This window comes from Sedimentibacter hydroxybenzoicus DSM 7310, assembly GCF_013403245.1.
GTDB lineage: Bacteria > Bacillota > Clostridia > Tissierellales > Sedimentibacteraceae > Sedimentibacter > Sedimentibacter hydroxybenzoicus.
The window spans coordinates 1-46,366 of the sequence record NZ_JACBNQ010000025.1 but is presented as its reverse complement, the minus strand read 5'-3'; the positions used below and the strand labels follow the sequence as shown (position 1 = coordinate 46,366).

Here is a 46,366-nt window from a genome sequence, read left to right as displayed (position 1 = left end):
ATTATACCTGTTTTTGCCAACCAAAAAAAGCTTTTTCTTTATTTGTTACTTTTTCTTAACTCATGCGTTTGTCGTGGAAACAATAAATTCACCGTTGTGACATCACGGTTTTCTTTTCTGCCGCAATTTATAAGCGCGCTTGTATTCATACATTTTTTCATCAGCCGCACTTAAAATGTCACTTACATTTAACGTATTATCCGCCCCTACTTTGATTACCCCGTAGCTGATGCTGCGTTCATAAACACAGTTACAGTTAATCAACCTCTTTCGCAATATTTCCAGCTTCTCCTTTGCAACTTCCGAATTCCAGTCTTCAGACAGCAGCATGAACTCATCTCCTCCTATGCGGCATATAACTGCTTCCGGTGTCAATTCGCTCATTTCATCCGATATACATGTAATGTACTTGTCTCCCTCTGCATGTCCATACCAGTCATTCACAAATTTCAGATTATCTATATCAACGAAGCACAGAACAAAGCTTCTGCCTTCCAAAAGCCACTTCTCCATAACCTCCATACCGTAACGCCTATTGTTTAATTGGGTCAAGGTATCAATATTTGCTATATTCTGAAATTCTTTCAGCTTTTCGCGCTCAGTGCATATATCCGTCAGAAGATTCAGTCTCCGTTGTTCAAGCTGCTCCACCATTTCATTAAAAGCCTCGGAAAAATCTCCCATAAAGTCTACCCTCTGTTGATAGTCTCCCTTAGCTACCTGCTGTGTCTGCCATGTAAGATGCTTAAGTGAAGCATGAAGCGCTTTAAGTGGGGCAGCCATTTCATTAATGGGTGACGGTAATTCAACTCCCAGATTTCCCTTTGATATAGCCTTGGCTAACGCGCCCATTTCCATTACACAATCAGAAAAAAGCACAAGATTTTTACCGAACTCCTGAAATTCTTCCGGCAGCTTCTGTAGGTCCAAAACAGCGTGTTCAGGATCGTATATTACATTATTCAAATAATCTTGCAAAACATCTGCAATGGAATCCATATGCTTCACCTTCCTTATTCGACTATACCCCGGAACCTGCACACTCTGTCACCGTTCGCCCAGCAATCAATTTCACGCACATTGTATTTTTTACCGGTGTATACTTCAAGGATGCCCGCAACAAAACCTTCGTCGTAATAACATACATTTTCGTTTGTGATGGGAATCCCGCTGCAGTCCAAATCTTCACTTACGGTGAGAACAATGTCCCCGGTATCTTCATTAAAATCTTCCATGCGAAGGATACCAATTTTCAGTTCTTTAAGCTTACATTGCAGTCTTGCAACAAAAGTATTGAATCCAACCTTCAGATCCAGAACGTTCTTTGCAAACTCCGTACCTGCCAAATGTCCTGCCTTACGGAAATGCTCATTTGCCGTTTCATTTCCGTATTCTTTGCTTAGTACATCAAGCATGGTATACTGCATCAGGCGATATACAATTACAGGCATTTCTTCTCCCAGATCCCCTCGACCCTTTTTTATATCGCCTAAGCTTTCCCATTTAAAGGTGTTGTGGTTATTTGTCTGCTTTTGCATATCTATCATAATATCCTCCGATAATCATCATCCTAAGTTTGAATTATTTGGATTAAATTTCAATTATAGAGAGATATTAACACAGCTTACAAGTACAAGTCAATAGAACAATGATTTTGAGTTTTCCCATTATATAAAACTATTGAACGCCTATAGAGAAATAAAAATAATAAAAATATAATCTATAATGGTAAAATACAAAATGTTCTTGATGTAGCAAACAAATACAAAGGCAATTACAGCTTGAAATTCAAGTGTAGAAATAAAAAGCATGTTTATTGCAAAATCAGCTATATTACTGTTAGATTATGCAAATTTTCAAAACAAGAATTAACTTTAATAGTAGTCTACTGTTTTGGAAAAAACCTTATGATATTACTTACAAATTAAAAGAAAAAATTATCTCTCTAAGTTTATTTATTATGCTCTTGTCTACTAGATTAAAAAGGTTTTGATGAAAACTAAAGTGAGTATTTAAAACTTAAAATATGTTAAATCACAACAGATTGATATATTTTTTGATTCCTATGATGGAGAAACTCGAAAAACAATGATACAAAAAATACTAAATTGTAAAAATATTATTTTATTGATCAACTAAATTTATTTAACTTAAATCATTAATACCATCAAACAATTATATTCAATATAAAAGTATTAATAATTCTTAACATTCTATTTTCATTAAATCCCTTACTTTTTTAGACCAAAAATCCGTTCTTATATTATAGGAGGTAAAAACAAATGAAAAGGTTATTGGAGATATTAAAGGATGCTAAAAATGGGGATAACGATGCAAAGGAAATTCTTTATGTGAAATTTAAACCTACTATAAATTATTATAGTAAAAAGCTTTACTATGAAGAAGCTCACACTGATCAAGACAAACCATTTACTTCCAGAAAAAAAAGCATTTTTAAAATTAAAAAAAGAATTGGAGGAAAACTATTAATATGGACGAGCATATATATGAATTAGCAAAATCACAAGGAATCTGGGCACTTCTATCCATGATTTTAATATTTTATATTTTAAAAGCTCAAGAAAAGAGAGATTCAAAGCAAGAAGATAGAGAAAAATCCTATCATAATATAATTACTGGTTTAAATAATAAGCTTGATATAATAGAGGTTATAAAAAATGATGTCAATGAAATAAAAAATTATATAAAAAAATCAGAATAGATTTACAATTAAGTAAAAAAAATCGTTTATATTATATATAAGACAAATCAACCCGGGAATTAAGTCTTAAAAATAAAAAAGGAGAATGAATAATGGCAAAAAAAACAAAAAACTTTAGTTTGAGTGGTATTCAAGATTTTATAGGTGACCTAGACGATGCAAGGGACATAGTAAATGCTGAGGATAGAAAAGCTGAAGTTGCGGCTCTTGCAGTTGGTATAATGCTTGGTTTTGCTGCACATCCAGCTATAGGAGCTCTTGTTGCAATAGGATTATTTGCAACTAGCGACTGGGACAACCTTAGTGATTTATGTGATGATGCAATTTATGAATTTGAGAATTATGAAGATTTTTTACAAAACAATCCTTTAACGTATGATTTGATAAGAGTAGAAATGACATATAAGAGTATAACATATGAAGGTATCACTTATAATTTACCAACAGATCTGAGAGTTGTTGCAGTGCACCAAATCAATCCTAATGGATGGATAACTCTATAATAATAACAATGTCAATCAAGAAAAGGCTTTTGGTGTGTCTGCCAAAAGCCTTTTCTTGATTGATATAAATATAAATCCCTGTTATCTTACTTGTGGTTCTAACCCCTTATACTAATTAAATGTTATATTATTTAATATATTAAAAACGTATTTCTAAGCATTATAATCGTTGCTATAAGCACTAAAATAAAATAAGTAATTAGGAATTTTTTTTTGCTATTTATAATCTTTTTCTTTTTCCATGTTTCATCATATAAAAAGAATATATAGAATGACACTATAATTATAAAATACAAAATCCACCAGATTATCTCTATTTTAGTTATTTCCAATATATTCTTATTTACTCTTAAATACAGAGACAAAAATACATAAATAATTGATACAATTATTATAAATATATATAATTTATTTTTTTTCTCATGTCCTTTGATAAAGTATCACCTCTAACTTTTACAAATTATATCTAATATAATTATATATTGTTTTACATGATTTGTAAATAATGATTATCAATAAAGTTAGCAAATTGATATTTAATGTTATTTCTTGGCTATTTTACAAAGCTATTGTAGTTCTGTTAAATCGTCTAAGGTTTTGAAACGGTAGCCGGCTTCCTTCCATTTAGTTATGAGCTCATCTAATATTTCCGAATTTGTTTTAGAAGTACTGTGCAAAAGTATTACTGCCCCAGGGTGAGTTCGCGGCAAAAGTTTACTGAAGGCATGCTCCTTAGTAGGTTGCTTATCGTTATACCAGTCAACGTAAGCCAAGCTCCAGAATATTGTTTTATAACCTAGATCCTTTGCCATTATTAAATTATCTTCGTTGAATTTACCTTGGGGAGGTCTGTAATATTTGGGCATATCTAATCCGGTTATCTGCTTATAAAGCTCTTCCAAGGAGATTAACTCTTTTTTAAAGGATTCAACATCTGATATCTTTGACATGTCCGGATGATTGTATGTGTGGTTTCCTACTATGTGACCTTCTTCAATCATTCGTTTTACCAGTTCCGGTTCTTCCTCTAAATAATGACCGACCAAAAAAAATGCCGCCTTAATCTCATGCTTTTTCAAAACATCAAGTATACTTGGTGTAAATCCGTTTTCAAATCCCGCATCAAAGGTCAAATATATATCTTTCAAATCATCTTTGCCCACATAGTAAGCGTTGTATTCTTTAAGAGCCCTTGCTGAGGCATTTCCTACAGGAGGTTTCCCATTTTCTCTGAAACTTAACCCCCAGTTCGTAATTTCTGTTGAAACGGTAACAGAAAAGTTAAACATTGCTTCATAAATAAAAAGACAAGCAAATATTAAAACTACACAGCCTAACAAAATTCCGATTGTTTTTTTTCTTATATATATAAACATATCCATCACCCCTATACTATATATATAAGAAAATGTGGACATTATGTATTTATTTTAGGAAATTGAATTGTATTTTACGTATTACTGTCAATTCGTCCTCACTGAACGATAGCAAAATTTGTCCTAACCCCATTTATCAGATTTATGGGGACACACCTTTGGTTAAGGGATAGTCTTTGGAGTATAAGGAATATCCCCTTCAAAATGAGATTCCCCCTTAACTTTCGGAATGACAAAAATGGACGATTTACGTTTATTCACATCAATGACGAGAGAGCACAATATTGACACATTAATAACAATGCCAAGTTTTGCAAAGGAACCTTTGACAGGGAAGATATTATAGATTATAATACTAATTAGCTTTTAACAGACATAACCCCTTTTTCAATTTTTTTAATGAAAAATGGATGGAATTAATGATTTTCTGGAGGAACTATGCTTGAACATTTAATTAGTATTATCGTGCCAAATATTGCACATATTTTGGAATTAATAGGTGTTTTTATAGTAATTTATTCTGCGCTTAAAACTTTTGGCCGGTATGCAATAAGATTTTTTAATTTTTCAGATGAAACAATTAAGATTGAATTTTCTCAGGCTCTGGCCATGGCTTTGGAATTTAAGCTTGGTGCCGAAATACTCAAAACCTTGGTTATAAGAACTATTGATGAATTAATAATTCTTGCATCCATAGTTGTTTTAAGAGCAGCATTAACTTTGATTATTCATTGGGAAATCGAATCAGACTCTAAAAGATGTAATCATTTCCTGGATCTTAAGAAATTTAACAAAAAAAATGAAGAAGAATCCTCACACGAAGTGTAAAATTAAAATCGACGAACAAATGTCCTCCTCACATAAGGAACATTGTGAGGAATAAGAAAAACGGTGTAGCTATAACGGCTATGCCGTTTTCTTATTCTTTCAAGATAGCTTTCTTTATAACAGCGCCCCTATTAGAACTAAATGTAATTTGACATACATGATTTTTGATACATAATACTTGCAGTAATAATCAAGATAGCTGCCATGCCCCATAGAGTCGGCATAATATGAAAGGATAAAAACCAGTTAAGTAATATAGGCGCCGCCACCGCAATCATTCCAATAATGCCGGATATAATAACCGGGATACTTTGCTTTACCACCACCATTTCGCTGTTCCACTCATAATTTGGATATTTTTTATTTAGAAAAATACCAAGTACACCAATAAAGATAGAATAACAAACAGGGATAATTAAAAGGCCGGTAAATTGAATTAAGCTCATATTCAACCGTGTAATGACGGCAATTACAGCAAAGAAATACCCGAAAGCATGCAACGTCAAATTTACAGCAAGTTTACTATTCAAAATCATTTTTATTGACACAGGAGAGCTTTGCAGTATCCACATATTTTTTCCTTCTAAGGAAATGGAAGAAGCGGCAGGACAACTTAAAGAAAGCATTGATGCAATAACAATAGGTGCATAGTTGGCGAGAAAACCGCCCATATCCTCAATCCCCGCATAAAGGCCTAATTTCTGCGGGGAGATAACTAACAACAATATGCTAAAAACACATAATAGTATCACTCCAAGCCCTGTATTCAAAACTGCCGTGTATGAACTGAAAAACCGCCCCAATTCTTTTTTATAGAGCGTTGCAAATGATGATTGACGTTTGATAACTCCCTTGTATCTGGTATATTTTGATGATGTGTTGAAAAGCTTATTAAACAAGTCATATTTTTTGGATACTATCTTTACGAATAAATAAAAAATCACAGAAGATAGAATGATAAAAGTACCTATACCTTCTAACACTAAAAGACTAAAGTTTTTCAAAAACAGCTCAGATAATGGATAAATTTCGGTAATCTGTTTCGCAAGCTCAACTCCAAGACTGACCATATCACTATCACCATGCGTACCTGAAATTCCTATATATCCAACTAATCCAAGGGCTGCAAATGAAAACACTAAAGCTAGAATATTTCTGTTTTTAAAACAAGATGAAACCATAACAACCAGAACACCAATAAAAGATGCCATACACATGGGTATCAGCGGAACAAAGAAAACCGATGCAAAGTAGAGTGCAAATCGCAAAATATCTGTTTCAGCATTTATAACCCAGACAATTCCGCCCGGAACCATAAAGACAAAGCCAACCAAAAAGTTTAATAAATACATAAACAGGAACTTACTGCTGATGACTTCACCGACCTCTACAGGCAAGGACGAAAGCATATCTATATCACGGCTGCCAAATAATATGCCATTGGAGCGAAGCATTGTCAGAAAAAATATTGCAAAGCTGGATATTGCAACCATATAAGCGGGTATCAATTCTTGTTCTCCAACCTGCACCAAAATTTTTGCAGTTAAGACATTATAAATGCAGATGAACAACATAAGCGTTATCACACCAAGGCCCATAATAACAGCCGTATTTTGCTTCTTATTCCACGGCTCTCGAATTTCATTGATAGGGAAAAAATTTATTATTTGCGCTCTAAGTAATATCCATGTTTTATTCATATATCCTGTACCTCCATAAAGAAAGACTCCAAAGATTGATTGCCCTTAACCGTTTCTGTCGGTCCGCTTGCTATAAGTTTCCCTCCTTTGATAATGGCAATCTTATTACAAAGTTTTTCTGCAACATCAAGTATATGTGTAGAAAAGAAAATTGCACCACCGTCAGAAACACACTCCTGCATTATCTGTTTCAGTGTAAATGTCGCTTTAGGGTCAAGACCAACAAACGGCTCGTCCAAAACCAACAGCTTAGGGGAATGTACCAATGCGGATATAATAGCTGTCCTCTGCTTCATTCCGTGAGAATAAGATGCAATAATATTTCCAAGATTTCCGGTCATTTCAAATAGGTCCCCGTATTTTTCTATTTTTGCCGTGCGTTCATCAGTTGGAATATCAAATAAATCAGAAATAAAGTTAATGTATTGATACCCTGTTAAATGTTCATACAAGTCCGGGTTATCGGGTATATACGCCATCATCTTTTTACAGATAATCGGCTCTTTTTTGATTGAATGACCACAAACTGTAATTCTGCCACTGTCAAAATCGTGGATACCTACCACAGCTTTAATCGTTGTTGTCTTTCCTGATCCATTTGCTCCAATGAAGCCGTAAATATCTCCAGGATCTATTGAAAGAGATAGATCATCAACGGCCTTTTTCTTCTCGTTATAAGATTTGGTAAAGTTCTTAATTTCTAACATATTTAGCCTCCTTAAGTGACAACTTGTCAGTTGTGATTTAAAATAATGCCGATAGCTATCGGAAAAGCAAATTATCAAACTGACAAATCGTCAGTTTGATTGCCAAGAAAACCAATGACAATCAGCCATTGGTTTATTAGCTGTTAAAAATAGATGGATCTGTTCCTAAAGCTCGTGCCAGCAATGTTTTGAACGCAATGAAATAACCATTTGCTTTCTCTTCGTCCAGATATAACGCGTTCATGTCATTAGAAGCGAACACATATCCAGTCATAAGGAAATAAGCGGTTTCCGAAGGGTATTCCACATAAAAGACCTTTTCCGAAACACCCTGCTCAATGATATAAGTAAAATATGCCGTCACTTTTCTAATGAAATTATGTGAAAATTTGTCCATCATATAACGGTTTTGCTCAAGATCAACTGTCTTTTGCAATTCTACCATCTCGTTTGTGATAGTATCGGTGGAAATAAGTGTAACCTCCAAGAAGGACCTAATTTTTTCTATTGCTGATTTATCTTTGTCATAAGAAATTGCTGACAGATTCCGTAATAGTGGCTCTGAATACCGTTCTACCATGCAATAAAGAATATCTTCTTTATTCTTGAAGTGATAATATAATAAACCGCGTGATATTTTTACTTTATCAATAATATCCTGTGTAGTAGTATTCATATATCCTTTTTCCATGAATAACAACAATGCAGCCTCCATAATTTCGGCTCGTCGCACCTCAGGCTCTTTTACATCTCTCATTTTTACTCTCCTTATAGATTTAGTATAATACGTAACTGACAAATTGTCAATCGCTATTTACAGATAAAACGTAAAACGGGGACGGTTCTTTTTGTTTCCAAATGCGAAACAAAATAACCGTCCCTGTTTTATCTACGTTCTTACAGTGCTTTTTTTAGCACTTCCTCTAATTTTTCCAAGGTTGGAACACCTTCATGTATTTTTACTCCGTCAACATAGAATGTAGGTACGTAGTAATAATCGTGAGCGCTTGCAGCTTGAACGTTTTCAGATTCTTCAATATATTCAATATCAATTTCTGAATAACTGGAATTTTGTGATTTTAATTCTTCAAGCATTTTAAAAGCACGCTTGCAATGCGGGCAATTTTGTAAATAAAAAGCTTTGATTTTTTTCATTTTCTCTCCTTTAATCTATAATAATTCTATTTTTTTATTTATTATTTCGTGTATACGGCTGTTATACTCCTCTAAGCTTTTAAAGTTCCGGACCGGTTCATGCCTAACCTTATCCTGAAGTATTTTGCTTGAGGCACCTAAGCCACAGGCAAGTATTGTTTCTAATTCCTCAATTATAATCATATTATAAATACATTCCCTATCAGGCAATGTAAATCCGATATTTTCTGAATTACCTTTAATATTTTTTTGTCTGTACATATAGTATGGAGCATATCCGGATGATTGGCATTTTTCATTGACAATCTCATGCATTTTAGCCATTAAATCATAATCCTTCGACATTTCCTGAGTTTCTCTCATAAGCTCCGATTTCTTCTTGTATGACAGCGAGTGCACGGTTATATTTTCAGGCTTCAGCTTGACTATTTCTGTTATTGTATTTCTGACATCCGATTCATCTTCACCTGTCAGTCCTAATATTACATCCATATTGATTGCAAACCCTATTTCTTTTGAAAGCTTATATTTTTGAATTACATCATCTATCGTGTGGCTTCTTCCGATTAAGTTTAAGGTTTTTTCATTCATCGTCTGAGGATTGATGCTTATTCTGCTGACATTGTTTCGTTTTAAGCATTCTAATTTTTCTCTGCTTAAGGTATCTGGTCTTCCTGCTTCAAATGTAACTTCTTTAATCTTAGTTAAGTCATAGTATTTACTTATCGAAGAAAATATTAAATCAATTTGGGCTTCGTTAAGTACTGAAGGCGTTCCTCCCCCAATATAGACAGTATTTAAATTCATATCTTTCTTTAAAGCAAGCTCAATAGTTTTTTCAATTTCATAAATCAGACTCTTTAAATATACATTAATTTTATCCTCTTTTGTATTTACAAAGGAAGTAAAGGAACAATAGCTGCACTTAGACGGACAAAATGGTATGCTCACATATAAATTATAATTTTTTGTATTTTGTTCGGCAGATATATACTTGCTCTCAATCTTTAATATTTCCCAAAGAAGCTTGATTTTGTCGTTCTTAATTTCATATGTGTCTTTGAGTATCCGGTTTATTTCATCATCGCTTTTCGAATTATTTTTAGCTGTAATCAGAATTTTAATCACTCTTACACCTGTTAAAATCCCATAATCCGGTTCCACATTATAGTGTTTCTTCAGCACATTGTGAATTGCTTTTACAACAAGGGTTTTCTTCAGCTTCTTTTCATTATTGCTTTCTAAAAGTATTTCTTCACTGTTAAAAGCAGCATGATACAACAAAGCTCCATCTTTATATAAATATGCTTCGGCCAGAATTATGTCATCATTTTCTTTCAATATTGACGCCAAGCATAGGCCTTCTTTATCAATGTCGTTTAATTCACTGCAATATTTAATTATATAATGTAAATTTAAATCAAAAACTCGTAGGGCATTTCTTGATTCGTATTCAAAATTATGCCCTGTCAAATAAAATTTTAACATCTTTCTTTAATTAAAAAATGGATTGCCGAGCTTTTCGGATTTTATCGTTGAAGGAGAATTGTGACCGGGATAAATAGTGATGTCTTCATCATATTTAAAGATTTTTTCTGTTACAGACTTAATTAATTCTTCGTATGATCCTCCGGGTAAATCAGTCCTGCCTATTGATTTGTTAAACAATGTATCACCTGTCATCATTATATTGCCTACCTTGATACAAACTCCTCCCTTAGTGTGCCCGGGAGTATGTATAATTTCAAATTTTAATTCTCCAAGCTCCAATACGTCCCCGTCATTAAGCAATACATCAGGTTTAATTGAAATATTTTTTCCCACTATTTGTTTGGAAAAATTTATATTGCTATCCTTCAGATATTCGGCGTCATCCTTATGTATGTATACTTTAGCACCATATTTTTCAACAATATCTAAGACAGCACCTATGTGGTCTCCGTGAAAATGTGTAAGAATAATCATTTTAGGGATTAACTTAAGTTCCTCTATCAAACTTTCAATTTTATTAAAATCCGCACCTGGATCAATAATTGCCGTTTCCCTGCTAATTTCACTTCCAATTATATAACAATTAGAATAATATGAACCAACTGCAAATCCTTTAAATATCATAAGCTCCTCCTAAAAACCTTTTTTACTGTCTAAAAGTATCGTAACAGGTCCGTCATTTACCAATTCAACCTGCATATCAGCTCCAAATTCACCCTCTTGAGTAAATATGTTCTTTTCCTTCATGCTGCTGATAAATTTTGTGTACATGGGTATTGCTTTGTCTGGTTGAGCAGCTTCAGTGAAACTTGGTCTTCTGCCTTTTCTCGCATCACCAAGAAGAGTGAATTGTGATATAATCAGCAAACTCCCACCCACATCCAACAAGCTCTTATTCATTTTTCCGTTTTCATCTTCAAATATTCTTAAATTCGGAACCTTATCACACATATATTCCAAATCCTTTGCATCGTCATTGCCTTCAACGCCTAACAATAGTAAAATACCATGGTTGATTTCACCGATTACCTTATTGTCAACCGTTACATTTGCACGCTTTACGCGTTGCACAACTGCTCTCATTTCTTATTCTCCTGTTATTTGTCTGCTATGAATAAAGCTATACAGATGACACCGCTCTGTCATTCTGAACCTCAAGTGAAAAATCTCAGGATGACAAAATGCTTTTACTTCTTATTTCTGTAAACTTCCAATACACCGTCTAATCTTTTAATTTTTTTAATTAAATCTTCTATCTGTTTAGTTTCCTGTATTTCAAAGCCTATATCAACAATTGCTATTCTCTCTTTATTAACTCTCAAATTTAAAGATACGGCATTTAATTTTGCTTCAGAATATAAATTAGTAAGATCCTGCAAAAATTTTGGTCTGTCAAGAGCTTTAATCTGAAGCTCGCTCACAAATTTTACCTTCTTACCCGTATCCCATTCAACCTCTATAAATCTTTGGTCTTCGCTATCGTTTAAATCATGTATATTTGTACAGTCGGCTCTGTGCACTGAAACTCCTCTTCCCCTCGTTATATATCCAACGATTGCATCTCCGGGTACCGGAGTGCAGCACTTGGAAAAGCGAATTTTAACATTATCTATACCTTTTATTATAACACCTGAAGCATGCTTCTCAATACTTGAAGGTGCTTTATTGGCAACATTTTTCTCAAGGCTTTCAATTTTTTCAAGCTCTATTTTATCTTTATTTTTTTCAAGATAAATTAGCTTTAATCTGTTTACTATTTGATTTTCGGTGATGCCCCCATTACCAACCGCCGCATAAAGATTACTTGCGGTGTACAGACTGTATTTTTCGGCAACTGTTTTAACCCAATCATCCTTTAACAAATCACCGACCAAAAATCCTTGTTTCTTGATTTCTCTCTCAACAAGCTCCTTACCTTTTTCAACATTGAATTCTTTATCTCTTTCTTTAAAGAATTTTCTGATTTTCGATTTAGCCTGACTTGATGCGGCAATTTTAAGCCAATCCCTGCTGGGACCATTGCTTTGCTGCGACGTTAAAACTTCTACCTGATCCCCGGTTCTAAGTTTTGTATCAATCGGAACGATTCGCCCGTTAACCTTAGCACCAACACACTTATTACCCACAGCACTGTGAACTCTGTACGCAAAATCTATCGGTGTTGAACCTGTAGGCAGATTTACGACCTCCCCCTTCGGAGTAAATACAAATACCTCATCGGCATACAAATCTATTTTTAATGATTCCATAAACTCCTGAGGATCATTTGTTTCCTGTTGCCATTCGAGCATTTGTCGCAACCAGTTCAATTTTTCCTCATAATGAGCTTGCTCATCAATTCCTTCTTTATATTTCCAATGCGCTGCGATACCGTATTCGGCAGTTCTATGCATATCTAATGTTCTGATTTGTATTTCAAAGGGTTCTCCCTGAGGACCTATAACCGTGGTATGCAACGATTGATACATATTTGGCTTAGGCATTGCAATATAGTCCTTAAACCTTCCGGGTATAGGTTTCCATAATGTATGAACAGTACCTAATGCACCGTAACAATCCTTAATGCTGTCAACAATTAGTCTCACTGCTATTAAATCATATATTTGTTCAAATGTTTTATGCTTGAAATACATTTTCTTATAAATTGAATACAAACTTTTCGGTCTTCCCTTAATATCTGCCGGTATATTGGACTCATTGAGTTGTTCGTACATAATTGAAATAATATGATCAATATAATCCTTACGTTTCTCGCTTTTTTCCTGTACCTTTCTTACCAGATCCTCATATCCGTCAGGATCTATATACTTTAAGCTCAAATCCTCTAATTCCCACTTAATTGAAGCCATACCGAGACGATTTGCAATCGGAGCATATATTTCGATGGTTTCCATTGCTTTTTGGTATTGCTTCTCTTTCGGCATGTACTCAAGGGTTCTGATGTTATGCAGGCGGTCGGCAAGCTTTATGATAACCACTCTGATATCCTTTGACATTGCAATTATCATTTTTCTTAATGATTCAGCCTGACGTTCCTCTTTATTTCTGTATTTGACCTTACTCAGCTTTGTAACACCGTCAACCATATTGGCAATTTCTACGCCGAATTCTCTTTTTATATCATCATCGGTTATACCTGTATCCTCAACTACATCATGGAGAAGTCCGGCTGCAATTGTTTGAACATCAACGTGTAAGTCGGCTAAAATGAGCGCAACATGGTAAGGGTGAACGAAATATCTTTCACCGGAAAATCTTGTTTGTGCATTTGAGTGAGCCATTTCCGCATAATTGTATGCCTTGGCCACAACCGCTATATCTGCATTTGGATTGTATGATTCAATTTGATTGATTAAATTTTCAAGCATGTTATCTCCTGTAACAATGAATAATGAACAATTAACAATGAACAACTAACAGTTAATGAAAATTGTGCCGTGCACAATTTCTTTTATTTCACATACAGTATAAGCGACTGACACCAAATCAAAAGTTTGGGTCATCTGCTTATTCATTGTTCACTGTTCACTGTTCACTGTTCACTGATTCAGTATTAACTTTAGTTAATACTGAATCAATGATTCTACCTTGTATCCTTCTAATTTTTCTCTTCCGTTTAAATCGTTAAGTTCTATTAAAAAACCAAGTCCCACTACTTCTCCGCCAAGCTTTTCTACAAGTTTAGCGGCTGCATACATAGTTCCTCCGGTAGCTAATAAATCATCTATTATCAATACCTTCTGACCCGGCTGGATTGCATCTTTGTGGATTTCCAACTTATCGGTTCCATATTCAAGCTTATATTCGTAGCTTATTGTTTCAGCAGGAAGCTTCCCCGGTTTTCTTACAGGTACAAAACCTGTTCCTAATAAATAGGCAAGAGGTGTAGCAAAAATAAATCCTCTTGATTCAGGTCCTATTACTATATCAACATGAACATCCTTAAATCTTTCCGCCATTTGATTAATACAATCCTTTAATGCATCAGCATCCTTCAAAAGTGTTGTAATATCCTTAAAACTGATTCCTTCTGCAGGAAATCCATCAATTACTCTGATTTTCTCTTTTAAGTCCATATTATATCCTCCGGATAAGCTCTATTTTTTTATATACAGCATAGTTTCCTTCAATGCATACTGTATATTGTTTGCTTTTTTCAACATACAAATAATTTCTTCCGCTGTTATTTTAGTATTATATAATCTGTTTAGCTTTTCAACAAGCATAAATATATCGGTTTTAATTATTTTTGATTTAGTTTTATTAATGATTGAATTAATCATCTTTAATTTTTCTTCGTCAATACTATATTCAAACGCTTCATCTTCTTCTATATTCTGTAAAATCAACTGAATTGATTTTCTTCCGTTAAATTCATTTAAACATAATGTAACTGCATATGCATATGGTTTCGTAAGGGCTTTTTCCAATAAATTAATTTTATTAAATCCAATGACCGATATGTCGTTGCTTCCGTCTGTTAACACAATGCTTAAATGATTTCCGTCCTTTCCTACTTTTTTAATGCTTTTTATGGACGGTTTGGAAAGTGCAAGAAGCGGGGTGTGGTTACCGGCGCCAAATGGTTCAAATTTACATATTTCATTATACAGATCAATATTTAAATCTTTTACGTATACATAAGAATCAGCAGAAATTTCCTTTACGTTTATTTCTTCATATTGATCTTGAATGTAGTTGTTTAATTCATTAGAGAAAGCATTTATATTTTCTTCTTGTATGGTTAAACCGGCAGCAAGCTTGTGACCGCCATATTTAACTAAGTATGAATCTGCCGCTTTAAAACTTTCAAAAATATCTAAATAGTCCAAGCTCCTTGCAGAGCCCTTTCCTACATTATCCTTTACGGAAATAACAACACTCGGTCTTTCATACTTTTCAGTAAGCCTTGATGCAACAATGCCAAGTACTCCCTCATGCCAATCAGTTCCATATACAACGATTATATTTTTCCTATATAAAAATTCCGTTTCTATTTTCTTAACAGCTTCTTCAAAAATTACACTTTCTGCTTTCTTTCTCAATAAATTTAAGCTTTCAAGCTCCAAAGCAAGGAGCTCTGCCTCGTTTTCATCCTCAACAAGTAAAAGTTTTATGGCTTTTTTAGCCGTATCCATTCTGCCTGCAGCATTTATTCTGGGTGCCACAATAAATCCGATATGAAATGAATCAATTTCCTTATCCTTTATTCCGGCTACCTCCATAAGCTTCTTCAAGCCGATAAGCTTTGTATTGTTAATCTTTTTTAATCCGTTTTTGGCAATAATTCTATTATCCCCTATTAAGTCAACAATATCTGCAATCGTTCCTAAGCACGCAAGCTCCAATAAAATATCTTCTACATTTTGTACATTCAGATATTTGTTTAAAGCCTTCAAAAATTTAAAAGATAGTCCGGAAGCACAAAGCTGCTTATTTTTTGACGGACAATCTTTTTGTTTTGGATTAATTATAGCATATGCGTCAGGCAATTCCTCTTTGCACTGATGGTGATCTAAAATAATAACATCCTTGTTTAAACTGCTTATTTCACGTATTTTCTCTATTTCAGCTATACCGCAGTCAACTGTTATAATCAAATCTGCTTTTATAGAATTATCTTTTAACATCCCTATAAAATCTGAGCTTATGCCATAGCCCTCTGTTTCTCTTTCGGGAACATAATATTCTATGCTTGCGCCTGCCTTTTTAAGCAAAATTATGAATTGGCAAATGGAAGTAACTCCGTCAACATCATAATCTCCATAAACTACCATATGCTCGCTGTTTTTTACAGCTTCTAAAATTCTATCAGCGCCCTTTTGTAAATCTTTATAATTTTCTGCGCTTTCGAAGTATTTATAATCCGGGTCAAGAAATTCTTCTATCTCATCAAATGTTCTTAAATTTCTGTTTAACAATATCCTTGAGGATATGTCGGAAAGATTGAATTTTTTACTTATATCATCAATATCTTTCTGATCATATTCATTCACTTTCAGCTTCACTTTTTTCATCGTTTAATTCAGTGCCGACGCTTTCGTTTATAGTATCAGAATCAACCTTAGACTCTAATTCATTTTTTAATGCTTTTATTTCATTACTAAATATTTCAATCGTTTCTTTTTGTGTTTTAGTTTTTTCCTCAAGCTCAGAAATTTTTGATAAAAGTTCATTGTTTTTTTCCGTTAATGTTTGTATTTCCTGCTGTAAATCATTAACGGTTTTGTCAACAAGCATCTTGTCGTTTTCAAGGGTTTTGATCTTATTTTTAAGTTCCTTTGATTCGGATCTTTTCTTAAATTGTCTTGTTGTACCTAATGCCAATACTAAAACAGCTCCAATAATAATACATACCATTATTATTACGGCTAAAGGCATATCGACTCTTGCCAGAAACAAATCCAAGCTGACTAAATCTCCGTTCTGAATAGAAAAGATCGCAACGAATATTGCTATTATTAATACTACTATAAACCCAATTTGCATACTTACACTCCTCTCCTGTTGTTTAAATAAATTTTCCTAAAATATTGATGTTTACATTATACTATACAATAGTATATATTTACCACAATTTTTTATTATCAAACTATATTTTAGATTATTATGACAATTTGCCCTTAATATATATTGAACATTCTATACGTTTTTTCTCTAACTCGCACCCCACACTGTACGGTATGTTAAAGTCCTTGTTGAAATTATATGCATTGGCATGACATCCGCCGCTGCAATAGTACTTAGCCCAGCAATCCTTACACACAGGCTTTTCATTTACAGATACATTTTTAAATTTATCTGTTATTTCTTCATTGCAAATGCCTTCATCAACATTTCCTATAACAAACTCATCCTGTCCCACAAACTGATGGCATGGATATATATCTCCGTTGGGAGTTATGGCAACATATTCCGTTCCCGCTCCGCAACCAATTGATCTTTTATAGATGCACGGACCTCCGTCAAGCTCAATATTAAAATGGAAGAAATTAAACTTTTTATTCTCTTCTTTATTGCTTTCAAGATAAAGCTCAGTCAGCTTTTCATATTCTTCCTTAAGAATTTCCAGATGCTCTTCCTTCAAGGCGTATTTTTCTTCAGGACTTGCTACAACAGGCTCCACAGATATTTTATCGAATCCTAAATCGCGGATATGCTTAACATCCTCTGAAAAATCTAAATTATATGCGGTAAATGTTCCTCGTGCAAAGTAATCCTTGTCCATTCTTTTAGAAACAAAATTTTGAAAGTTCTTTACGATTGTCTCATAGCTTCCCTTTTCATTGATTGTTTTGCGCATACGGTCATTTGTAGATTTTCTGCCGTCAATGCTTAAAACAACATTGTCCATATTTTCATTTATATAATCGATTTTTTCGTCATCTAAAAGCACACCGTTTGTAGTAATTGTAAATCTGAAATGCTTATTGTGTTTTTCTTCTAATGACCTGCCGTAATCCACAAGCTTTTTGATAGTTTCAAAATTCATTAACGGCTCACCGCCAAAGAAATCTACTTCTAAATTTCTTCTGAGTCCCGAATTATTAACTAAAAAATCAAATGCCTTTTTACCGGTTTCATAGCTCAAAATTTCTCTTTCACCCTTGTAGCTTCCTTGTGAAGCAAAACAATATTCGCATCTCAGGTTGCAGTCATGAGTCATGTTTAAGCACATTGCTTTAATTGCCGGTTTAATTTTATTTACCGCATTCGTTTCCTCTGTATAAAGCATGTTATTAACTATGAGATAATTTATTTCGGATATTGCTTCACTGACTATATCCCTGCCATGCTTATTTTCCAGTTCCTTAACCTTATGATCGCATTTGAAGCTGTCATCGTTTAATAAATCGTAAATTATTTCGTCAACTACATGTACTAAGCCACTGTTTGTATCAACCGCAAAATACATGTCGTTCATTTTAAATAAATGTATCATTTTTCCTCCGAAAATATTCTGTATATATTATATAAAATAAATAAATGCAAGCTATAAACTTGCAAATCCAGTATACAAATAAAATGTAGTGGCTCAGCCACTACAGATTTATTTATTCTCGCACTTTTGATTTCCTACCGTACAAGAAGTTTTACATGCAGATTGACATGAAGTCTGGCATTCTCCGCATCCTTTTACATTCATATTATCTGTAAGCTTTGTTTGGTTAAGTGTTTTAATATGTACCATAATAACCCTCCCTAATGAACTCCATAAATTATAGCACTTATTTATAGCATTTTAAAGTATTTTTTTTTAGTTTTATCTTTTTGGTATTTTCAACTTAGTATTAACTCCTAAAATCCCTCCCACAATGGCTACGGGAAGATATAATAATTGTCTCACAATACTGATTTCACCGGGATAACTGAAAATTACCTTCATTAAAAGAACCAATGCAAAATACACAATCCAAATTTCAATTCCTCTTATTAAACCTCTTTCATGTACACTTTTAGCATACAGTAATGACACGATAAATATGCAAAGGGGTACTGCTATACTGTAACTGATTTCTGCTGCGGGCTGTTTTGAAAAAAAGTACATATATATTGTTATAAAAAAGAATACAACAAGTATCATTATAAGCAGGTACAGTGAATATTTAAGCAATTTAACTATATTCATAATTATCCTCCATTTTTTGTTTTCATTAAATCTTATTCAAAATCAAGTAAAAAAGAACTTTTAAAGACAAAACTTCCCTATTTAGTTATAAAATTTCTTGACATTTCAATTTAGGTTTGCTAAAGTAAACATACTAAGAGGGAGTAGTTTTAAATTTTCAGTCAACAACACGGAATCATGGATTCTGGCTGAAAATCTGATTATGTAATTTAGGTAACAAGACTTTTAGTATATCTTTGATTTTTTAAAAAAAGAGATATACAAAAAGTCTTTTTTTTTAGAAAATTTGGAATACTAAGCAGACGACCCAAATTTTATATTTGGTGTCGGTCGCTTATGCTGTATGCGAAATTTGGTGTCAGTTGCTTATACTGTAAGTGAAATCAAAACTATAAAAAGGAGAGAATTATGTATTATCAAAAAAGCTCTGAAGATACATTGTTGAATTTAAATGTTCAAGCCAGCAATGGACTGACTCAGGATGAAGCGAAAAAACGGTTGGAGGAAAACGGACCGAATACTCTGGTTGAGAAACAGAGAAAAACTATTTTGCAGATGTTTTTGGCTCAGCTCAAGGATACGATGATTTATATACTTTTTGCTGCAGCAGCTATATCGGTCATCCTGCATGAAATAACCGATGCCGTCATAATTTTATCAATTGTTGTGATTAATGCAGTAATAGGAGTTGTACAAGAATCAAAAGCTGAAGCAGCTTTGGAAGCTTTAAAAAATCTTTCCAGTCCCACGGCTATGATTCGACGAAACGGTAAAGTTATGGAAATATCCGCAAGCGAATTGGTAGCCGGTGACATAGTTATACTAGAAGCCGGTCGTATAATTCCGGCAGATTTGCGATTATTACAGTCAGTAAATTTAAAGGTAGAAGAATCTGCGCTGACAGGTGAATCTGTTCCTGTAGATAAGGATGCGAACTTCATCGCTGCAGGAGAAATGGGTATCGGAGACAGAATAAATATGGCATATTCTTCAACAAGTGTAGCGTATGGGAGAGGAGAAGGTGTCGTTGTATATACAGGCATGGATACGGAAATAGGTAAAATTGCATCCATGCTTAATGAAAGTGTAGAAGAATTAACTCCGCTGCAGAAACGATTAAATGATCTTGGCAAGCTTCTTGGAATTGTAGCAATAGTTATAGTAGCGGCTATGTTCGGGATGGCATTGTTACAGGGAAGAGATATAATTGAAATGCTTATCACCGCAATTGCTTTGGCTGTTGCGGCGATACCGGAGGGCTTAACAGCAGTCGTAACAATCGTCTTGGCTCTTGGTGTTCAAAGAATGGTTAAGGTTAACACCATAGTGCGAAAGCTTCCGGCAGTTGAAACGCTGGGTGCGGTCAGCGTTGTCTGTTCAGACAAAACAGGTACTCTTACCCAGAACAAAATGACTGTTACAAAAATTTATTTGGATAATCAAACGAAGGATGTTACAGAGCTTTCATTTGATAAAAATACTGTTTTCGTTAAAGGCTTCGTACTTTGTAATGATGCTTCAACGGCTAATAACGAAAGGATCGGTGACCCGACAGAGCTTGCATTATTGGATATGGGAAAATTGGTCAATGTTACGAGAGAAGGTCTGGAGCAAACTAATCCGAGGATTAATGAGCAGTCATTTGACTCGGCTCGTAAATTAATGACGACAGTTCATAAGGAAGACAGCAAAGTGATGAGTTATACAAAGGGAGCTATGGACATACTCCTCGGAAGATGCTCAAAAATATACTTAAATGGTGAAGTTACGGAAATTACGGATCAGCATAAAGAGGATATTAATACGGCAGCTTCTGAAATGGCAAGAGGAGCCCTGAGAGTTTTAGCTTTAGGATATAAAGAGGATGATGACACGGCAAATGAAGAAAATCTTACATTTGTGGGACTAATAGGTATGATCGATCCTCCGAGACCTGAGGCGAAGGATTCTGTTCGGGTACTGGAGCAAGCCGGAATTACAACCATAATGATTACCGGAGACCACAAGGATACTGCTTTAGCCATAGCTAAGGATTTAGGAATTGCCGAAAACGAAAATCAATGTATAACAGGCAGTGATTTAAATGAATTAACTCAAGAACAATTAAATGACAGAGTAAGAGATTTGCGGGTATTCGCAAGAGTTTCTCCCGAACACAAGGTTATGATCGTTAAGGCATTTAAATATAACGGCAGTATAGTTTCAATGACAGGAGACGGCGTAAATGATGCTCCTTCTCTGAAAGCAGCAGATATAGGAGTAGCAATGGGTATAACAGGCACAGACGTTGCTAAGGGTGCCGCCGACATGGTGTTGACAGATGATAATTTTGCAACTATTGAAAAGGCGGTTGCTGAAGGAAGAGGAATTTACCATAACATTAAGAAAACAGTCTTGTTCCTTCTTTCATCCAACTTTGGAGAAGTTATTTCAATGTTCTCCGCTATAGCAGCAGGGCTTGCATCACCGCTTCAATCAATACACATTCTTTGGATTAACCTGATAACAGACTCGTTACCTGGATTGGCACTGGGAGTTGACCCTAAAGACACTGACATAATGAAAGCTAAACCAAGAGATCCAAATGAAAGCTTATTCGCTCACGGTGGATTGATATTTACGGTATATAACGGTTTTATGATAGCAGCTTTAACATTAGGAGCATTCCTGTGGTCACCGATTATTCACTTAAATGCGGAAGGTATGGCAGTAACTCTCGAAAATATAAAATGGATGCTTGGTCAGACACTTATAGTTAACGGAGCGGATTACAGCATCATAGAGCATGCCCAGACGTATGCATTTACTACATTGGGAGTGTCGCAGCTGTTCCACGCCATAGGTATGAGAAACTACGACAAATCTTTGTTTAAAATGAAGATGTTTGACAACAAATCAATGATTGCTGCATTTATAATAGGATTGGCTCTTCAGATAGCGGTTACAGAAATTCCTATTCTTACAGAGGTGTTTGAAACAAGCCAGTTAAGCCTGAAGGAATGGGGTAATTTAATTCTTATATCAATGGTTCCGTTATTGTCACATGAAATAATTGTTGCAGGTAAAAATCTGTTTGGAAAAACTGCATAGCACACAGATATTAATAAAACAGAGCCGGCTAGAGGTAATTCTCTACCGGCTCTTACTAAATATAAATATTTTTCAAATGCTATTTGATTTTATTTGACCCAAAAAGAACCGTCCCCTCTGGTCGGAAACATTTCAAAAACTCCTGTGGAATTGTTTCCGTTAAACATCGCTTTGTGTACAGCTTTATACTGCTTCCCGTTGGTTTCTTTAACAGTTATTATTTCGGTTATAACATCCTTTGTGAGCTCTTTTTTAACATTAGCTTGTATTTCTCTATCTTCACCTAAAAAATCCGTTATTCCTTTGAATTGTATGGACATATTTGATTCATAAGCTGCAACAGCATCTATGACCATCTGTTGCTCTTCTGTATAGAAACTGTTCGTTCTGGGGGTCTGACTCTCACCTTTTATGGCAATCTGTTTATTGACATCGTTATAATCCACGCTGAACCCAAATGTTTCTGTTATAAAGCGTATGGGAACATAGCTACGATCATTTATAAGCATAAATGACGCCTCTGGCTCAATAGCAGTATGATCTACTGTTTTTATTAAGGCGCCTGAAGTCCCCATATCTCCGTATATACTCATATTCGGGGATATTATAATTTCTTTTTCTTCGCTTGCCAACAATACCGTTCTATCTGCTTCATTAAAAGTTACATAAATATTAAATATTTCTGAAACATCCCTGATAGGTATATAAGTTAAGTTTCTATAAAGGAATGGACTTCCTTTTATTACATAGTCTTTTCCATTAATTTTGACACTGTAGTCCGAATTAAAGTCTGTCAGGCTGTAATCTTTTGGCAGAGACATGACCAGCTCAGTGTAATCTATGCTTTCTCCGTAAACGACATGAACGCCGGAAAATGCAAACATCAATATCAATGAAAATATAATCACATTTTTTAACTTGTTTCTATTCATTTTTGTCTCCTCCTAATTGCTGTTATATGCAGTCCTCCTGAATTTTCGGAGGACTGCATATTAATATTATAAATATTTTTCGAATGCTATTCTACTTGATTTTCTTTGATCCAAAAAGAACCGTCCGTCCCCTTGACATTCCTTGACACCCTTGATATGTGTGAAATTGGAACTCAAAATCCATCTCCGAAATGCACTCATTTATAGGATGACTTATTTGTTTGAACGGAATTTAAATACATATAAAGAATACGCCCAATTTATAATTACTGCTAATATCATGATCAACAGAAAAAGCTTACTCCTGCTTTCATTAACATAATATAAAACTATAAAAGGCAATGTACTCAACAATAAAGTCATTGCTATAAAGTCACCTTTTTTCTTTCCATATCTCCCTCTTAAAAAAGATATCCTGATGACTTGTATCAGTATAAGTAACGCTAATATAATACCAATATATCTCATTTAACCTTCCTCCTTAAGAAATTCTTTAATAGGTAAAAGAGAGTCTCATACTATACCCTCTATTTTAAGTCGTATACACTCTATTAATTATATTATACCATAGCAAGCTTTTATTGCCATACTTTATCATTCTTCTTGTTCAACTCTCCTACGAATATATAGATAAGAGAATAGGAGGTAGAAAATATAATCTACCTCTATTGATTTATAAAATTAGTTATTGTCTATGCCAAGGGTTCCATTCTTCAATATCAGGAGACGCAGGTATTCTCCAATGATCATGTCTTACACCCTTATAATCACTTTGTCTAAAAGCGGAAGTAATTTCAGCCGCTTCTATGGCCGTTGCTGCTGCACATAATGCTGCTATAAAGCTCAAATGGGTCCATTTAAAAGCAGTACCTAAACTTATTCCTGTAAATACCCATGCTTGAACACTTAAATTATCTAGCATTTTTTCAGTCTTAACTCTACCGAAAAATGTCCTATCATGGAAGGGATCAATCTCAATGGTTCCTTCTTCATCTACACCAATCGCTGTTATTGTTATATCATTTTCCCTATTCACTTTATATGGGTCAATGATATTACCATGTTTATCAACCGTAAAACCTTGGTCTTGTACGTGTTTAAGCACCTTATTAGCTTCTCTCAGATATATTTCTGCAAAACTTTTAGAAACTCCGGCATCTTCAGAATATTTTTTTATATCTGATATTTGTATTTGTAACATGCCATCTTTTGATTCTATCAGATTATCTCCAGCAATTGTTGTTAATTTTTCATAATCAAGATATCTCGAATCTTGTTCTATTATTCTGATCACATCCTCATGCGTTTCTTTCTCTACAGTGACTAAAGAATTCTTTCTATTCTCGGCATAAGCACTTGCCGAAAAAGAAAACATCATCGAAAATATTAGTATAAAACTCACTATTTTTCTCATTTGTATCCTCCTTATTATTTTTTGTATGAATTGAATTTACAAATTAAAATGTTGCAATTTTTTCTTGAATATTGTACATTATACATACAAGGCTCTGAAATATCCTCTTATGTACTTTTTCGGTATTAAGTATGCAAATTGTGAGGTATTAAAGAGTCTTTTGACCTATTTGGTGACCTTATGTGTATCATACTTCCACTCTCCTCTCTAAGGTTTTTATATATAACGGAAAATCCACCATATTTTGAGAGATTTATTTTATCTGTTCATATTTAACTTTATGCATATTACTCTGTTTATGCACCCCTATTGCAGTATATATTTAATGTTATAAATATTTTTAATGTCTCACCGAATTGCTCGTCAAAGTTGTACTTTCCGATTTCTGCCCGCTATAAGCAGTTACTGTTGCTCTCACTCTATATTCATATCCGTTTGAGACATCGTATGTATCAACAAAATTCAATATATTCGAGTTACTGCTTTCATTCCATATTTTAATAGTTGTCCAGCTTCCGTTTCTATATTGCTGTAAAAATATTGATGCCTTTATACTTGTTACCGCACTGTTTCCGGTTACATAAACCTCTGGTTTTGCTTTTCCCGAAGAATTAATTGACAATAATGCTTCTGCATTTGAAATATAAGTATACATGGGAGATATTATAATTTGATTTCCTTTAAATACTTCCGTTTCCGCTGCTGATGTAACAACAAATAAGTTGGTTAGTAAAACAACCGTTATCATCATAGCAATAAATTTTTTTCTCATAAATAAAAGCCTCCTGTTTTCGTATAATATTGTTTCTATAAATATATACGAAATCCAAGTGGCTTTTGTGGACACAATTTTTAAAAAAAATTTTTAATTTTTTATTTTTGAACAACGCTTTCAATAACTTTTAACAGCTCTTCGAATGAAATCTCCCCGGTTATAAGATAGCTATATTCATTGTCAAACCAATAAGCATTATACATGCCTTTGTTGAAAACATAATTTATTATATGATTGCCTATTTTTATCTCTTTTATTTCCGTACCTTCAGTATCTATTCTAAGTTCACTACTTGTTAGAACACTTTGTTTATAAACAAGTATTCTTTCTCTGTTTTTATAATCAATTTTTCTTGTAATACCAGTATTTATGTTATTTATAACTTCAAACCCATCAGGAACGTATGATGGTTCTGTAAATTCAGGAGCTTCATTAAACGGAACATCATCAGTTTCGGTTATAATTGAGGTAAATGTATCGTATATGGTGGTTATTATTTTAAATACTCGTGTTCTGTATGCTTCTACCGTAATAATCAAGAAGCTGTTTGCCAAGATAAAAATAATAAGGGCAGCAGCGGCATATTTGCGAAAGGCTGCAAATTTTATTTGTGCAGGAGTTCTGCTGTATTCCTTTATTATCTTTTTCATTCTTTTCTTATAGCTTTCGGAAAAAACATGAGAAGTAATGTCCTTGTCTCTTTCTTCTTCAAGTTGGTTCAACAGCTTGTTGGCTTTTGGCATATGCTCAGTCAGCAATATATCTAATTCTTCGTCTGTGATATTTCTCATTAAATTTTTGCCTCCTGCTCATTTATTATTTCCTTTAACTTCTTTCTTGCACGCATAAGTCTCTTTTTAACATTTTCTTCGGTTATGTTTAATATACCGGCTATTTCTTTATATGAATATCCGTCATCATGTTTTAAGGACAGGATAATATAGTAAGATTTAGGAAGCATAAAAAGACAACGTTCAAATTCCATACCCTCAAACATGTCATCTGTAACAGCAAACTCATCGGCTATTGTTTCTTCTAACTCATCGTATGAATCAGCTTGCTGTCCTTTTCTCTTTCTGTAAATATCAAAAGCTGCACACCTAACCATATTAACGAATTTATTTCGTGTTTGTGGACACTTTTTTTTAGGAAAACTTTCAAAATATTTTATGGCACGTATGAAGCCTTCCTGTACCGCATCCTCTGCTAATTTACTGTCCCTTAATATTCCGTATGCTATTTTGTACATTAACGGAGCGTATTCATTGTGAAATTCTTCAAATATATTTTTGTCTTCTTCCGTATCCAGCATAGAAAGATACATCATTAACATGGCTCATCCCCCCTTACACATATTAGATATATGTATTATACCATCAAAAATAATGTCTATAAACATATTTTTATGTCTAAGCCGCTGACTAATTCGTACATTTCTTTTAGCTTGTAGTCAATTCCGTCAGCTGTGTGGGCATCTGAATTGATGATGACGGGGATATTTTTTTCTTCTATGGATTTTAATATAAAGGTTGAGGGGTATTGTTCCTCTGTGTATCCCCGTGCCATGCCGCCTGTGTTTATTTCTATGGCCGAGCTTGTGTATCTGATTATATTGAGACACCTTTCGATGCATTGTCTGTACCATGCTTCATTTTCATCAAACAATATGTTGTTTCTGTTGAGCTTTTTAATCAGATCAATATGCCCGATGATGGGGGGCTCGTAATTTATTGCCATCTCTGCAACTAAATTGTAGTATGCCTCTACGGCGTATCGTATGTTTCTATTGTAGGATTCATTGATTCCACGGCTTAATTCATCCATGTTGTAATCAATTGTCCACATCGTACCGTCATTTAATTTGCCCAGATAATGGACGGAGCCGATGTAATAATCAAGTCTGTTTATGAGAGCTTTAACCTCTTCATCAAAGCCTGCGCCCGGAATATAATCCATCTCCATTCCCAGATATACTTTAATTTCATTTTTGTATTTTTCCTTTAATAAATTCACTTCTTCTATATATGCTTCGATATTTTCCTTTTGTATGTTCCAGTCACTTGCAAAGGGTACGGGTCCATGGGTTGAAATTCCTATAGCATCAAAGCCTCGTTTTATGGCTGCCTGTATCATTTCCTCCGTACTGTTTTTCCCGTCACAGTAAAGGGTATGAGTATGTAAATTTTGCATGCCGCCTCCATCTATCAATTTTATTTGTGTCGTTTAGTTAATTCCTTTTTCAAATCGTCAATGGTTACACCTTCGTTAACCATAAGTACCAGGGAGTGATATACAAGATCACACATTTCATAAACAAGCTCTTCCTTGTTTTTATTTTTTGCTCCGATGATTACCTCGCTTGTTTCTTCTCCCACCTTTTTCAGAATTTTATCCAGACCCTTGTCAAACAAATAATTTGTGTATGATCCTTCCTGCGGATTATCCCGTCTGTTGATAATCTGATTGTATACCTTGTTTATTACAGACTGGTCTGTTACTCCATCCTCGTACACTTTGTTGAAAAAGCAGGAATATGCTCCTGTGTGACAGGCTGCTCCTGTCTGCTCCACCTTCATGAGAATTGCATCTCCGTCACAGTCATAATACATGCCTTTTAAATGCTGCACATGTCCCGATGTGTCCCCCTTTCTCCAAAGGCAGTTCCTGCTCCTTGAAAAATAGCACGCTCTTTTTTCATTCAGGGTTATTTCAACTGATTCTTTGTTCATATAAGCAACCATCAGTACCTCATTGGTTTTGTAATCCTGAGCTACGGCTGCAACCAGTCCCTTATCATCAAATCTGATATTGTCTATAAATTGTTTTACTTCCATTTTACTCCTCTATAATCTGACGCTTACGCCATTGTCTTTTAAGTATTTTTTTAAATCCATTATTCCGATTTCATTGAAATGAAACACTGAAGCGGCTAAAATGCCGTCAGCATCCTCATATTTTACCGCATCCAGAAAATGCTCCATTTTCCCCGCACCACCTGACGCTATAACGGGTACATTTACAGATTGTGTTATTTTTTTCAGAAGCTCAATATCATAGCCGTTTTTCATACCGTCTTCATCAATGCTGTTGACAACTATTTCTCCTGCCCCCAGTTCAACGCCTCTTACGGCCCATTCTACGGCATCCATACGGGTATTTTCTCTTCCGCCCTTCACATATACATCCCAGGATTCATTTTCATTTTTTTTTGCATCTATGGACAGTACCACACATTGATTTCCAAATCGTTCCGAAGCCTGCTTTATGAGATTTGGATTTTTAACAGCTGATGAGTTGACAGAAACCTTGTCTGCACCGCTTCTTAAAATATACTTAAAATCCTCCAGGGTTGAAACTCCGCCTCCCACACAAAATGGTATGTTTATTTCATGAGCAACCCTTTTGACAAACTCCAATGATGTCTTTCTCTCTTCATTTGAAGCGGTTATATCATAAAACACAAGCTCGTCTGCTCCCGAGTCCGAATAAAACTTCCCTAACACCACAGGATCGTTAACATCCTGTATATCCTCAAATTTTGTTCCCTTTACAACACGTCCGTTTCTGACATCGAGACATGGTATGATTCTTCGTGCAAGCATAATTACCTCCATCACCTTTATTTAATTTATCTCTCTCAGTGCTTCCTTAAAATCCAGTCTGTTGTCATACAGTGCCTTTCCTATTATTGCACCGTACAAATTCATGCTGTTTAGCTTTCTGATATCATCAAGTGTCGTAACCCCTCCTGAAGCAATTATATTGATTCCCGTTTTTTGCGACAATTCCTCATATATGTGGAAATTGGGACCGGAAAGCATTCCGTCCTTTGAAATATCCGTATACACAACATGCTTTATGCCGATTGATTCTAAAAGCTTACATAAATCTATCGAATCAACATCCGCAACATCCTGCCATCCTCTTGTGGCTACCTTTCCGTTTAACGCATCGATTGAAACTGCCAGATGCTCCTTGTACACTGCCGCAAGCTCGGTCAGAAGCTCCTGCTGCTCTATTGCCATGGTGCCCACTATAACTCTTTGTGCACCTGCATTCAGCAGTTCCTTTATCCGTTCTTCGTTTCTTATGCCTCCGCCTATCTGCACGGGTATTTTTATTGATTTTATTATTTTTTCTATGGATTTTTTATTTTGAAAGCCTTCGCTTTTTGCTCCGTCAAGATCAACCACATGGAGATATCGAGCTCCCATGGACTCCCATTTCTTTGCCATTTCAACAGGGTCTGCCGAATACACATTCACCTGATCGAATTTACCCTGTGTAAGTCTCACACATTGATTGTCCTTTATGTCTATTGCAGGAAATAGTATCATTTTTTCTCCCTTCACTTGCTATTTTTCCATAATCTCTTTATACGCTCTTAAAATGTTCAGCCCAACATCGCCGCTTTTCTCCGGATGAAACTGAATTCCGTATACATTTTCGTTTCTCACAATTGCAGGAATCTTTTTTCCGTATTCCGAATAAGCCAGCACCTCTGAATTATCAGAAACCGCATAGTAGGAATGAACAAAGTACACAAATTCATCCTCATTTATATATTTCAATATGGGGTCCTGCTTATTAAATTTAAGGTTGTTCCATCCCATGTGAGGAACCTTAAGCTCTATATCCAGGTATTCGATGCTTCCCTTTATTAACCCGAGACCGTCATATTCTCCGTACTCATATCCTTTTTCATACAAAAGCTGCATGCCGAGACATATACCTATAATATTTTTGCCCTTGGAAACCTCTTCTTTTATAACGGAGCTCAGCCCCGATTCATTCAGAAGCCCGATTGCATCTCTGAAGGCTCCCACTCCCGGAAGTATGAGGGATTTTGCATTTCTCAGGTCCTCTTCCTTATTGCTTATCTTAACATTTACGTCCAGCTTTTCAAATGCTCTTTGAACGGATGCTAAATTTCCCATGCCATAATCAATTATTACGTGCATTACAGAACCCCCTTTGTTGACTGCAGATTGTCCGAGGTTATTCTGACCGCTGTTCTTAATGCTCTTCCGAAGCCCTTGAATACCGCTTCTATTTTGTGATGATCATTTTCTCCGTACAAAACCTCCATGTGAAGAGTGCACAATGAATTATTTACAAAGCCGTTAAAAAATTCTTTAAAATCTTCAGCTGCCATGCTGCCGATCATATCTCTTTTCAAATCAACCTTGTAAGCAAGATGAGGTCTGCCGGAAAAGTCCAGTGCCACTCTCGCCAATGTTTCATCCATGGGGAGAAGCATGAATCCGTATCTTTCGATTCCTTTTTTATCTCCCAATGCCTCTCTGAATGACTGACCAAGGGCAATGCCAATGTCCTCTGAGGTGTGGTGAGTATCCACATCCAGATCACCGGCACATTTGATTTTCAAATCAAGACCTGCGTGAAATCCAAGCAGCTCAAGCATGTGATTTAAAAATCCTATACCCGTATCTATTTCTGTTATACCGCTGCCGTCAATATTAAGCTCAACATTTATTTCGGTTTCATTAGTCTTTCGCGTTATCGTACTTTTTCTCATATATCTTCCCCATTAATTTTTTTAATTTCATTTATCAATATTTCATTTTCTTCTTTTGTTCCCACGGTTATACGATTATAGGCAACTCCCTTATAGCTTATTTTTCTTATAAGCACTCCTTTTTCCATCAGCTTTTCGTATAGATTATCCACAGGTGATTGTACGAAAAGAAAATTTGCACCGGAAGGATATATCTTAAAGCCTAAGATCTCAAGATTTTCAGCAAGCTCGCTTCTGAGTGATTTAACACTGCTTATATATGCATTTACTCTGTCCTTATTTTCAAGTGCCTGCTCTGCGGCATATTGGGACAACACATTTATGTTGTAAGGCACTTTAACCTTCCATATGTACCTCACAGTCTCTTCCTTTGCAATCAACGCACCCACTCGGAGTCCCGCAAGACCGAATGCCTTTGACAATGTCCTCATAACCACCAGATTTTCATATGTATTTATGAGTTCAATGGTTGACCCCTCTGAAAAATCAATATATGCCTCGTCCAGAATAACAAGTGAATCCTCCGTACTTTCCAGCAGACCTATTATATCCTCTCTGGGAGTAACGAAGCCTGTGGGATTATTGGGAGTGCATACTATTACAACCTTAGGTTTTTGCTCCTTGACAGCCTTTATTAATTTATCCATATTCTGAGAGAAATCATTTTCTGTCTCAATACCTACATATTCTGCACCGCATAAATCACAGTATGTCTGATACATGCTGAAGGAGGGCACGAAGCTCATAACCCTGTCATCTTTTTCGCAATAAGCATTGATTACCATGTTTATCATTTCACTGGAGCCGTTTCCAACCATGATGTTATCCGGACTGCAGCCGTAGTATGCTGCCATTTTCTTTCTTAATACCACCGAGTCACTGTCAGGATATAAATTTGGACTGAAGCTTTCCATTTTAAATCCTTCTGTTAATAAATAATTACTTCCTTCGTTGGCATCAAGCTTCACTCTGTAGGGTATGTCGTTTACAAAGTATGCCTGAAGCCTTTCCACACTTGGTTTTAATTTAATCATTGTAGTTCTCCGTTAGATATATTTTGTGTCCACTCCTGCTTACGTATTCTGACTGCATTGGCATGACCGTTTAAGCCCTCATTTTCGGCAAATCTGATTATGTCATCGGCACTTTCCTTAAGTGCTTCCTTGCTGTAATAAATCAGTGATGTCTTTTTTATAAAGTCATCAACCGACAGAGCCGAGGAAAATTTAGCTGTAGAGCTTGTGGGAAGTGTGTGATTTGGTCCCGCAAAGTAATCACCCACAGGCTCAGGGCTGTATTCTCCCATAAATATTGCTCCGGCATTTTTTATGCTTTTATAAAGCTCAAAGGAATTTGCCGTCAGAAGTTCCAGATGCTCTGGAGCTATTTCATTTGACAGTTCAACGCATTGACTCAATGAATCTGTTACTATTATAGCACCTTGATTTTCAAGGGATTTTACTATGATTTCCCTGCGTTCAAGCTTACTTAACTGCTTCTCAAGCTCAGCCTGAACCTTTTTAGCCACGGTACATGAATTTGTAACCAAAATTGATGCTGCCATTTCATCGTGCTCTGCCTGAGAAATCATGTCTGCGGCAATGTAAGCCGAATTGGCAAATTCATCCGCAATTATTAATATTTCACTTGGTCCGGCAATCATGTCTATACCCACAAAGCCTGAAACTCTCCTTTTTGCTGCTGCCACGTAAATGTTTCCCGGTCCCGTTATTTTGTACACTTTGGGAATTGATTCGGTGCCGTAAGCAAGTGCGCCTATTCCCTGAGCACCTCCCACCTTGAATATTTTATCAACTCCCGACAATGATGCAGCAACCAGTATGGAATCCTTAATGCTTCCGTCCGGCTGGGGAGGCGTAATCATAATTATTTCATTTACTCCCGCAATTTTGGCAGGTATGGCGTTCATCAACACGGTTGACGGATAGGCTGCCTTGCCTCCGGGCACATATATTCCTGCCTTTTCAATAGGATTGATAAGCTGTCCCAGCAATATGTCCTTTCCCTCAGGCTTAAACTTATATCCGTTTCTTTTTTGCTTAATGTGAAAGGCTTCAATATTTTCCTTTGCTTTTTTTATGGTTTCAAGAAGCTCCGGATCAATGGTTTTGAAAGCCTGTTCTATTTCATTTTCCGTAACCTGAAGATTTTCAAGATTAACATTGTCAAATTCGTATGTATATTTTCTCACTGCAGCATCCTTGTTTATTCGTACAGCATCCAGTACTCTGTCTACCGCATCATAAACATTGTTATAATCCTCACTGTTTCGTTTCTTTACGGCATCTAAAAATTCCTCTGCACCGTTATCTTTAATTATCCTGACCATCTTCGTCCTCACCTCTTATCAATTCTACGATTTTTTTTATTTCTTTCCTTTTGAATTTATAGCTTATTCTGTTTGAAATCATCATTGCGCTTATGTGATACATATCCTCAAAAACTTCAAGGCCGTTGGCTTTTAAAGTATTTCCTGTTTCAACAATGTCGACTATCACATCCGAAAGCCCCAATATGGGGGCAAGCTCTATTGAGCCGTTCAGCTTGATTATATTTATCCTTTGTCCCCTGCTGTCAAAGTATTTTTTTGTTATTTCCGGAAATTTGGTTGCCACTCTCATGATGGTGTCATCCTTGAACACCTTTTTACCCTTAATTCCCGCCACAGACATTTTACATCTGCCTATGTTCATCTGGTATAATTCAAAAATGTCAGCCCCTTTTTCCATTATCATGTCCTTTCCGGAAATGCCTATGTCGGCAATTCCGTTTTCAATATAAGTGATAACATCGGAATTTTTAAGTAAAATGAAGCTGATGTTTATATCCTCATCCTTAAAAACAAGCTTTCTTGACTTTTCATCTATTGATTCTCCTATGCCCCCTGCCTTAAACATCTGTATTGCCTGTGTTCCTAATCTTCCCTTTGGAATTGCTATAGTCAGGCTCATTTCTGCTCCTCCTTGTATAAAACTTTAATCAGTTCGTCGAGCTCCACCTTAAACCCGATTGCAGGTATGTTTTGTCCATATTGCTTCGTAAAGGAGTCATACCTTCCGCCTCTTATAATTTCCTTATTAGATCCTTTAATATATCCTCTCAATATTATTCCATCATAATAACTGAGCTCTGAAACCATGGACAAATCATAAGAAACTCTGTGGTCTGTATTTTTCATTTCATTATCAATCTGTCTCAGTTCTTCTATTCCCTGCTTCATCAGGTCATTTAAATACAAGCCGTCCAGCTGCTCCATAATTTCGTCAAAGGTTCCTTCTAAGTCTAAAATATTTAACAAGGTACTCATAACATCTCTGAAGGGCAGCCCGGACAAATATTCCTTTAATTCCTGTCTGTTCTTGGAATATAAAAGCTCCATAACATTGTCATAATTTTCCTTGTTAAAGGAGCATGACTGCATTATGCCCTTTAAAAACTTACTGTTTCCTATTTCCAGCAAATATTCATCGCTGTACCTGCTTATTATGCGTCTTGCCGCACTCAGAATGTACTGATCTGTATTTGAATTTTTTTCACCGATTATTTCAACGCCCATTTCTCTGTTTTCCTTAATGCCTGTACCATTATGCTTGTAGGTCTTGCCATAATAGAAAATCTTCAGCTTTTGGCCGTATTCCCATCTGGGAAGAAATTTATTTACTATTCCTGTGGTTATGTCCGGCGTCAATATTAAAATTTCTGAGTTGTTGTCCAATACCTTTACGGTTGATTTTTTGTTTATTCTTGAATTAATTTCGATAAATTCATCATACCCCTCAAAAATAGACGGCTCAATGTTTATGTATCCTTCTTCAAAAAGAAAATCTTCAATTTCCCTTCTCAGTACAAACATTTTTTGAAAATACTTCATTTCGTCTTCGATATTTAAAAACTTCATAACTACCTCCCAATAAAAAAACCATCTGACCTATATCAGATGGTTTTGATCTCTTTATATACCACAGATACAAGTCTCTCTAAAATACGACTAATAGAGCTTGTAGCTGTGAATTGAAAATTAATTTTCGATCACTTACAAACCCTGTACCTATGATGATGATGTAATTGTATCCATAAACATATATTTTTCATAATACACCTCATTAAATTACCTGATTATACTACCATAAAATTCATATGTCAACAGTAATTTAATTTTTTATTAATTGTCTTTATCTTCATCTGCTGAAGTTTCTTCTTCAACATCTTTAACTTCTGCTGCCTTTTCTTTTCCTTTTTTATCAACCGATCCGATTGCCCATTTAGAAAATTCTATTCTCTGTTTTGCGTGAGACATTTCCAACGTTACTACTTCGTCATTAACTTTAACAATTTTACCGTGAATTCCGCCTATTGTTATAACTTCATCACCAAGTGTTAAACTGTTTCTCATTTCTTTAATTTGTTTGTCTTTTTTCTTCTGTGGTCTTATCATCATGAAATACATCAATCCAAACAATACGACCATCATTATAATTCCGCTGAATTGTGAACCTTGCTCTGGCATATTTCCTCCTATGTAATTAATTAATATCCATAATTCTCATAAAATTCTTTTTTGAAATTCATGAAATTATCTTCCATTATACTTATTCTAATACGTTTCATCAAATTAATCAAGAAAAATAAATTATGTATTGAAGCTAGACGTGCGCCGAGGATTTCATTTTCACCAAATAAATGTCTCATATAAGCTCTTGAATAATTTCTGCATGCATAGCAGCCGCAGTTTTCATCGATTGGCTTAAAGTCACGTTTGTACTTTGCATTTTTAATTGCAAGCTGACCCTTACTCGTCATAAAGGCACCGTGTCTCGCCATCCTTGTCGGTAAGACACAGTCAGCCATGTCTATACCTCTCTCAACAGCTTCAAAGAGATAGTCCGGACTTCCCACCCCCATCAGGTATCTTGGCTTATCTTTCGGTAAATAATCAACTGTGTAATCCATTACCTCACACATCAAATCTCGTGGTTCTCCGACACTCAATCCTCCGACAGCATAACCGGGAAAATCAAGGTCAGTAATTTGCTTGGCACTTTCTATTCTTAAATCCTTATACATACCTCCCTGGACTATTCCAAACAGTGCCTGATTATCCGTGTTTTTGTGATAATCCTTGCATCTCTTAGCCCATCTCGTCGTACGCTGCATAGATTTTTCTACATACTCATAAGAAGCAGGATATGGTGCACATTCATCAAATGCCATCATTATGTCCGAGCCTAAGTAGTTTTGAATTTCCATAGATTTTTCGGGACTTATAAAGTGTTTGGAACCATCTATGTGAGAACGGAACTCAACGCCTTCTTCTGTTATTTTTCTTAAGGGTCCTAAGCTGAAAACCTGAAATCCCCCGCTGTCGGTTAAAATCGGCCTATCCCAGTTCATAAATTTATGAAGTCCCCCTGCTTCCTTTATGAGGTCGTGACCCGGTCTTAAATATAAATGATATGTGTTTCCCAATATTATTTGCGCTTCTAAATCTTTTAATTCCTCCGGCGTCATTGCCTTAACCGTAGCCTTTGTACCAACCGGCATGAATATAGGAGTTTCTATAACTCCGTGATTGGTATAAATTTTACCCAGACGTGCCTTACATTCCTTTGATTCCTTTATTAACTCATATTTAAACATTTCTCACCCACTAAAATTATTTTATGAACATTGCATCGCCGAAGCTGAAGAATCTGTATTTATTTTCTACCGCTGTTTTATATGCCTTCATAATATTCTCTTTTCCTGCCAAAGCACTTACCAGCATAATTAATGTAGATTCAGGCAAATGGAAATTAGTTATTAATGAATCCACCACCCTGTATTTGTAGCCGGGAAATATAAATATATCGGTCCAACCTTTTTTATGTCTTACCAGTCCATTTTCATCTCCTATGGTTTCCAGCGTCCTTGTGCTTGTAGTGCCGACAGAAATTACTCTCTTACCGCTTTGTTTTGCTTTGTTTATTTTGTTTGCTTCTATCTCGGACAACTCATAGTACTCCGAATGCATCTTATGCTCAGATATAAATTCGGCCTTTACCGGTCTGAAGGTTCCAAGACCTACATGAAGTGTTAATCTTGCTATATCGACACCCTTCTTTTCTAAGCTTTTTAATACTTCATCGTTAAAGTGCAGACCCGCGGTAGGAGCCGCAGCGGAACCGGGATTTCGAGCATAAATTGTCTGGTATCTGTTTTTATCCTCCAGCTTTTCATGTATATAAGGCGGCAAGGGCATTTCTCCAAGCTGATCCAATATTTCTTCAAATATACCATTGTAATCAAATTCGATTATTCTGTTTCCATCATCGTATACTTCAACTATTTTTCCTGATAGCAGATTTTCTTTGAAAATTATTTCTGCTCCCGTTCTTGCTTTCTTACCCGGCTTTACTAAGGTTTCCCATCTTCTGTCATCGATTCTTTTAAGCAAAAGTATTTCAATTAAGCTTCCTGTATCCTTTTTGGTACCGAACAATCTTGCAGGCAATACCTTTGTATCGTTTATTACTAGGCAGTCTCCCTCATTAAAGTAATCAACAATATCATAAAAATGCTTGTGTTCAATTTCTCCTGTTTTTTTATCAACAACCAACAGCCTTGAATGGTCTCTTTCCTTTATTGGCGTCTGTGCTATTAATTCTTCCGGTAATTCATAATAAAAATCGCTTGTTTTAAAATTTATTTCTGTCATCTGATAGTTACTCCGGTAAAGTAGTGTTTTAATATTTCATCATAGCTGAAGCCCTCTTCCGCCATTTGTTTAGCGCCGTACTGGCTCATGCCAATTCCATGGCCCCAGCCTCTGCCCTCAAAATTGTATGAGGATGAATCTGTTTTAAGAGTTGATATTCCTTTTGAGGATATGACGGAAAGTGTGTCCTTGGTTATTTTGCTCGTCCCGCTGTCTGATATTACAGTCTTGCCTATAATACCTCCCGAGCTTAAGCTTTTAAAGTCTTCAATCTCTTCCTCGACCTCTTCTGCATCCACTATATTATCTAATATGCCGCTGCTTCCTCCTCCCCTTGAAGGAATCGTTCTGTTTTCATTTAAATATGTAAATTCGTTAGTAAAATAATATACGTTGCCGTTTACTATGTCAAACCATGAGCTCATAAGTCCTAATAACAGCCTTGCATTTTCTTTCTTGTATAAAATTTCTCCAATATCAGTGGAAAATATACATTCCACAACTCTGTTGTTTTCAGTTACCTTGGTTATTTCCACCGAATAAAGCTCTCTGACGTCATTGCCATCATCCCTTAGCTTTTTGATTATTTCTTCCTTACTGTAGCTTTTTTGCCATTCATTATATGGAGAGCCGGATCTGTCACTGTATCCGTCATCTACCCCTACAGCATAGGGTAAATTCTCAAACCAAACATTTTCAGTACTTTCGGTGCTGCCGCCGCTGGTTGAATGATAAAATGCCTGAATCAATTTATCATCGTAATAAATCATTTCACCCCTTGTTTCATCAACTGCTTTATCCGTTGATTCTTTTTCCGAATTGTATCCTCTGTAAACCTGAGAATTCTGATTATCATCCATATCGTACAGGGCTCTTGGACTTTTATTGTATATAGCGTATGTTCTTGCTGCCACAGCCTGAGCTTTCAAGCTTTCCATTCCCCAGGAAGCCGATATTTCATTAGGTACGACACCGTACAAATAGCTTTCCAAATCAACAAAATTGATTGATACAAGCCTTTCTTCAATTATTTTAAATCCCATGTATCCTCTGTACGGTCTGTTATCAATCATTATCATGTCAATTGACTCTTTGTCGTAATAGGATGTAAAGTGCAGATTGGTGCTATTGTCAAACATTAAAACCGGCTTATTTTTTTCATTGTACACAACTATACCCTTGTATCCCATATTCACTGCTTCCGCATCGTATCCATTCTTGTTCAATTGATTCAACAAAGAGCCTGCATCATTCCTGCTCGAATAAAATCCCGCATATACTCTGAAGCTTTCTCCGTCATAGTATGGATAAAACTCATCTCCAAAAATATCCTCAAATTCTTCAGCATAGCTTAATGCCTTTTCATAGGAGTTGTAATAATCACTTAATTCAATGTGATAATATTTATAGGAATCCAATTGTACATTTACCTGATTGCTGTTCAGATTAAAAAGCTCTTCAGGATATTCATTTATTTCATAAACAGATATGCTTCCATAGCCTTTTAGGGCTGCTTGTTCATTACTAACTCTCGGATACCTTATTCTGACTTTCACATATTCGGTTCCTGTTGCACCGTAACATACTGTTGTTAACAAAAAAACTATTAAAATTGAAAATAATGTTATTCTTTTACATAGCTTTGTCATTACAATTCCTCCCCTGAATCAAAAGAAAGTTGTCCGTCATTTTGTCTGATTTTATTAACGTGCCTGTATCCCAATTCCGTCACTACCCTGCCTCTGGGTGTCCTGTTCAAATAACCGATTTGCAGCAAATAAGGTTCATAAACATCCTCTATAGTTCCCTTTTCTTCACCTATGGAGGCTGCTAATGTATCGAGCCCCACAGGTCCGCCTTTATAAAAATCGATAATTGTATTCAGTATCCTCCTGTCGAGCTTATCCAGACCCATTTGGTCTATTTCAAGCATTCTCAGAGCCAGATCAGCTGTGACCGTATCAATTATTCCATCGCTTTTCACTATGGCATAATCTCTCACACGCTTTAAAAGCCTGTTTGCTATTCTTGGTGTTCCTCTTGAACGCCTTGAAATTTCTTCCGCACCCTTATCATCAATTTCAATATTAATAATACCTGCAGATCTCACAACTATTTCTTTTAAATCTTTTGCATCATAAAAATCCAGATTGCACAATACTCCGAATCTGTCCCGTAAAGGTGACGCCAGCATTCCTGACTTTGTTGTTGCTCCTATTAAAGTAAATTTCGGTAAATCCAATCTTATTGACCTTGCAGAAGGGCCCTTTCCGATAATAATATCCAGTGCAAAATCCTCCAATGCAGGATATAAAACTTCCTCAACATTTTTGTTTAATCTATGTATTTCATCAATGAAAAGAACGTCATTTTCATTTAAATTAGTCAATATGGCAGCCAAGTCACCGGGTCTTTCTATAGCAGGTCCTGATGTCACACGTATATTTACATTCATTTCATTAGAAATAATATTGGCAAGAGTAGTTTTGCCAAGTCCCGGAGGTCCTGATAAGAGTACGTGGTCAAGAGGTTGATTTCTAAGCTTTGCTGATTCAATAAAGATATTCAAAACCTCCTTTACCTTGTTTTGACCGATATATTGAGATAATTTCTGGGGTCTTAAGCTGAGCTCCAATTCCTCTTCACCGTTATTAACAGTACCGGCTACAATTTCATTTTCTCTGTCAAACATATCATACCTGCCTATTTATATTTTTTAACGCCTCTTTAATAATTTCGTTTTCACTTTTTCCTTCAACATCTATTTTGTCCAATACTTTTTTAGCTTCATAAGAATTAAATCCTAAGCCGACCAAAGCACTCAATATATCAGACGACTCACATTCAGCCTGGAAAATTCCTGTTCCTTCAGTGTCGCTGACGATTCCATCTATAGCTCCAACCTTATCTCTTAATTCAAGGATAACCTTACTTGCAGTTTTTTTACCTATACCCGGAACCTTGGACATCCTTGTTACATCTTCTTTTAGTATAATTTCCTTAACAGTATTTGTTTCATACGTAGACAGTACAGAAAGTCCTGCCTTTGGACCGATTCCGTTAACAGATATTAATTTTTTAAACAATTCTATTTCATCTGATGTTAGAAATCCGTAAAGAGCTAAAACATCTTCTCTTATATGCATGTATGTAAGAATGGTTGCTTTTTCTCCTTCACAAAGCTTGTTTAAGCTTGAAAGCGAGGTGTTAACGAAATAACCCATATCATTGTTATCTATCACTATGTAATCTAAGCCCTTTTTTACAACCGTACCTTTGATGTAGCTGATCATTTTTCCTCCAAATCTAATCGTTAATATTTAATAATTTTAAAGCTGTCTGCAAATTTTAACGAATGAGCATGACATATTGCTAACGCCAGGCCATCGGCCACATCGTCAGGCTTAGGTATCTTTTCCAGCTTTAGTATAACTTTAACCATTTCCTGAATTTGCTTTTTTTCCGCCCTGCCGTATCCTACAATACCCTGCTTAACCTGAAGAGGCGTATATTCATAAAGAGGTATATTTTTATTTTCCGCAGCTAACAGATGTATTCCTCTCGCTTCTGCTATTGCTATTGCAGTCTTCGTATTTTTGTTGTAAAACAGTTCCTCTATTGCCACAGCCTGAGGCTTGTACACCTCAAATATATTCATATAACTGTCATAAATCTTCTTCAAACGCTTTGGAAATTCCTCTGAGCTTTCAGTTATAACGGCACCATAATCTATAACCTCAAATTTATTGCCCGAGTAATTTATTATTCCATATCCTGAAATGGCAAGCCCGGGGTCTATGCCTAATATTATCATACATCTACCAACTTTCTAATAATGTATTTATTCTATCATAAGTGCAAGACGCTTATCGTCTTGCTTCACACTGATACAATAAATACATTTTCAAACAAAGACTTAAGTCTTTGTCTCCTTTGTTGTATTTATTATATCATAAGTGCAATACTATGTAAATCTTTGGCTTATGCAAAAATTTGTTTTGCAAATGTTCAAAATATGTTATAATTAGCTGATTACGCTTTATGAATAGATTTTAAAAGGAATGTGTACTATGTTTAAGAAAGAAAGCAAGCTTAAAAGATTTGACTTTATTTTATTATTCACTACAATAATTTTGTGCGTGTATGGATTTATAGTAATTAACAGCGCTACATTGAGCAAAACATTTGGCAGTGAGCCGTTTTTAAAAACTCAGATTACGGCATTTGCTTTAGGTATGGTTGCAGTGTTTATATTGTTATTTATTGATTATGATATATATGGGGGATTTTACCTTCCCATTTACGGTATTACGGTAGCCCTCCTTATTTATGTATTGATTAATCCAGTAAGGGCCTCCGAGTGGGGTGATGTCAGGAGTTGGATGAGCATAGGTCCCATTGTTTTTCAACCGTCGGAATTAGCCAAATTCGGTGTAATTATATCCGTGTCTAAGTTCATTGACATCCATAAGGATAGTATAAATAATCCCGCAGTGCTCATTAAAATCTTAGTATTTGCATTTTTTCCTATTGCACTTATTATGATGCAGCCTGACCTTGGAACGAGCTTAGTATTTATATTCTTCATTGCAGTTATGTTATTCGTTGCAGGAATTGACAGAAAATATATAATAGCAGTCCTTGTAATCGCATTTGTACTGTTAATAATCGGTTTAATGATATTATACAATATTATGCAGGACTACGTACCTAAAAAGGATTATCGTGTGGACAGAATTGTTACATTTTTCTATCCTGAATTAGACCCAGAGGATACAGGATACCATGTTATACAATCAAAAATTGCCATCGGTTCAGGGATGATTTACGGAAGGGGTTTGTTTAAGGGTGTCCAAAACCAATTGAATTATCTTCCGACTAAGGAAACAGACTTTATATTTGCAGTAATAGGAGAGGAATTGGGACTTATAGGCGGTTTGCTCTTATTATGCTTGTACGGCATATTGTTTTATCGGCTGATAAAAATAGCAAGAAATGCATCTAATTTATTTGGTTCACTGATAGTTACGGGAATTGCCGCAATGCAATTTTTCCACATATTTGAAAATGTAGGTATGACTATGGGGCTTCTGCCAGTTACGGGAATTCCTCTTCCTTTTATAAGCTACGGAGGAACATTCATGCTGGTCAATACGGTAAGTATCGGATTGGCGCTGAGCGTAGGCCTGAAAAGAGCAAAAGTAAGCATGAATGATTTCTAATGATAGGTGAACTATAGCACAACAATAGGTGAACAATCGTGATGGGATGCTTTGCATCCCTTTACTATTTATAAGATATACCCACAACATTGTCATTCCGAATGTCAACGAGGAATCTCAGCTTTTCAAGTGCTGAGATCCTTCGCTATCGCTCAGGATGACTTTTTTACAACTGTTATTCGAAGCAGCTTCCTCCGATGAACTCTCTGACTATAGATGTGTTTGGAATTGCGTCTTCATTTTCAATAGTTTTAAAATAGCTTAGGAACCTAAGTAGCCTTTGTCTTTCGGCATAATACTCACTGCCTCTCTCTATTTCCATCAAGACAGGCTCAACGTATTTTTTTAAAACACAAAGTTCATAAACAAGTGCTGAATTAAAAATAGCATCTGCATTTTCCTGAAATGGGAATATGTATTTTTCGGCTCCCCTGACCACATTAGTCCAGAGCTGTAAGGTTTTAAGCGCATTGTTTCCCCTGTGTGTATTGTCCCTCACAATTCGTCGTATCAATCTTAAATCCGATGTGGAAATACGATTATGATTGTCAATATTTAATTGAGTCAGGGCACTTATATATATCTTGAATTTGTTCATCTGGGGTATTTGCTTAGTTAACTCATCATTCAGTCCATGGATGCCTTCAATGATTATTACGTGATCCTCCGTCAATGTAACCGGCTCTCTCGTATATTCCCTCATTCCTTTTACAAAATTAAAAACAGGAATATTTACTTCTTCACATGACATTAAGCTTATTAAATGCTCATTGAATAACTCTAAATCTAAAGCATTTATCGTTTCAAAATTCAAATCTCCATTTTCATCTCTTGGAGTCAGGTGCCTATCTACAAAATAATCGTCAAGTGAAATAGCATATGTTTTTTTACCGTTCACCCTCAGTTGTATGGAAAGCCTTTGAGCAAATGTAGTCTTGCCTGATGAAGAAGGTCCGGCTATCAATACAATTTTAATATTCTTATCAGACGCTATAGCATCTGCAATATAAGCAATTTTCTTTTCATGGAGCGCTTCGTTGATACGAATCATGTCATCGATGGTGCCATTTTCAATTTTTTTGTTTAAGGCACCCACATAACCTACATTCATTATTTCTCCCCATTCCTCCGCTTCCTTGAATACATTAAAAAGCTTCTTATGCTCAATATGCTCAGGCAGCTCGAAATTGCTCTCAACTGTTGGGAAGTTTAAAATTATTCCGGGATAAAATAACCTTAAATCAAATTTATCTATTACCTCTGTGTTTGGCGCAATGTGTCCGTAAAATGTATCATAATATCCGTCTAATTCATATATATTTATGTACTCTTCCTTGCGATAATTTAGGAGTTCGACTTTATCCTCCATGCTCTGTTTTCTGAAAATTTCCTGAGCTTCCTTTACGCTGATGCAAATACTGTTGATAGGTTTTTTAGCTTCAATAATTTCCTTCATTCTCTTTTTAATATTATCGAGTTGATTTTTAGTTATTAAGTTTTTATTCTCTAATTCGGTATACAAACCCTTGTTTAAAGAATGCTTTATTTCAACATCTATATCATTAAAAACATCCTTACATGCTTTTATATAAATAAGTGACAGTGTCCTGATATAGATTCGTCGACCGTCTCTGTCCGTAATATCGAAAAACATAACCTTATCATTTTCATTCAATTTAGCATAATCCAATGCTTGAACCTTATTGTCTACCTTAGCACCTAAGTAGCTGATATAGTTATCACCAAATTCTCTTTTTAATATGGAATAAAGTGATTCATTACTATCAACATCTATAATTTTATTCTTGTTCAGCAATTCAATTTTCATCATTTTCCTCCTCCTATGGTAAATCTGTCATTTATTTCTGATTTAATTTCCATTTTATTTAAATAAGCCAAATCATTCTCATATCCATCCAATATAAGCTTGTATGCATGGAGAACCTGATGCTTTTCACTGTCCTTTCTGCCATACTTTTTATCTCCTGCGACAGGATGGCCTACAGAAGAGAGATGTGCTCTTATTTGATGAGCTCTGCCGGTTTCTATTTCTATTTCAAGCCAGGTAAAATTGTTTTCTGTCTTTAACGGTTGCGCATATGTAACGACCTTTTTTGAATTTGCCGTCGTTTCCTTCACTATTTTTACCATGTTTTTTTCATCATTTTTAATTAAATAATCCCTTAGTTCCAAATCTTCTTTTATAATACCGTGGACCTTAGCCACATAAAATTTTCTTATACGCCTTTCTCTGATTGCTTTATTCGTTTGTTTTAATGTGTCATAATTTTTCGCTGCAATAACAAGTCCTGATGTATTTTTATCTAATCTGTTGCAAACTGCAGGTTTAAATGTAAAGCTTATATTTTGTTCCTTTGCATCCAGATACATTTTTATTTCATCTATCAGATTTCTGCTGCTCGTTACATCCGGTTGAGTGCTTAATCCAACCGGCTTATTTACTATGAGAATATTATCATCCTCATAAACAACTTTAAAATGGATATCCGTCTGCTTTAAAGTTTTCTTCTCCCTGAATTTATCTATCGTATCATCAGATAAATAAAGCTGCACCAAATCATTCTTTTTCAAAATAGTTTCAGGTTCTGCCTTTAAGTCATTGAGCTTTATATTTTTCTTTCTGAGCATTTTATAAATAAATGACTGATTTGCTTTATTCAGATATTTTTTTAAAAATCTATCTAATCTTTGACCTTCTTCATTGTTTGTTATTCTAATTTCTTTCATAATTTCTCCGATATTTACTATGTATTACTTAATTTTTGTTACCTTTATTGTACTTACAGCATAATCGACCGACGCCAAATCAAAGATTTGGGTCGTCTGTTTGTATTTATTATACCAAAATTACCCGATATGTATATAATGAATTGAAATATTTGATAAAATTAACAAGTTTTTATTGCATGTCCTTATTGTGCAAATACTATTTTTGTGCTAATATATTTTTAGAGGAAATAAGTCAAGGAGTTACCAATGAGGAAAATTATAAATGCTATAAGAGATTTTATATATAACATTACGGACTATGGATTGATAGTGACGGTAATAGTTGTAATGGTTGTAATTTTGGGTTGGAGATTCAATATACTGATGAACAAAGGTATAGAAAAAGAGATACTAAAGGATAATCTGCCGCCAATAGTGTCCAACAAACCTAACGACCCTGAAAATCCCGGACAAAATGAAGAAAATCCTGAAAATGATCCGGATGATGAAGAACCATCTCAGGAACCAACTCCGGAGCCTACAAATCCGGGTGAACCCAGCGGATTAATTGCAACAATTAACATACCCGAAGGTTCATTTCCTTCTAAAATAGGTGATATTCTTTTAGATTCAAATTTAATTGACAACAAAGAAGATTTCCTTGACAGATCAATTGAACTTGGTTTGGATACAAGAATGAGAAGCGGTACTTTCGATATAGAAGTGGGAACATCCTTAGACAACATTATAAAAATAATAGCAAACGCTCAATAATAAAATAGGAAACCCAGAGGGGACGGTTCTTGCCGGACCAACAAATGTTGGTCCGGCAAGAACC

49 protein-coding genes are annotated in these 46,366 nt (G+C 35.2%); 7 read left to right on the top strand and 42 right to left on the bottom strand.

Translation table 11 applies throughout. The features are described 5' to 3' along the window. Window positions 1-102 precede the first annotated feature (102 nt). Both HZF24_RS16115 and HZF24_RS16110 read right to left on the bottom strand, forming a co-directional pair. On the bottom strand, window positions 103-999 hold the full coding sequence (locus HZF24_RS16115) for a GGDEF domain-containing protein (protein WP_179239392.1): 897 nt from the start codon (window positions 997-999) through the stop codon (window positions 103-105). Between the two features lie 14 nt (window positions 1,000-1,013). Continuing rightward, complete coding sequence (locus HZF24_RS16110) at window positions 1,014-1,547, bottom strand: V4R domain-containing protein (RefSeq protein ID WP_322790753.1); 534 nt, start codon at window positions 1,545-1,547, stop codon at window positions 1,014-1,016. Between the two features lie 735 nt (window positions 1,548-2,282). Here HZF24_RS16110 and HZF24_RS16105 point away from each other — a divergent pair. From HZF24_RS16105 to HZF24_RS16095, 3 genes are all read left to right on the top strand, one after another. Further along, window positions 2,283-2,516 (top strand): hypothetical protein, encoded by a 234-nt coding sequence (locus HZF24_RS16105; RefSeq protein ID WP_179239391.1) that lies wholly within the window; start codon window positions 2,283-2,285, stop codon window positions 2,514-2,516. Continuing rightward, complete coding sequence (locus HZF24_RS16100; RefSeq protein ID WP_179239390.1) at window positions 2,492-2,722, top strand: BhlA/UviB family holin-like peptide; 231 nt, start codon at window positions 2,492-2,494, stop codon at window positions 2,720-2,722. The genes HZF24_RS16105 and HZF24_RS16100 overlap by 25 nt, the downstream gene beginning before the upstream one ends. 92 nt (window positions 2,723-2,814) lie before the next feature. Continuing rightward, window positions 2,815-3,225, top strand: a complete 411-nt coding sequence (locus tag HZF24_RS16095; RefSeq protein ID WP_179239389.1) for a hypothetical protein — start codon at window positions 2,815-2,817, stop codon at window positions 3,223-3,225. A gap of 566 nt (window positions 3,226-3,791) precedes the next feature. On the opposite strand, the gene pdaA is transcribed toward HZF24_RS16095, so the two are convergent. Then, window positions 3,792-4,601, bottom strand: coding sequence for a delta-lactam-biosynthetic de-N-acetylase (gene pdaA, locus HZF24_RS16090; RefSeq protein ID WP_179239388.1), 810 nt, complete (start codon window positions 4,599-4,601; stop codon window positions 3,792-3,794). Between the two features lie 438 nt (window positions 4,602-5,039). On the opposite strand from pdaA, the gene HZF24_RS16085 reads away from it, so the two are divergent. Beyond that, on the top strand, window positions 5,040-5,429 hold the full coding sequence (locus tag HZF24_RS16085) for a DUF1622 domain-containing protein (RefSeq protein WP_179239387.1): 390 nt from the start codon (window positions 5,040-5,042) through the stop codon (window positions 5,427-5,429). Between the two features lie 137 nt (window positions 5,430-5,566). Here HZF24_RS16085 and HZF24_RS16080 read toward each other — a convergent pair whose 3' ends face one another. The 14 genes from HZF24_RS16080 to HZF24_RS16015 all read right to left on the bottom strand — a co-directional run bounded on the left by HZF24_RS16080 (window position 5,567) and on the right by HZF24_RS16015 (window position 19,111). After that, entirely contained in the window at window positions 5,567-7,129 is a 1,563-nt protein-coding gene (locus HZF24_RS16080; RefSeq protein WP_179239386.1) for a hypothetical protein, read from the bottom strand. Beyond that, window positions 7,126-7,836: an ABC transporter ATP-binding protein gene (locus HZF24_RS16075; RefSeq protein WP_179239385.1), complete on the bottom strand. Its 711-nt coding sequence runs from the start codon at window positions 7,834-7,836 to the stop codon at window positions 7,126-7,128. The genes HZF24_RS16080 and HZF24_RS16075 overlap by 4 nt, the downstream gene beginning before the upstream one ends. 136 nt (window positions 7,837-7,972) lie before the next feature. After that, complete coding sequence (locus tag HZF24_RS16070) at window positions 7,973-8,593, bottom strand: TetR/AcrR family transcriptional regulator (protein ID WP_179239384.1); 621 nt, start codon at window positions 8,591-8,593, stop codon at window positions 7,973-7,975. 140 nt (window positions 8,594-8,733) lie between these two features. Further along, window positions 8,734-8,991, bottom strand: a complete 258-nt coding sequence (locus tag HZF24_RS16065) for a glutaredoxin family protein (RefSeq protein ID WP_179239383.1) — start codon at window positions 8,989-8,991, stop codon at window positions 8,734-8,736. Between the two features lie 15 nt (window positions 8,992-9,006). Beyond that, the gene (gene hemZ, locus HZF24_RS16060) at window positions 9,007-10,479 is read right to left on the bottom strand and encodes a coproporphyrinogen dehydrogenase HemZ (RefSeq protein ID WP_179239382.1); all 1,473 of its coding nucleotides are present in this window, start codon (window positions 10,477-10,479) and stop codon (window positions 9,007-9,009) included. A 6-nt stretch (window positions 10,480-10,485) separates the two neighbouring features. Further along, complete coding sequence (locus tag HZF24_RS16055) at window positions 10,486-11,106, bottom strand: MBL fold metallo-hydrolase (protein WP_179239381.1); 621 nt, start codon at window positions 11,104-11,106, stop codon at window positions 10,486-10,488. Window positions 11,107-11,115: 9 nt separating this feature from the next. Continuing rightward, window positions 11,116-11,565 (bottom strand): D-aminoacyl-tRNA deacylase, encoded by a 450-nt coding sequence (dtd, locus tag HZF24_RS16050; protein ID WP_179239380.1) that lies wholly within the window; start codon window positions 11,563-11,565, stop codon window positions 11,116-11,118. A 104-nt stretch (window positions 11,566-11,669) separates the two neighbouring features. Then, a complete protein-coding gene (locus tag HZF24_RS16045; protein ID WP_179239379.1) occupies window positions 11,670-13,850 on the bottom strand; it encodes a RelA/SpoT family protein in 2,181 nt (726 codons plus the stop codon). 195 nt (window positions 13,851-14,045) lie between these two features. Then, window positions 14,046-14,558, bottom strand: a complete 513-nt coding sequence (locus tag HZF24_RS16040; RefSeq protein ID WP_179239378.1) for an adenine phosphoribosyltransferase — start codon at window positions 14,556-14,558, stop codon at window positions 14,046-14,048. A 21-nt stretch (window positions 14,559-14,579) separates the two neighbouring features. Beyond that, the gene (gene recJ, locus HZF24_RS16035; protein WP_179239377.1) at window positions 14,580-16,499 is read right to left on the bottom strand and encodes a single-stranded-DNA-specific exonuclease RecJ; all 1,920 of its coding nucleotides are present in this window, start codon (window positions 16,497-16,499) and stop codon (window positions 14,580-14,582) included. Continuing rightward, window positions 16,471-16,971: a LapA family protein gene (locus HZF24_RS16030; RefSeq protein WP_179239376.1), complete on the bottom strand. Its 501-nt coding sequence runs from the start codon at window positions 16,969-16,971 to the stop codon at window positions 16,471-16,473. The genes recJ and HZF24_RS16030 overlap by 29 nt, the downstream gene beginning before the upstream one ends. 118 nt (window positions 16,972-17,089) lie before the next feature. Next, on the bottom strand, window positions 17,090-18,424 hold the full coding sequence (gene scfB / locus HZF24_RS16025) for a thioether cross-link-forming SCIFF peptide maturase (protein WP_179239375.1): 1,335 nt from the start codon (window positions 18,422-18,424) through the stop codon (window positions 17,090-17,092). Between the two features lie 108 nt (window positions 18,425-18,532). Then, on the bottom strand, window positions 18,533-18,673 hold the full coding sequence (scfA, locus tag HZF24_RS16020; RefSeq protein ID WP_179239374.1) for a six-cysteine ranthipeptide SCIFF: 141 nt from the start codon (window positions 18,671-18,673) through the stop codon (window positions 18,533-18,535). Between the two features lie 72 nt (window positions 18,674-18,745). Beyond that, window positions 18,746-19,111, bottom strand: coding sequence for a TIGR04086 family membrane protein (locus tag HZF24_RS16015; protein WP_179239373.1), 366 nt, complete (start codon window positions 19,109-19,111; stop codon window positions 18,746-18,748). 408 nt (window positions 19,112-19,519) lie between these two features. Here HZF24_RS16015 and HZF24_RS16010 point away from each other — a divergent pair, with 408 nt between their 5' ends. Continuing rightward, window positions 19,520-22,201, top strand: coding sequence for a cation-translocating P-type ATPase (locus HZF24_RS16010; RefSeq protein ID WP_179239372.1), 2,682 nt, complete (start codon window positions 19,520-19,522; stop codon window positions 22,199-22,201). A gap of 89 nt (window positions 22,202-22,290) precedes the next feature. Here HZF24_RS16010 and HZF24_RS16005 read toward each other — a convergent pair whose 3' ends face one another. The 23 genes from HZF24_RS16005 to ruvC form a co-directional block, all read right to left on the bottom strand. Then, complete coding sequence (locus HZF24_RS16005) at window positions 22,291-23,133, bottom strand: copper amine oxidase N-terminal domain-containing protein (protein WP_179239371.1); 843 nt, start codon at window positions 23,131-23,133, stop codon at window positions 22,291-22,293. Between the two features lie 213 nt (window positions 23,134-23,346). After that, entirely contained in the window at window positions 23,347-23,601 is a 255-nt protein-coding gene (locus HZF24_RS16000; RefSeq protein WP_179239370.1) for a hypothetical protein, read from the bottom strand. Window positions 23,602-23,818: 217 nt separating this feature from the next. Then, complete coding sequence (locus HZF24_RS15995) at window positions 23,819-24,547, bottom strand: hypothetical protein (RefSeq protein ID WP_179239369.1); 729 nt, start codon at window positions 24,545-24,547, stop codon at window positions 23,819-23,821. Window positions 24,548-24,887: 340 nt separating this feature from the next. After that, on the bottom strand, window positions 24,888-25,319 hold the full coding sequence (locus HZF24_RS15990) for a hypothetical protein (protein ID WP_179239368.1): 432 nt from the start codon (window positions 25,317-25,319) through the stop codon (window positions 24,888-24,890). Window positions 25,320-25,420: 101 nt separating this feature from the next. Continuing rightward, the gene (locus HZF24_RS15985; RefSeq protein WP_179239367.1) at window positions 25,421-26,113 is read right to left on the bottom strand and encodes a DUF4367 domain-containing protein; all 693 of its coding nucleotides are present in this window, start codon (window positions 26,111-26,113) and stop codon (window positions 25,421-25,423) included. Beyond that, entirely contained in the window at window positions 26,113-26,655 is a 543-nt protein-coding gene (locus HZF24_RS15980) for an RNA polymerase sigma factor (RefSeq protein ID WP_179239366.1), read from the bottom strand. Before HZF24_RS15980 ends, HZF24_RS15985 begins: the two co-directional genes overlap by 1 nt. Window positions 26,656-26,711: 56 nt before the next feature. Continuing rightward, window positions 26,712-27,512 (bottom strand): histidinol-phosphatase HisJ, encoded by an 801-nt coding sequence (hisJ, locus tag HZF24_RS15975; protein ID WP_179239365.1) that lies wholly within the window; start codon window positions 27,510-27,512, stop codon window positions 26,712-26,714. Between the two features lie 20 nt (window positions 27,513-27,532). Further along, the gene (gene hisIE / locus HZF24_RS15970) at window positions 27,533-28,156 is read right to left on the bottom strand and encodes a bifunctional phosphoribosyl-AMP cyclohydrolase/phosphoribosyl-ATP diphosphatase HisIE (protein WP_179239364.1); all 624 of its coding nucleotides are present in this window, start codon (window positions 28,154-28,156) and stop codon (window positions 27,533-27,535) included. Window positions 28,157-28,165: 9 nt separating this feature from the next. Then, on the bottom strand, window positions 28,166-28,924 hold the full coding sequence (hisF, locus tag HZF24_RS15965) for an imidazole glycerol phosphate synthase subunit HisF (protein WP_179239363.1): 759 nt from the start codon (window positions 28,922-28,924) through the stop codon (window positions 28,166-28,168). A 21-nt stretch (window positions 28,925-28,945) separates the two neighbouring features. Next, window positions 28,946-29,659, bottom strand: coding sequence for a 1-(5-phosphoribosyl)-5-[(5-phosphoribosylamino)methylideneamino]imidazole-4-carboxamide isomerase (gene hisA, locus HZF24_RS15960; protein ID WP_179239362.1), 714 nt, complete (start codon window positions 29,657-29,659; stop codon window positions 28,946-28,948). Window positions 29,660-29,677: 18 nt separating this feature from the next. Further along, the gene (hisH, locus tag HZF24_RS15955) at window positions 29,678-30,283 is read right to left on the bottom strand and encodes an imidazole glycerol phosphate synthase subunit HisH (protein WP_179239361.1); all 606 of its coding nucleotides are present in this window, start codon (window positions 30,281-30,283) and stop codon (window positions 29,678-29,680) included. Then, entirely contained in the window at window positions 30,283-30,861 is a 579-nt protein-coding gene (hisB, locus tag HZF24_RS15950) for an imidazoleglycerol-phosphate dehydratase HisB (protein ID WP_179239360.1), read from the bottom strand. The genes hisH and hisB overlap by 1 nt, the downstream gene beginning before the upstream one ends. Next, entirely contained in the window at window positions 30,858-31,895 is a 1,038-nt protein-coding gene (hisC, locus tag HZF24_RS15945) for a histidinol-phosphate transaminase (protein WP_179239359.1), read from the bottom strand. The genes hisB and hisC overlap by 4 nt, the downstream gene beginning before the upstream one ends. Next, window positions 31,892-33,211 (bottom strand): histidinol dehydrogenase, encoded by a 1,320-nt coding sequence (hisD, locus tag HZF24_RS15940; protein WP_179239358.1) that lies wholly within the window; start codon window positions 33,209-33,211, stop codon window positions 31,892-31,894. The genes hisC and hisD overlap by 4 nt, the downstream gene beginning before the upstream one ends. Continuing rightward, window positions 33,195-33,833, bottom strand: a complete 639-nt coding sequence (gene hisG, locus HZF24_RS15935) for an ATP phosphoribosyltransferase (protein ID WP_179239357.1) — start codon at window positions 33,831-33,833, stop codon at window positions 33,195-33,197. Before hisG ends, hisD begins: the two co-directional genes overlap by 17 nt. Next, window positions 33,830-34,780, bottom strand: coding sequence for an ATP phosphoribosyltransferase regulatory subunit (locus tag HZF24_RS15930; protein ID WP_179239356.1), 951 nt, complete (start codon window positions 34,778-34,780; stop codon window positions 33,830-33,832). The genes hisG and HZF24_RS15930 overlap by 4 nt, the downstream gene beginning before the upstream one ends. A 264-nt stretch (window positions 34,781-35,044) precedes the next feature. Then, entirely contained in the window at window positions 35,045-35,389 is a 345-nt protein-coding gene (gene yajC, locus HZF24_RS15925) for a preprotein translocase subunit YajC (RefSeq protein ID WP_179239355.1), read from the bottom strand. A gap of 20 nt (window positions 35,390-35,409) precedes the next feature. Further along, window positions 35,410-36,519 (bottom strand): tRNA guanosine(34) transglycosylase Tgt, encoded by a 1,110-nt coding sequence (gene tgt / locus HZF24_RS15920; protein WP_179239354.1) that lies wholly within the window; start codon window positions 36,517-36,519, stop codon window positions 35,410-35,412. A gap of 16 nt (window positions 36,520-36,535) precedes the next feature. Then, window positions 36,536-37,576, bottom strand: coding sequence for a tRNA preQ1(34) S-adenosylmethionine ribosyltransferase-isomerase QueA (gene queA, locus HZF24_RS15915; protein WP_179239353.1), 1,041 nt, complete (start codon window positions 37,574-37,576; stop codon window positions 36,536-36,538). Then, window positions 37,573-39,225: a SpoIID/LytB domain-containing protein gene (locus tag HZF24_RS15910; protein ID WP_179239352.1), complete on the bottom strand. Its 1,653-nt coding sequence runs from the start codon at window positions 39,223-39,225 to the stop codon at window positions 37,573-37,575. The genes queA and HZF24_RS15910 overlap by 4 nt, the downstream gene beginning before the upstream one ends. Then, complete coding sequence (gene ruvB, locus HZF24_RS15905) at window positions 39,225-40,268, bottom strand: Holliday junction branch migration DNA helicase RuvB (RefSeq protein ID WP_179239351.1); 1,044 nt, start codon at window positions 40,266-40,268, stop codon at window positions 39,225-39,227. The genes HZF24_RS15910 and ruvB overlap by 1 nt, the downstream gene beginning before the upstream one ends. A 1-nt stretch (window position 40,269) precedes the next feature. Next, window positions 40,270-40,869, bottom strand: coding sequence for a Holliday junction branch migration protein RuvA (gene ruvA, locus HZF24_RS15900; protein ID WP_179239350.1), 600 nt, complete (start codon window positions 40,867-40,869; stop codon window positions 40,270-40,272). A 20-nt stretch (window positions 40,870-40,889) separates the two neighbouring features. Then, entirely contained in the window at window positions 40,890-41,390 is a 501-nt protein-coding gene (ruvC, locus tag HZF24_RS15895) for a crossover junction endodeoxyribonuclease RuvC (RefSeq protein ID WP_179239349.1), read from the bottom strand. Window positions 41,391-41,646: 256 nt separating this feature from the next. Between ruvC and rodA the strand changes: the two genes are divergently transcribed. Next, a complete protein-coding gene (gene rodA / locus HZF24_RS15890) occupies window positions 41,647-42,798 on the top strand; it encodes a rod shape-determining protein RodA (protein ID WP_179239348.1) in 1,152 nt (383 codons plus the stop codon). Window positions 42,799-42,973: 175 nt separating this feature from the next. Here rodA and HZF24_RS15885 read toward each other — a convergent pair whose 3' ends face one another. Together HZF24_RS15885 and HZF24_RS15880 are read right to left on the bottom strand one after the other, a co-directional pair. Next, window positions 42,974-44,629 carry a nucleoside kinase gene (locus HZF24_RS15885; protein WP_179239347.1) on the bottom strand — a complete coding sequence of 552 codons (1,656 nt, stop codon included), beginning with the start codon at window positions 44,627-44,629 and terminating at the stop codon, window positions 42,974-42,976. After that, on the bottom strand, window positions 44,626-45,546 hold the full coding sequence (locus HZF24_RS15880; protein WP_179239346.1) for an RluA family pseudouridine synthase: 921 nt from the start codon (window positions 45,544-45,546) through the stop codon (window positions 44,626-44,628). Before HZF24_RS15880 ends, HZF24_RS15885 begins: the two co-directional genes overlap by 4 nt. A gap of 249 nt (window positions 45,547-45,795) precedes the next feature. On the opposite strand from HZF24_RS15880, the gene HZF24_RS15875 reads away from it, so the two are divergent. After that, window positions 45,796-46,302 (top strand): hypothetical protein, encoded by a 507-nt coding sequence (locus tag HZF24_RS15875; protein ID WP_179239345.1) that lies wholly within the window; start codon window positions 45,796-45,798, stop codon window positions 46,300-46,302. Window positions 46,303-46,366 lie beyond the last annotated feature (64 nt).

Coding starts and splice junctions, on each gene's coding strand:
- hisF (WP_179239363.1), bottom strand. CDS start 28,924: ATGCTTGCACGAAGAATCATACCATGTCTCGATGTCAGAAACGGACGT.
- hisC (WP_179239359.1), bottom strand. CDS start 31,895: ATGATTAAATTAAAACCAAGTGTGGAAAGGCTTCAGGCATACTTTGTA.
- scfB (WP_179239375.1), bottom strand. CDS start 18,424: ATGATACATTTATTTAAAATGAACGACATGTATTTTGCGGTTGATACA.
- HZF24_RS16000 (WP_179239370.1), bottom strand. CDS start 23,601: ATGAGATATATTGGTATTATATTAGCGTTACTTATACTGATACAAGTC.
- hisJ (WP_179239365.1), bottom strand. CDS start 27,512: ATGCAAAATTTACATACTCATACCCTTTACTGTGACGGGAAAAACAGT.
- hisG (WP_179239357.1), bottom strand. CDS start 33,833: ATGAGCCTGACTATAGCAATTCCAAAGGGAAGATTAGGAACACAGGCA.
- HZF24_RS16030 (WP_179239376.1), bottom strand. CDS start 16,971: ATGCAAATTGGGTTTATAGTAGTATTAATAATAGCAATATTCGTTGCG.
- HZF24_RS15985 (WP_179239367.1), bottom strand. CDS start 26,113: ATGAGAAATATCACAGACGAAGAATTAGATATATTGCTGACTGAGCAT.
- HZF24_RS16075 (WP_179239385.1), bottom strand. CDS start 7,836: ATGTTAGAAATTAAGAACTTTACCAAATCTTATAACGAGAAGAAAAAG.
- ruvA (WP_179239350.1), bottom strand. CDS start 40,869: ATGATCAGCTACATCAAAGGTACGGTTGTAAAAAAGGGCTTAGATTAC.
- HZF24_RS16105 (WP_179239391.1), top strand. CDS start 2,283: ATGAAAAGGTTATTGGAGATATTAAAGGATGCTAAAAATGGGGATAAC.
- ruvC (WP_179239349.1), bottom strand. CDS start 41,390: ATGATAATATTAGGCATAGACCCCGGGCTTGCCATTTCAGGATATGGA.
- pdaA (WP_179239388.1), bottom strand. CDS start 4,601: ATGTTTATATATATAAGAAAAAAAACAATCGGAATTTTGTTAGGCTGT.
- HZF24_RS15885 (WP_179239347.1), bottom strand. CDS start 44,629: ATGATGAAAATTGAATTGCTGAACAAGAATAAAATTATAGATGTTGAT.
- HZF24_RS16100 (WP_179239390.1), top strand. CDS start 2,492: ATGGACGAGCATATATATGAATTAGCAAAATCACAAGGAATCTGGGCA.
- queA (WP_179239353.1), bottom strand. CDS start 37,576: ATGACAGAAATAAATTTTAAAACAAGCGATTTTTATTATGAATTACCG.
- HZF24_RS15995 (WP_179239369.1), bottom strand. CDS start 24,547: ATGAGAAAAATAGTGAGTTTTATACTAATATTTTCGATGATGTTTTCT.
- HZF24_RS15930 (WP_179239356.1), bottom strand. CDS start 34,780: ATGAAGTTTTTAAATATCGAAGACGAAATGAAGTATTTTCAAAAAATG.
- hisH (WP_179239361.1), bottom strand. CDS start 30,283: ATGCACGTAATAATTGATTATGGCATGGGAAATTTAGCATCCGTTCAA.
- HZF24_RS16005 (WP_179239371.1), bottom strand. CDS start 23,133: ATGAATAGAAACAAGTTAAAAAATGTGATTATATTTTCATTGATATTG.
- HZF24_RS15990 (WP_179239368.1), bottom strand. CDS start 25,319: ATGAGAAAAAAATTTATTGCTATGATGATAACGGTTGTTTTACTAACC.
- HZF24_RS16080 (WP_179239386.1), bottom strand. CDS start 7,129: ATGAATAAAACATGGATATTACTTAGAGCGCAAATAATAAATTTTTTC.
- hisD (WP_179239358.1), bottom strand. CDS start 33,211: ATGGTCAGGATAATTAAAGATAACGGTGCAGAGGAATTTTTAGATGCC.
- HZF24_RS15910 (WP_179239352.1), bottom strand. CDS start 39,225: ATGACAAAGCTATGTAAAAGAATAACATTATTTTCAATTTTAATAGTT.
- hemZ (WP_179239382.1), bottom strand. CDS start 10,479: ATGTTAAAATTTTATTTGACAGGGCATAATTTTGAATACGAATCAAGA.
- dtd (WP_179239380.1), bottom strand. CDS start 11,565: ATGAGAGCAGTTGTGCAACGCGTAAAGCGTGCAAATGTAACGGTTGAC.
- HZF24_RS16065 (WP_179239383.1), bottom strand. CDS start 8,991: ATGAAAAAAATCAAAGCTTTTTATTTACAAAATTGCCCGCATTGCAAG.
- hisIE (WP_179239364.1), bottom strand. CDS start 28,156: ATGGAAGTAAAACAATTTATAGACAATATCAGATTTGATGATAAGGGA.
- hisB (WP_179239360.1), bottom strand. CDS start 30,861: ATGAGAAAAAGTACGATAACGCGAAAGACTAATGAAACCGAAATAAAT.
- HZF24_RS16010 (WP_179239372.1), top strand. CDS start 19,520: ATGTATTATCAAAAAAGCTCTGAAGATACATTGTTGAATTTAAATGTT.
- HZF24_RS15875 (WP_179239345.1), top strand. CDS start 45,796: ATGAGGAAAATTATAAATGCTATAAGAGATTTTATATATAACATTACG.
- HZF24_RS16110 (WP_322790753.1), bottom strand. CDS start 1,547: ATGATAGATATGCAAAAGCAGACAAATAACCACAACACCTTTAAATGG.
- tgt (WP_179239354.1), bottom strand. CDS start 36,519: ATGTTTAAATATGAGTTAATAAAGGAATCAAAGGAATGTAAGGCACGT.
- rodA (WP_179239348.1), top strand. CDS start 41,647: ATGTTTAAGAAAGAAAGCAAGCTTAAAAGATTTGACTTTATTTTATTA.
- HZF24_RS16045 (WP_179239379.1), bottom strand. CDS start 13,850: ATGCTTGAAAATTTAATCAATCAAATTGAATCATACAATCCAAATGCA.
- hisA (WP_179239362.1), bottom strand. CDS start 29,659: ATGATACTATTTCCTGCAATAGACATAAAGGACAATCAATGTGTGAGA.
- HZF24_RS16015 (WP_179239373.1), bottom strand. CDS start 19,111: ATGAATATAGTTAAATTGCTTAAATATTCACTGTACCTGCTTATAATG.
- scfA (WP_179239374.1), bottom strand. CDS start 18,673: ATGGTACATATTAAAACACTTAACCAAACAAAGCTTACAGATAATATG.
- HZF24_RS16070 (WP_179239384.1), bottom strand. CDS start 8,593: ATGAGAGATGTAAAAGAGCCTGAGGTGCGACGAGCCGAAATTATGGAG.
- recJ (WP_179239377.1), bottom strand. CDS start 16,499: ATGAAAAAAGTGAAGCTGAAAGTGAATGAATATGATCAGAAAGATATT.
- HZF24_RS16095 (WP_179239389.1), top strand. CDS start 2,815: ATGGCAAAAAAAACAAAAAACTTTAGTTTGAGTGGTATTCAAGATTTT.
- HZF24_RS16055 (WP_179239381.1), bottom strand. CDS start 11,106: ATGATATTTAAAGGATTTGCAGTTGGTTCATATTATTCTAATTGTTAT.
- yajC (WP_179239355.1), bottom strand. CDS start 35,389: ATGCCAGAGCAAGGTTCACAATTCAGCGGAATTATAATGATGGTCGTA.
- HZF24_RS15880 (WP_179239346.1), bottom strand. CDS start 45,546: ATGAAAGAAATTAGAATAACAAACAATGAAGAAGGTCAAAGATTAGAT.
- HZF24_RS16115 (WP_179239392.1), bottom strand. CDS start 999: ATGGATTCCATTGCAGATGTTTTGCAAGATTATTTGAATAATGTAATA.
- HZF24_RS16040 (WP_179239378.1), bottom strand. CDS start 14,558: ATGGACTTAAAAGAGAAAATCAGAGTAATTGATGGATTTCCTGCAGAA.
- ruvB (WP_179239351.1), bottom strand. CDS start 40,268: ATGTTTGACAGAGAAAATGAAATTGTAGCCGGTACTGTTAATAACGGT.
- HZF24_RS15980 (WP_179239366.1), bottom strand. CDS start 26,655: ATGTTAATGATGTATCTTTCTATGCTGGATACGGAAGAAGACAAAAAT.
- HZF24_RS16085 (WP_179239387.1), top strand. CDS start 5,040: ATGCTTGAACATTTAATTAGTATTATCGTGCCAAATATTGCACATATT.